The 56,032-nt window shown below is 62.6% G+C and carries 57 protein-coding genes (2 of these 57 only partly in view); 17 read left to right on the forward strand and 40 right to left on the reverse strand.

Annotated elements, in window-relative coordinates; all coding sequences use genetic code 11:
* Together WBR68_RS22880 and WBR68_RS22885 are read left to right on the forward strand one after the other, a co-directional pair.
* Positions 1-664: the 3' portion of a response regulator transcription factor gene (locus tag WBR68_RS22880; protein WP_230695344.1), read on the forward strand. It extends 50 nt beyond the left edge of the window; the window shows 664 of its 714 coding nt (coding positions 51-714); the start codon falls outside the window, past its left edge; its stop codon occupies positions 662-664.
* Entirely contained in the window at positions 664-2,085 is a 1,422-nt protein-coding gene (locus WBR68_RS22885; protein WP_230695345.1) for a HAMP domain-containing sensor histidine kinase, read from the forward strand. The genes WBR68_RS22880 and WBR68_RS22885 overlap by 1 nt, the downstream gene beginning before the upstream one ends.
* Here the strand turns inward: WBR68_RS22885 and WBR68_RS22890 are convergent.
* The 4 genes from WBR68_RS22890 to WBR68_RS22905 form a co-directional block, all read right to left on the reverse strand.
* Positions 2,075-4,327, reverse strand: a complete 2,253-nt coding sequence (locus WBR68_RS22890) for a TonB-dependent receptor domain-containing protein (RefSeq protein ID WP_230695346.1) — start codon at positions 4,325-4,327, stop codon at positions 2,075-2,077. The genes WBR68_RS22885 and WBR68_RS22890 overlap by 11 nt on opposite strands.
* Before the next feature lie 208 nt (positions 4,328-4,535).
* A complete protein-coding gene (locus WBR68_RS22895) occupies positions 4,536-5,354 on the reverse strand; it encodes a TatD family hydrolase (protein ID WP_050445401.1) in 819 nt (272 codons plus the stop codon).
* 41 nt (positions 5,355-5,395) lie between these two features.
* Complete coding sequence (locus WBR68_RS22900; protein WP_050445313.1) at positions 5,396-6,100, reverse strand: ABC transporter ATP-binding protein; 705 nt, start codon at positions 6,098-6,100, stop codon at positions 5,396-5,398.
* On the reverse strand, positions 6,093-7,325 hold the full coding sequence (locus tag WBR68_RS22905) for a lipoprotein-releasing ABC transporter permease subunit (protein WP_230695377.1): 1,233 nt from the start codon (positions 7,323-7,325) through the stop codon (positions 6,093-6,095). Before WBR68_RS22905 ends, WBR68_RS22900 begins: the two co-directional genes overlap by 8 nt.
* Before the next feature lie 178 nt (positions 7,326-7,503).
* On the opposite strand from WBR68_RS22905, the gene WBR68_RS22910 reads away from it, so the two are divergent.
* From WBR68_RS22910 to WBR68_RS22935, 6 genes are all read left to right on the forward strand, one after another.
* Positions 7,504-8,448 carry a hypothetical protein gene (locus tag WBR68_RS22910; protein WP_230695347.1) on the forward strand — a complete coding sequence of 315 codons (945 nt, stop codon included), beginning with the start codon at positions 7,504-7,506 and terminating at the stop codon, positions 8,446-8,448.
* Positions 8,430-10,130, forward strand: coding sequence for a single-stranded-DNA-specific exonuclease RecJ (gene recJ / locus WBR68_RS22915; protein WP_100856260.1), 1,701 nt, complete (start codon positions 8,430-8,432; stop codon positions 10,128-10,130). Before WBR68_RS22910 ends, recJ begins: the two co-directional genes overlap by 19 nt.
* 311 nt (positions 10,131-10,441) lie before the next feature.
* A protein-coding gene (prfB, locus tag WBR68_RS22920) for a peptide chain release factor 2 (RefSeq protein ID WP_100856261.1) occupies positions 10,442-11,546 on the forward strand; the annotation gives its coding sequence in 2 pieces (ribosomal slippage) (positions 10,442-10,522 and positions 10,524-11,546; 1,104 coding nt in all).
* A gap of 43 nt (positions 11,547-11,589) precedes the next feature.
* Positions 11,590-12,345 carry an SDR family oxidoreductase gene (locus WBR68_RS22925; protein ID WP_127184960.1) on the forward strand — a complete coding sequence of 252 codons (756 nt, stop codon included), beginning with the start codon at positions 11,590-11,592 and terminating at the stop codon, positions 12,343-12,345.
* Between the two features lie 10 nt (positions 12,346-12,355).
* Positions 12,356-13,879, forward strand: coding sequence for a lysine--tRNA ligase (gene lysS, locus WBR68_RS22930; RefSeq protein WP_127184961.1), 1,524 nt, complete (start codon positions 12,356-12,358; stop codon positions 13,877-13,879).
* A gap of 24 nt (positions 13,880-13,903) precedes the next feature.
* A complete protein-coding gene (locus WBR68_RS22935) occupies positions 13,904-14,224 on the forward strand; it encodes a hypothetical protein (RefSeq protein WP_050445307.1) in 321 nt (106 codons plus the stop codon).
* Here the strand turns inward: WBR68_RS22935 and WBR68_RS22940 are convergent.
* The 8 genes from WBR68_RS22940 to WBR68_RS22975 all read right to left on the reverse strand — a co-directional run bounded on the left by WBR68_RS22940 (position 14,221) and on the right by WBR68_RS22975 (position 22,795).
* Positions 14,221-14,928 carry a TetR/AcrR family transcriptional regulator gene (locus WBR68_RS22940; RefSeq protein ID WP_230695348.1) on the reverse strand — a complete coding sequence of 236 codons (708 nt, stop codon included), beginning with the start codon at positions 14,926-14,928 and terminating at the stop codon, positions 14,221-14,223. The genes WBR68_RS22935 and WBR68_RS22940 overlap by 4 nt on opposite strands.
* A 6-nt stretch (positions 14,929-14,934) precedes the next feature.
* Complete coding sequence (locus tag WBR68_RS22945; RefSeq protein WP_230695349.1) at positions 14,935-16,089, reverse strand: thiolase family protein; 1,155 nt, start codon at positions 16,087-16,089, stop codon at positions 14,935-14,937.
* Positions 16,086-17,927, reverse strand: coding sequence for an AMP-dependent synthetase/ligase (locus WBR68_RS22950; protein ID WP_370641269.1), 1,842 nt, complete (start codon positions 17,925-17,927; stop codon positions 16,086-16,088). The genes WBR68_RS22945 and WBR68_RS22950 overlap by 4 nt, the downstream gene beginning before the upstream one ends.
* 11 nt (positions 17,928-17,938) lie before the next feature.
* Complete coding sequence (locus tag WBR68_RS22955) at positions 17,939-18,733, reverse strand: ABC transporter ATP-binding protein (RefSeq protein WP_230695378.1); 795 nt, start codon at positions 18,731-18,733, stop codon at positions 17,939-17,941.
* A 76-nt stretch (positions 18,734-18,809) separates the two neighbouring features.
* The gene (locus WBR68_RS22960; protein WP_050445304.1) at positions 18,810-19,991 is read right to left on the reverse strand and encodes an ABC transporter substrate-binding protein; all 1,182 of its coding nucleotides are present in this window, start codon (positions 19,989-19,991) and stop codon (positions 18,810-18,812) included.
* A 60-nt stretch (positions 19,992-20,051) separates the two neighbouring features.
* A complete protein-coding gene (locus WBR68_RS22965; RefSeq protein ID WP_230695351.1) occupies positions 20,052-21,089 on the reverse strand; it encodes a branched-chain amino acid ABC transporter permease in 1,038 nt (345 codons plus the stop codon).
* Between the two features lie 3 nt (positions 21,090-21,092).
* Positions 21,093-21,971 carry a branched-chain amino acid ABC transporter permease gene (locus WBR68_RS22970; protein WP_127184965.1) on the reverse strand — a complete coding sequence of 293 codons (879 nt, stop codon included), beginning with the start codon at positions 21,969-21,971 and terminating at the stop codon, positions 21,093-21,095.
* A complete protein-coding gene (locus tag WBR68_RS22975) occupies positions 21,971-22,795 on the reverse strand; it encodes an ABC transporter ATP-binding protein (protein ID WP_050445301.1) in 825 nt (274 codons plus the stop codon). Before WBR68_RS22975 ends, WBR68_RS22970 begins: the two co-directional genes overlap by 1 nt.
* Before the next feature lie 266 nt (positions 22,796-23,061).
* On the opposite strand from WBR68_RS22975, the gene WBR68_RS22980 reads away from it, so the two are divergent.
* Positions 23,062-23,865, forward strand: coding sequence for an enoyl-CoA hydratase/isomerase family protein (locus WBR68_RS22980; RefSeq protein WP_230695352.1), 804 nt, complete (start codon positions 23,062-23,064; stop codon positions 23,863-23,865).
* A gap of 12 nt (positions 23,866-23,877) precedes the next feature.
* Here the strand turns inward: WBR68_RS22980 and WBR68_RS22985 are convergent, their stop codons facing one another.
* From WBR68_RS22985 to uvrB, 12 genes are all read right to left on the reverse strand, one after another.
* Positions 23,878-24,657: an enoyl-CoA hydratase/isomerase family protein gene (locus WBR68_RS22985; protein ID WP_230695353.1), complete on the reverse strand. Its 780-nt coding sequence runs from the start codon at positions 24,655-24,657 to the stop codon at positions 23,878-23,880.
* 200 nt (positions 24,658-24,857) lie between these two features.
* Positions 24,858-25,748, reverse strand: a complete 891-nt coding sequence (locus tag WBR68_RS22990) for a methylglyoxal synthase (protein ID WP_050445298.1) — start codon at positions 25,746-25,748, stop codon at positions 24,858-24,860.
* A 130-nt stretch (positions 25,749-25,878) separates the two neighbouring features.
* Positions 25,879-26,073: a Fe-S cluster assembly protein IscX gene (gene iscX, locus WBR68_RS22995; RefSeq protein WP_050445297.1), complete on the reverse strand. Its 195-nt coding sequence runs from the start codon at positions 26,071-26,073 to the stop codon at positions 25,879-25,881.
* On the reverse strand, positions 26,073-26,414 hold the full coding sequence (gene fdx / locus WBR68_RS23000) for an ISC system 2Fe-2S type ferredoxin (RefSeq protein ID WP_006225293.1): 342 nt from the start codon (positions 26,412-26,414) through the stop codon (positions 26,073-26,075). Before fdx ends, iscX begins: the two co-directional genes overlap by 1 nt.
* A gap of 9 nt (positions 26,415-26,423) precedes the next feature.
* Complete coding sequence (hscA, locus tag WBR68_RS23005; protein WP_230695354.1) at positions 26,424-28,286, reverse strand: Fe-S protein assembly chaperone HscA; 1,863 nt, start codon at positions 28,284-28,286, stop codon at positions 26,424-26,426.
* 75 nt (positions 28,287-28,361) lie between these two features.
* Positions 28,362-28,874 (reverse strand): Fe-S protein assembly co-chaperone HscB, encoded by a 513-nt coding sequence (gene hscB, locus WBR68_RS23010; protein WP_127184969.1) that lies wholly within the window; start codon positions 28,872-28,874, stop codon positions 28,362-28,364.
* 3 nt (positions 28,875-28,877) lie between these two features.
* The gene (iscA, locus tag WBR68_RS23015; RefSeq protein WP_050445294.1) at positions 28,878-29,201 is read right to left on the reverse strand and encodes an iron-sulfur cluster assembly protein IscA; all 324 of its coding nucleotides are present in this window, start codon (positions 29,199-29,201) and stop codon (positions 28,878-28,880) included.
* A gap of 2 nt (positions 29,202-29,203) precedes the next feature.
* Positions 29,204-29,608 (reverse strand): Fe-S cluster assembly scaffold IscU, encoded by a 405-nt coding sequence (iscU, locus tag WBR68_RS23020; protein ID WP_006220174.1) that lies wholly within the window; start codon positions 29,606-29,608, stop codon positions 29,204-29,206.
* Positions 29,609-29,641: 33 nt separating this feature from the next.
* The gene (locus WBR68_RS23025; protein ID WP_050445293.1) at positions 29,642-30,853 is read right to left on the reverse strand and encodes an IscS subfamily cysteine desulfurase; all 1,212 of its coding nucleotides are present in this window, start codon (positions 30,851-30,853) and stop codon (positions 29,642-29,644) included.
* Positions 30,854-30,874: 21 nt separating this feature from the next.
* Positions 30,875-31,417, reverse strand: a complete 543-nt coding sequence (gene iscR / locus WBR68_RS23030; protein ID WP_050445292.1) for a Fe-S cluster assembly transcriptional regulator IscR — start codon at positions 31,415-31,417, stop codon at positions 30,875-30,877.
* A gap of 192 nt (positions 31,418-31,609) precedes the next feature.
* Positions 31,610-32,101, reverse strand: a complete 492-nt coding sequence (locus WBR68_RS23035) for a low molecular weight protein-tyrosine-phosphatase (protein WP_006225301.1) — start codon at positions 32,099-32,101, stop codon at positions 31,610-31,612.
* 250 nt (positions 32,102-32,351) lie between these two features.
* A complete protein-coding gene (uvrB, locus tag WBR68_RS23040) occupies positions 32,352-34,481 on the reverse strand; it encodes an excinuclease ABC subunit UvrB (RefSeq protein WP_230695355.1) in 2,130 nt (709 codons plus the stop codon).
* Between the two features lie 76 nt (positions 34,482-34,557).
* Here uvrB and WBR68_RS23045 point away from each other — a divergent pair, with 76 nt between their 5' ends.
* A complete protein-coding gene (locus WBR68_RS23045) occupies positions 34,558-35,757 on the forward strand; it encodes an amino acid aminotransferase (RefSeq protein WP_127184971.1) in 1,200 nt (399 codons plus the stop codon).
* 155 nt (positions 35,758-35,912) lie between these two features.
* Positions 35,913-36,563 carry a transcriptional repressor LexA gene (lexA, locus tag WBR68_RS23050; protein WP_230695356.1) on the forward strand — a complete coding sequence of 217 codons (651 nt, stop codon included), beginning with the start codon at positions 35,913-35,915 and terminating at the stop codon, positions 36,561-36,563.
* A gap of 117 nt (positions 36,564-36,680) precedes the next feature.
* On the opposite strand, the gene lon is transcribed toward lexA, so the two are convergent.
* The 5 genes from lon to loiP all read right to left on the reverse strand — a co-directional run bounded on the left by lon (position 36,681) and on the right by loiP (position 43,626).
* Entirely contained in the window at positions 36,681-39,131 is a 2,451-nt protein-coding gene (gene lon, locus WBR68_RS23055) for an endopeptidase La (RefSeq protein WP_050445289.1), read from the reverse strand.
* Positions 39,132-39,337: 206 nt separating this feature from the next.
* On the reverse strand, positions 39,338-40,636 hold the full coding sequence (clpX, locus tag WBR68_RS23060) for an ATP-dependent Clp protease ATP-binding subunit ClpX (RefSeq protein ID WP_050445288.1): 1,299 nt from the start codon (positions 40,634-40,636) through the stop codon (positions 39,338-39,340).
* A gap of 101 nt (positions 40,637-40,737) precedes the next feature.
* Positions 40,738-41,391: an ATP-dependent Clp endopeptidase proteolytic subunit ClpP gene (gene clpP, locus WBR68_RS23065; protein WP_050445287.1), complete on the reverse strand. Its 654-nt coding sequence runs from the start codon at positions 41,389-41,391 to the stop codon at positions 40,738-40,740.
* 4 nt (positions 41,392-41,395) lie between these two features.
* Complete coding sequence (gene tig / locus WBR68_RS23070) at positions 41,396-42,706, reverse strand: trigger factor (protein WP_230695357.1); 1,311 nt, start codon at positions 42,704-42,706, stop codon at positions 41,396-41,398.
* Positions 42,707-42,870: 164 nt separating this feature from the next.
* Complete coding sequence (gene loiP / locus WBR68_RS23075) at positions 42,871-43,626, reverse strand: metalloprotease LoiP (RefSeq protein WP_230695358.1); 756 nt, start codon at positions 43,624-43,626, stop codon at positions 42,871-42,873.
* 264 nt (positions 43,627-43,890) lie between these two features.
* On the opposite strand from loiP, the gene WBR68_RS23080 reads away from it, so the two are divergent.
* Positions 43,891-44,436 carry a TIGR00645 family protein gene (locus WBR68_RS23080; protein WP_050445284.1) on the forward strand — a complete coding sequence of 182 codons (546 nt, stop codon included), beginning with the start codon at positions 43,891-43,893 and terminating at the stop codon, positions 44,434-44,436.
* 108 nt (positions 44,437-44,544) lie between these two features.
* Here the strand turns inward: WBR68_RS23080 and WBR68_RS23085 are convergent, their stop codons facing one another.
* The 5 genes from WBR68_RS23085 to WBR68_RS23105 all read right to left on the reverse strand — a co-directional run bounded on the left by WBR68_RS23085 (position 44,545) and on the right by WBR68_RS23105 (position 47,141).
* Positions 44,545-44,751: a cold-shock protein gene (locus WBR68_RS23085; RefSeq protein WP_006225311.1), complete on the reverse strand. Its 207-nt coding sequence runs from the start codon at positions 44,749-44,751 to the stop codon at positions 44,545-44,547.
* 305 nt (positions 44,752-45,056) lie between these two features.
* Complete coding sequence (locus WBR68_RS23090; RefSeq protein WP_050445283.1) at positions 45,057-45,620, reverse strand: DUF924 family protein; 564 nt, start codon at positions 45,618-45,620, stop codon at positions 45,057-45,059.
* 132 nt (positions 45,621-45,752) lie between these two features.
* Positions 45,753-45,956 carry a cold-shock protein gene (locus WBR68_RS23095; protein ID WP_006220190.1) on the reverse strand — a complete coding sequence of 68 codons (204 nt, stop codon included), beginning with the start codon at positions 45,954-45,956 and terminating at the stop codon, positions 45,753-45,755.
* 370 nt (positions 45,957-46,326) lie between these two features.
* Positions 46,327-46,647 (reverse strand): hypothetical protein, encoded by a 321-nt coding sequence (locus WBR68_RS23100; RefSeq protein ID WP_230695359.1) that lies wholly within the window; start codon positions 46,645-46,647, stop codon positions 46,327-46,329.
* A gap of 95 nt (positions 46,648-46,742) precedes the next feature.
* The gene (locus WBR68_RS23105) at positions 46,743-47,141 is read right to left on the reverse strand and encodes a hypothetical protein (protein WP_127184976.1); all 399 of its coding nucleotides are present in this window, start codon (positions 47,139-47,141) and stop codon (positions 46,743-46,745) included.
* A gap of 124 nt (positions 47,142-47,265) precedes the next feature.
* Between WBR68_RS23105 and WBR68_RS23110 the strand changes: the two genes are divergently transcribed.
* Positions 47,266-47,565, forward strand: coding sequence for a DUF2513 domain-containing protein (locus WBR68_RS23110; RefSeq protein ID WP_050445396.1), 300 nt, complete (start codon positions 47,266-47,268; stop codon positions 47,563-47,565).
* A 16-nt stretch (positions 47,566-47,581) separates the two neighbouring features.
* Here the strand turns inward: WBR68_RS23110 and WBR68_RS23115 are convergent, their stop codons facing one another.
* The gene (locus WBR68_RS23115) at positions 47,582-47,854 is read right to left on the reverse strand and encodes a hypothetical protein (RefSeq protein WP_050445280.1); all 273 of its coding nucleotides are present in this window, start codon (positions 47,852-47,854) and stop codon (positions 47,582-47,584) included.
* Positions 47,855-47,968: 114 nt separating this feature from the next.
* A complete protein-coding gene (locus WBR68_RS23120; RefSeq protein WP_205736918.1) occupies positions 47,969-49,051 on the reverse strand; it encodes an alanine racemase in 1,083 nt (360 codons plus the stop codon).
* A gap of 193 nt (positions 49,052-49,244) precedes the next feature.
* Here WBR68_RS23120 and WBR68_RS23125 point away from each other — a divergent pair, with 193 nt between their 5' ends.
* Complete coding sequence (locus tag WBR68_RS23125; protein ID WP_050445278.1) at positions 49,245-50,156, forward strand: LysR family transcriptional regulator; 912 nt, start codon at positions 49,245-49,247, stop codon at positions 50,154-50,156.
* Positions 50,157-50,179: 23 nt separating this feature from the next.
* On the opposite strand, the gene WBR68_RS23130 is transcribed toward WBR68_RS23125, so the two are convergent.
* Together WBR68_RS23130 and WBR68_RS23135 are read right to left on the reverse strand one after the other, a co-directional pair.
* Positions 50,180-50,578: a RidA family protein gene (locus WBR68_RS23130; protein WP_127184978.1), complete on the reverse strand. Its 399-nt coding sequence runs from the start codon at positions 50,576-50,578 to the stop codon at positions 50,180-50,182.
* A 64-nt stretch (positions 50,579-50,642) separates the two neighbouring features.
* A complete protein-coding gene (locus WBR68_RS23135) occupies positions 50,643-51,833 on the reverse strand; it encodes an MFS transporter (RefSeq protein ID WP_230695360.1) in 1,191 nt (396 codons plus the stop codon).
* Between the two features lie 96 nt (positions 51,834-51,929).
* On the opposite strand from WBR68_RS23135, the gene WBR68_RS23140 reads away from it, so the two are divergent.
* From WBR68_RS23140 to WBR68_RS23150, 3 genes are all read left to right on the forward strand, one after another.
* Complete coding sequence (locus WBR68_RS23140; protein ID WP_050445275.1) at positions 51,930-52,517, forward strand: TetR/AcrR family transcriptional regulator; 588 nt, start codon at positions 51,930-51,932, stop codon at positions 52,515-52,517.
* Positions 52,518-52,565: 48 nt separating this feature from the next.
* On the forward strand, positions 52,566-53,987 hold the full coding sequence (locus tag WBR68_RS23145) for an MFS transporter (protein WP_050445274.1): 1,422 nt from the start codon (positions 52,566-52,568) through the stop codon (positions 53,985-53,987).
* 135 nt (positions 53,988-54,122) lie between these two features.
* Positions 54,123-54,431, forward strand: coding sequence for a hypothetical protein (locus tag WBR68_RS23150; protein ID WP_050445273.1), 309 nt, complete (start codon positions 54,123-54,125; stop codon positions 54,429-54,431).
* A 65-nt stretch (positions 54,432-54,496) separates the two neighbouring features.
* On the opposite strand, the gene WBR68_RS23155 is transcribed toward WBR68_RS23150, so the two are convergent.
* Entirely contained in the window at positions 54,497-54,727 is a 231-nt protein-coding gene (locus tag WBR68_RS23155; RefSeq protein ID WP_230695361.1) for a hypothetical protein, read from the reverse strand.
* A gap of 154 nt (positions 54,728-54,881) precedes the next feature.
* Positions 54,882-56,032, reverse strand: partial view of a PqiB family protein gene (locus tag WBR68_RS23160; protein WP_050445272.1) — the 3' portion only. The gene runs 484 nt beyond the window's last position; only the last 1,151 of its 1,635 coding nucleotides appear in the window; the start codon falls outside the window, past its right edge — the gene reads right to left on this strand; it ends in the stop codon at positions 54,882-54,884.

Genomic DNA, 56,032 nt, shown 5'->3' on the forward strand with positions numbered 1-56,032 from the left:
CGACGTCGAACTGGCGCAGATGCTGCAGGAATACCTTGAACCCAATCATTGCCTGCTCAGCCTGGCCCACACGGGCGCCCACGGGCTTGCCCTGTTGGCGCAGCAAGACTACGACCTGATCCTGCTGGACCTGATGCTGCCAGATGGCAATGGCCTGGACCTGCTCAAGCAATACCGGCAACGATCGCGACGCCCGGTCATCATGTTCACGGCGCACGGCGGTGAAACCGACCGCGTGTTGGGACTCGAATTCGGCGCCGACGACTATCTGGCCAAGCCCTTCAGCCCGCGCGAGCTCAAGGCGCGCATGACGGCGGTGCTGCGGCGCTTTGAAGAAATTCCGGAAACCACCCGGCCCAGCCTGACGGTGGGCGCCTTGTCGCTGGACCCGGCCACGGGCCGCGCGCGGCTGGACACCGAAGAGGTGCCGCTGACAGGCGCCGAGCAGCGCATCCTGGAACTGCTGATGCGCGCCCCCGGCCAGGTGGTGGCGCGCGAGCAGATCGGCCTGTACGCGCTGGGCCGACGGCCTGACCGCTACGACCGCAGCATCGACACCCACATCAGCGCCTTGCGCAAGAAACTACATCTGGACCAGGCCAACGGCGCGCTGTCGATCCGCAACCTGCGCGGCCTGGGCTATGTGCTGGCGGGTTCGGCCTGATGCCCTGGTTGTTGCCCACGCGGTCGCTGTTCTGGCGCGCATTCCTGACGTTCTGGTCCGCCATGGCCATCATCCTGGTCTGCGGCATGCTGTTCACGGCGGCCGTCGCCTGGTATCGCATCAATTCCCTGGACGGCCTGAACCCCGCCAGCCTGACGCACGACGCGGAACAGGTGGCGCGCATTCATGGCGAAGGCGGGCTGCGACGCTGGGTCGAAGCGATGGACCAGCGCTATTCCGCGCTGAAGATCTACATCCTGGACGCAAACGACGCCGAAATCCTGGGCCGCACGCTGCCCGCCCGCATGCACGATTGGCTCAGCGCCTATCGCGCCGCGTCGGACCGGCCCACGCAGGCTGAACTGCTGGCGCCCGAGACCTCGGGCCAGCGCGTGTCGTGGTGGCAACCCCAGCTTCTGGTGCTGCCTGATGGCTCCGAACGGCTGATGCTGTTCCTGCCATTCGACTCCTCGCACTGGGAAGTGCTGGGGCTGTCGCCCGTGGCGCTGGCCTTGCTGCTGTTCGCGCTGGCGGTCACGGCGCCCTTCTGCTGGGCGCTGACGCGTCACGTCACCGCGCCCCTGACGCAGTTGCGCCACACCACGCATGCCTTGGCGGCGGGCGACCTGGACGCCCACACACCGGCCAAGCTGGCCGGGCGCAAGGACGAACTTGGCCTGCTTGCGCGCGACTTCAACGCCATGGCGGACCGCTTGAAGGCGGTGGTGGATACGCGCGAACAATTGCTGCACAACATCGCGCACGAGCTACGCTCGCCGCTGGCCCGCCTGCGTCTTGCCAGCGAGCTGGCGCGCCGCAAGGACGAACGCCAGGACGTGCAACTGGACCGCATCGAACGTGAATGCGAGCGGCTGGACGCGCTGGTCGGCAGCACCTTGCGGCTGGCCCGCCTGGGCGCGCTGCCGGAACCGCGCGAGGTGCTGGACCTGACCGACATCGTCAGCGCGGTGGTGGACGACGCCCGCTTTGAAGCCAGCGAACAGCAGTTGCGTATCGTGTGGGAGCCGCAGGCGCCGGTGACTCTCATCGGCGACCGCGACAGCCTGTCCAGCGCCATCGAAAACGTCATGCGCAACGCGCTGCGCTTTGCGCCCGCCCACAGCGCGATCCGGGTGCGGCTGCTGGAGCACGCCGATGTCGTTTGCGTAGAGATTGAAGACCGGGGACCCGGGGTCGCGCAGGAAGACCTGGAATCCCTGTTCGAGCCATTTTTCCGCGCCGCCTCGGGCGCCAGCACGCCGGGTTCCGGCGCGGGCCTGGGCCTGTCCATTGCCCAGGCCGCGGTGGCGGCACATAAAGGCCGCATCCGGGCGCGCAACGTCTCGCCGCAGGGCTTGAGCGTGCGCATCGAGCTGCCGCGCGAGGCGCGGCAGCCCTTGTCCACCGGCATCAGAACGTGATGTTCGCCGATACCCACAAGCGGCGGCCTTCCAGCACCTGGCGGTACGAGTTGGTCCAGTTGGCGTTCGCGGCGGGCGTGGTGGAACCCACCTTCGTCGGACCGTAGTTCACGAAGTTCTTGTCGAACAGGTTGAACACCGACGCCGACAAGGTGACGTTCTTGTTGACGATATACGAGCCGCCCGTGCTGGCCAGCCAGTACGGGTTGTAGAACACCTGCTCTTTTTCCCAGTTCATGTTGTTGAACTGCTTGGCGCGGTATTCGCCACGCGCCCACACGTTGAACTGGTCGTTGATGCGCCAGTTCAAGCCCAGGTTCAGGGCGTGGCGCGGTTGCGAGCCCAGCGGTTGGCCTTCCTTGTCGCCCGAGGTGACTTCGCTGGCGGTCAGCGTGTAGTTGCCGTTGAACGAGACGCCGCCCCCCAATGGCACCCGGCCGCCCAGCTCAAAGCCCTGGATGGTGGCGGTATCGACGTTCACGCGCTGCGAAAAGTCCGCCACGGGGATGCCGTTGCGTTCCCAGACGCCCAAGTCCAGGCACCCGGCCACCGGGCCGCCCACGGCCAGGCAATTGGGCACGCTTTGGTTGTCGATCTTGTCCTTGAACTTGGTGTGGAATGCCGTCAGGTTGCCGGACAGGCCCTCGCCGTCGTCAAACAGCAGGCCCAGTTCGGACGCGGTGCTGCTTTCCGGCTTCAGTTGCGAATTGCCCAGCAAGGGCTTGGTGCCCTGCGCGCCCAGGCCGATGATGCCGTCGGTCATCAGGTTGATGTCGGGCGTCTTGTAGCCCTTGCTGACACCGCCCTTGACCGTCCACATCGGCGTGGCGTTCCAGACCAGGTAACCACGTGGGCTCCACTTGCCGCCGAATTGTTCGTTGCGGTCGTAGCGGGCGCCGGCCGTCAGCGCCAGGTCGTCGACAATGCGCCATTCGTCTTCGGCGAACAGCGCCCATTGATACTGGCGCTGGTCCAGCGGCGCGGACACGAGCGTGTCCTTGAAATGCTGTTCACGCCACTGCCCGCCCACGGTCAGGTTGTGGCGTTCGTTGAGCAGCGGCGTCGTCCACTTGGTGTCGAACACCCAGTTGTCGTATTCCAGATCGCGCTTGTCGCCGTCTGTGGGGCGGCGCGGCGCATTCATCGGATTGGTGCGGCCGATGGTTTCGGTGGTGTCGTAAACAAGGCTGGTGTCGGAACTGAGCGAACCGCTGTAGCGACCCAGGTGCGTCAGCGCGTAACGCTGGCGGTTGAACTTCAATTCGGGTTCGTAGCCGCCGCCCTGGCGCTTGGGCGCGATGCTGCTGTTCAGCGTGCCCAGTTCCTCGTTGCCGTTGTCATAGGTTTGCCAGTTGCTGTCCACATCGAACAGCACGTCGTGGTTGCGGTTGGGTGTCAGCGCCAGGCGCAGGCCCACGTTCTGTTGCGTGCTGTCGCCCAGGCCCGAAAAGGCGGCGATGTTGCCGGTGTAATTGCCGCTGTCGGCTTCCGCCTGGTTGGCGGGGTAGCTGCCGTGCGCGCTCAGGCGGCGGTAGTGGCCGCCGCGCAGGGTCAGGCCCAGCTTGTCGGTCTTGATGGGGCCGCTGAGGTAAAACGCCGCGCCGTAGTTGTTGCCGTAGGTGTTGTCGCCTTGCGCGGTGCCGTCCAGCGTGATCTGGCCGATCCATTCCTGGCTGGTCTTGCGCGTGATGATGTTGATCACGCCGCCCATGGCGTCCGAGCCGTACAACGTGGACATGGGGCCGCGCACGACTTCAATGCGTTCAATGGCGGCCATGGGCGGGATGAAGTTGGTGTCCACGTCGCCAAAGCCGTTGGGCCGCGCGCCCGAACTGTTCTGGTTCAATCGCTTGCCGTCAATCAGAATCAGCGTGTAGTCGCTGGGCAGGCCACGGATGCTGATGTTCATGCCGCCCGCCTTGCCGCCGCGTTCCACCGTCACGCCTTCCACGTCGGCCACCGCATCGGCCAGGTTGTGGAACGGCTTGGTTTCAAGCTGTTCGCGCGTGATCACGGAAATGGACGCGGGCGCGTTCTTGATTTCCTGCTCGAAGCCGGCTGCGGTGACCACCACGGTATCCAGTTGCGCAACGCCCTGGGTGTCTTCCATGCCCCGGTTGGCCGACTGCGCGTGGGCAGCGCCGGTCATGGCGATGGCCATGACCAGGGGCAGCAGGCGGAAAGATGGAAGAATTTTGGGACGAACTGCCCCCAGGACGGTAACGCTTTTCTGAGTAGACATAAGGAATCGCAGGGAACCACCCGGGCGGGTGGCGCGCATCGCGCTGATTGGGATTTTTAACGAACGCCAATGATAGGCATTCCCAATAAGCGGTCCATCCTTTTGCCAGCTTTCATTCAGTTTTTAGAAAGCTTTCAGAAATTTCTTAGATCTTTGATGTATCCATACGACAACCACTGTCATCTGCGTTAAACATTCAGGGACGGATTCAGTCGTCGTCCGTCAGAATTGCAGCCGGCAGGCGCGGCAGTACCCGCATTGCATTGGCCGTGGTGGCATGCGCCACCTGCGCGGGCGTGATGCCGCGCAGCTCCGCCAGAACGGCGGCGATACGCAGCAATTCGCCCGGCCGGTTGCGGCGCTGGGGCGGGTGCAGCCAGGCAGGAGGAATATCCGGCGCATCGGTTTCCAGTACCAGGTGCGCCAAGTCCACGTCCACCGCATGGCGGCGAATCTGCAAGGCCCGTTCATACGTCATGGCGCCCCCCATGCCCAGCGCAAACCCGTGATCAATGAACGCTTGGGCTTGCTGCGCGCTGCCGTTGAAGGCGTGCGCGATGCCGCCAATGGGGCCATGGCGACGCAGGTATTTCAGCAAAATGTCTTGCGACCGGCGCACATGCAGCAACACGGGCAGCTTGAATTCCGCGGCCATGTCCAGTTGGGCGGCATAGAACCGTTCCTGCCGTTCGCGCGCTTCGCCGACAGAAATCTCGGGCACGAAAAAGTCCAGGCCAATTTCACCGATAGCAACAAAGCGGGGGTCGCCCAGGCACTGTTTGATGGTGTCGCGCAGCACGTCCAGGTCGGACTCTTGCGCGCGCTGCACGTAAAGCGGATGGATGCCCAGCGCATAGGCGCCGCCAGCAATCTGGCCGGCCAGCCGTTGCACCACGGAAAAATTGGCGCGTTCGATGGCGGGGATGACGATGGACCCGACGCCGGCTTCGCAAGCGTGGTCGGCCACCTGCTGGCGGTCGGCGTCGAATTCCGCGGCGTCCAGATGACAGTGGGTGTCGATCAGCATGGGCATGGCCTCCTTGGCGGAATTATGCACCCCTGCCAGGCTTACCCCGACACCAGCCTGCCGCTTTCCATCAACAATTGGCGGTCGGCGCGGGCAGCCAGTTCGGGGTCGTGCGTAACGATGGCGAACGCCGTACCCGATTCCTGGTTCACGCGGGTCAGCAGCTCAAACATCTTGTGCGCCGTGTTGCGGTCCAGGTTGCCGGTGGGCTCATCGGCCAGCACACACACCGGGCGCGTCACCAGCGCGCGCGCCAAAGCCACCCGCTGCCGTTCACCGCCCGACAACTGACCCGGAAAATGGTCTTCGCGCGCGGCCAGGCCCACCAGCGCCAGCACCTCGCGCGCGGCCTCGCGGGCCTTGTCGCGGTTTTCGCGACGCACGATCAGCGGCATCGCCACGTTATCCAACGCCGAAAATTCCGGCAGCAGATGGTGAAACTGGTACACAAAGCCCAGGCTGCTGTTGCGCACCGCGCTCTTTTTCGCTTCAGACAGGCCCACGGCCAATTTGCCGTCCACCGACACCGAGCCGCTGTTGGGCACGTCCAGCAGGCCAAGAATGTGCAGCAAGGTGCTCTTGCCCGAGCCCGACGCGCCCACGATGGCGACCATCTCGCCGCGCGCCACCGTCAGGCTGACATCGCTCAGCACATCAATGCGGGCCGCGCCATCGTCGTAGAACTTGACGATGTTTTCGGCTTGCAGCGCGGGGGTCAGGGCGTCTGCGTTGGGAATCTTAATCATGGCGCAGCACCTGTGCCGGTTGCAGGCGCGAAGCGCGCCAACTGGGATACAGCGTGGCCAGCAGCGACAAGACCAAGGACGTCAGGCCGATGGTGACGATGTCGCCCATTTGCGGATCCGACGGCAACGCACTGATGAAATAGACTTCGCGCGGCAGGAAATGCACGCCCAGCAGGCGTTCGATGAAGGGCACGATCACGTCCACGTTGTAGGCAATGGCAATGCCGCCCACCACGCCCAGCAAGGTGCCGATGACGCCGATCAAGGCGCCCTGCACCAGGAAGATGCGGGCCACTTCGCCTGGCCCCGCACCCAGCGTGCGCAGAATGGCGATGTCCGACTGCTTGTCCTTCACGGCCATCACCAAGGACGACAGCAGGTTGAACGCCGCCACGGCAACGATCAAGGCCAGGATCAGGAACATCATGCGCTTTTCGGTCTGCACGGCGGCGAACCAGGTGCGATTGTTGCGCGACCAGTCGCTGGCCATCACGTAGGGCGGCAAGACCTTCTTCAGTTCGTTGGCGACTTCGGGCGCTTTCTGCATGTCGGCAATGCGCAGCCGCACACCCGCCGTGCCGCTTTCGCGGAACACGCGCGCGGCGTCCTGGTTGTCCACGAACGCCAGCGACGAGTCGTATTCATAGTGGCCCGACGAGAACACGCCCACCACGGTGAACTGGCGCATGCGCGGCGCAAAACCGGCCGGGCTGATCGAGCCCTGCGGCGCCATCATCAGCAGCGTGTCGCCCACTTTGACGCCCAGGCCATCGGCCAGCTCATTGCCCAGCACCACGCCGAAGCCGCCGGCTTTCAGGTCGGTCAGCTTGCCCGATACCATCTGGCGCGGCAGGTCAGACACGTTGCCTTCGGTGGCCGGGTCGATGCCCCGTACCTGCACACCGCGCAGCGCCTGGCCGCGTACCAACATGCCCTGCGCCGCCACGAAGGGCGCGCCGGCCTTGACCTCGGGGTTCTTCTCGGCCGCGGTGGCGAACTGCTGCCACTGCTCAAGCACCCGTTCTGGCAAGGCGCCGGGAATGTAGAGTTCGATGTGCGGCAGCACCGACAACATGCGGTCGCGCACTTCTTTTTGAAACCCGTTCATCACGGACAGCACCACGATCAGGGCGGCAACGCCCAGCGCGATACCCGCCATGGAACTGGCGGCGATGAAGGAGATGAAGCGATCGCGGCGCCCGCGTCGCTGGCGGATTCGGGCCATCCCGGCATAGCGGGCGCCTATCCATAGTTCGTAGGGTATTTTCAGCACGTGCGCATTATGGCATTAACGGCCTGGAAATCGCGCCGCGGATGTGCGGTTCCACGACCAGCCGTGTCAAGCTATGGCAGGCGCTACCCCCCCTTAGTTCCCGCCGCCTTGCCAGACTACAATCCCCGCCATGCTGATCGTCATTCCGGGCGCCCTGCCCGCCCTTCCCGTTGCCGCCGAACTGGCCAAACTGCTACCCGAGCGCGCCCCCACGCTGCACCACTGGTTGCAGGCCGGCACCGCCCGCGCCACGCCGTTTGATATGCGCGCCCACGGCTGTACCGCTTTCGAATCCTGGCAACTGAACCGCGCGGGCTACCAGGCCGAACCCGGCCTGCTGCAAGGCGCGGGGCTGGGGCCTCTGCTGGCGGGGGACCAAGCCCCTGCCGGCCAGGCCGTTTGGCTGGCCGAGTTGGTCCACCTGGCATTGGGGGCCGATCAGGCCAACCTGCTGGACCCGGCGCAAATGGATTTGCGCGCGCAGGAATCCGACGCCCTGCTGGACACGGCGCGCCCGCTGTTTGACGGTACGGGTTTCGCCGTCCACGCGCTGTCACCCCAACGCTGGCGCTTGACGCTGCCCGAGGGCTTGCGTCCGCAGACCGCGTCGCCACAGGTGGTGGCCGGCCACCGGCTGAACGAGTGGTGGCGCCAAGACGCCGAAACCCGCCCCTGGCGCCGGCTGCTCAATGAAATTCAGATGGCGTGGCACGAACACCCCGTCAACGACGAGCGCGCCGCGCGCGGCCTGCCCCCGGTCAACGCCTTGTGGCTGTACGGCGGCGGCACGCCCTGGACGGCCAAGCCTGCCGGTGCCGAGTACGTGCTGACCGGGCTGGACGCCCCGCAACGGACGGGCGACTGGTCCGGCTGGCTGGACGCCTTGGCCGAACTGGATGCGCAGCACCTGCGCCCGCTGGCCGGCAAGCATGGCCTGCCCGCCGCCCCCACCGAACTGCTGCTGCTGGGCGACGACCGCCAAGCCGCGCTGACCCTGAAACCGCGCGGGGGCCTGCTAGGCTTGCTGCCCGCGCCCAAGAAAAACTGGAGCGCCTGGTGGTCTCACCCCGCTTAACGACCCGACCCGCCGCCCTGGAAGCCTGCCGCATCCTGGAAGCGTCGGGCATCCATCCGCTGCTGGCCCGCCTGTGGGCCGCGCGCGGCGTCACGCACCCTGATCAAACCAAGCTGGCGTGGCCGTCGCTGCTGCCGCCCGCCGGCCTGACCCATTCCGCGCACGCCGCCGGCGTGCTGGCCGACGCCATCCAGGCCGGCAAGAAGCTCTTGATCGTGGCCGACTACGATTGCGACGGCGCCACCGCCTGCGCGGTCGGCCTGCGCGCCCTGTCCGCCATGGGCGCCGACGTTGACTTCCTGGTGCCGAACCGCTTTGAAACCGGCTATGGCCTGTCGCCCGCCGTGGTGGACCTGGCCGTGCGCCACCGCAGCGGCAAGCCCGACATCATCATCACCGTGGACAACGGCATCGCCAGCGTCGACGGCGTGGCCGCCGCCAACGACGCCGGCATCGGCGTGGTCATCACCGACCACCACTTGCCGGGCGACACCTTGCCCGACGCGCTGGCCATCGTGAACCCGAACCAACCCGGCTGCGGTTTCCCGTCCAAGAACCTGGCGGGCGTGGGCGTGATCTTCTACATGATGCTGGCCTTGCGCGCCGAACTGCGCCGCCGTGGCGTCTACCCGGCCGATGGCGGCCCGCGCCTGGATGCGCTGTCAGATCTGGTGGCCTTGGGCACCGTGGCCGACGTGGTCAAGCTGGACGCCAACAACCGCCTGCTGGTCACGCAAGGCCTGCAACGCATGCGCAGCGGCCGCCTGCAACCGGGCCTGCGCGCGCTGTTCGCCGTGGCCGGCCGCGAGCCGCGCAGCGCCAATGGTTTCGACCTGGGCTTTGCGCTGGGTCCGCGCATCAACGCAGCGGGCCGCCTGGCCGACATGAGCCTGGGCATTGCCTGCCTGACCACCGACGACGAAGCGCAGGCGTTGGAAATGGCGCGAGAGCTTGACAACATCAACCGCGAACGCCGCACCATCGAAGCCGAAATGCGCGAGCAGGCGCTGGCCGCCATGGAAGAACCCAACGCGGCGGCGGGCGCCACGGTCTGCGTGTTCGACCCCGGTTGGCACCAGGGCGTGGTGGGCCTGGTGGCCTCGCGCCTGAAAGAAAAATTCTGGCGCCCCACCCTGGCGTTCGCCCCCGCGGGCGACGACGAGATCCGGGGGTCGGGCCGTTCGATTCCCGACGTGCACCTGCGCGATGCGCTGGACCTCGTATCCAAGCGCCATCCCAATCTGATCCGCAAGTTCGGCGGCCACGCCATGGCGGCCGGCCTGACGCTGGGCCGCGCCGACTTCCCCGCCTTCGCCCCCGCGTTCGACGCGGCGGTGCGTGAGCTGACCGGCCGCGACACGTTTGAGCCCGTCATCGAAACCGATGGGTCTTTGGAGTCGGGCTACGCCAACGCCGAAGTCGCGGGCATGCTGCAGCAACAGGTCTGGGGCGCCGGCTTTGCCGCTCCCTTGTTCCTGGACGAATTCACCGTGCGCAACCAGCGTTTGGTTGGTGAAAAGCATTTGAAGCTGTCATTGGAACGCGGGCATCAGCGCTTTGACGCCATCTGGTTCGGCCACGACCAATCGTTGCCGGAACACATACAGGCCGCGTACCGGCTGGAGCAGAACGTGTGGAACGGGATGGTGTCGGTACAGTTGGTGATCGAACACGCGGGGTAAAAAGCGGATTCACATCCGTAGGATGGGTGAAGCGCGGCAAAGTCCGCGCAAGAACGCAGGTGTAGAACGCGCGCAACCCATCAAACAACGCCCAATTCTCATGGGCCGTATCTATACGGTGGCGGCCGGCTGATGGGTTACGCGCGTCCCGCACCTGAATTCTTGCCAACGCCTTCCCGCGCTTCACCCATCCTACGATCAGCGCGCCCGCTCTATCCCATCCGTCCCCCCCGTCTTACAACACCCGCCCGCGCTATTGCCTCATCCACGGTAAAATGCCAGGTTTCGCACAAAAGTCATCAGGAATCATCATGGAAGCCGAACGTCAGAACCAGCTCGCAGCCCGCCTCGCCGATTATGCGGAGCGCGAACAGGCTCTACGGAGGTATCTTTGACTACGATGCCAAAGCTGAACGCCTGCACGTTGTAAACGCCGAGCTCGAAGACCCGGCGGTCTGGAACGACCCCAAGCACGCCCAGGACCTGGGCCGTGAAAAGAAAGCCCTGGAAGACGTGGTGGAAACGCTCACCGGTCTTGGCACGGGCCTGGCCGATGCCAATGAATTGTTCGAACTGGCCGAGGCCGACGACGACGATTCCACCCTTGAATCCATCGAAAAAGACGCCGACGCATTCCAGGAAAAGCTCGAAAACCTGGAATTCCGCCGCATGTTCTCCAATCCGGCCGACCCGCTGAACTGCTTCCTGGACATCCAGGCGGGCGCGGGCGGCACGGAAGCGCAGGACTGGGCCTCGATGCTGCTGCGTCAGTACCTCAAGTACGCCGAGCGCAAGGGCTTCAAGGTTGAAGTGCTGGAAGAATCCGAAGGCGACGTTGCGGGCATCAAGTCGGCCACCATCAAGATGGAAGGCGAATACGCCTTTGGCTACCTGCGCACCGAAACCGGCGTGCATCGCCTGGTCCGCAAAAGCCCGTTCGATTCCTCCGGCGGCCGCCACACGTCGTTTGCCAGCGTGTTCGTGTACCCGGAAGTCGACGAATCATTCGAAGTTGAAGTAAACCCCGCCGACCTGCGCGTGGACACCTACCGCGCGTCCGGCGCGGGCGGTCAGCACATCAACAAGACCGATTCCGCCGTGCGCCTGACCCACATCCCCACGGGCATCGTGGTGCAGTGCCAGAACGACCGTTCGCAGCACCGCAACCGAGCCGAAGCCATGCAGATGCTGAAGTCCAAGCTCTACGAACTGGAAATGCGCAACCGCATGGCCGAACAGCAGAAGCTGGAAGACTCCAAGACCGACGTGGGCTGGGGCCACCAGATCCGTTCCTACGTGCTGGACCAGAGCCGCATCAAGGACCTGCGCACGAACGTTGAAATCTCCAACACGCAAAAAGTGCTGGACGGCGACCTGGATCCCTTCATCCAGGCCAGCCTGAAGCAAGGCGTTTAAGTTTGTCGCAGTACTTCCGCTAACCGCACCCAGAGGTCCACGAATGTCTGACACCATCGCAATCCTTACCGGCGCTTCGCGCGGCATCGGCGCCGCCATGGCGCGCGGCCTGCTCAAACCGGGCACCCGCCTGATCACGCTGGCGCGCCGCGAAGACCCCGAACTGGCCGCCTACGCGCGGTCGCAGGATGTGCAACTGGAACAACTGTCCGTGGACCTCTCGGACCTGAAGGCAGCGGAAACCGCGGCCGAACGCATCTGCTCGGCCCTGCCCCGCGATGCCAAGCGCTATCTGCTGATCAACAATGCGGGCACGGTGCACCCCGTGGCCGGCACCGACGCCTTGACCGACAGCGCGGCCATTACCGCCGCGTTCAATCTGAACGTCACCGCCGTCATGCTGCTGACCGCGCGCTTTTTGGCCGCCGTCGAAGACCTGAAGGCCGACCGCCGCGTGCTGAACATCTCGTCTGGCGCGGGCCGCAACCCGAACGCCGGCTGGGGCGTCTACTGCGCCACCAAGGCCGCGCTGGACATGTATACGCGCGTGGTCAAGCAGGAACAAGGCGATGACGGCGCGCGCATCGTCGCGCTGGCCCCCGGCATCGTCGACACCGACATGCAGGTCGCCATCCGTTCCAGCGACCCCGACAGCTTCCCGGCGCTGGCCAAGTTCCAGGACTTCCACGCCACCGGCAAGCTCGCTTCGCCCGCCAACGTGGCCGCCCGCATCCTTGCCTACCTGGATCGCGAAGATTTCGGCACGACCGAAATCGACGACATCCGCAATTACGACTGATCCCCTTACCATGACCGACCACTCGACCACTCCGGCACCCGCCCAGGATGAAAACCGCTTGATCGCCGAACGGCGCGCCAAGCTGGCCAAACTGCGCGAAACCGGGGTCGCGTACCCCAACGATTTCGTTCCGGACGCCCGCGCCGCCGCGCTGCACGACAAGTACGACGGCGAAGAACAGGAAGCCCTGGCCGCCGCCGCCGTCACCGTCAAGGTCGCCGGCCGCATGATGCTCAAGCGCGTCATGGGCAAGGCCAGCTTCGCCACGCTGCAAGACAGCACCGGCCGCATCCAGATCTACCTGGACCGTGGCACGCTGGGCGAAGACAACTACGCCGCGTTCAAGCAATGGGACATCGGCGACATCATCGCGATCGAAGGGTCGGTCTTCAAGACCAACAAGGGCGAACTGTCGGTGCATGCCGCCACCGCCCGCCTGCTGTCGAAGTCGCTGCGCCCGCTGCCCGACAAGTTTCACGGCGTGGCCGACCAGGAACTGCGCTACCGCCAGCGCTACGTTGACCTGATCATGACGGACACCACGCGCCGCACGTTTGAAGCGCGCAGCAAGGCCGTGGGCAGCATCCGCCAGTTCATGCTGAACGCCGGCTTCCTGGAAGTGGAAACGCCCATGCTGCACCCGATTCCGGGTGGCGCGGCGGCCAAGCCCTTCGTCACGCACCACAATGCGCTGGACATGGAAATGTACCTGCGCATTGCGCCCGAGCTCTACCTGAAGCGCCTGATCGTCGGCGGCTTCGAGCGCGTGTTCGAAGTCAACCGCAACTTCCGCAACGAAGGCGTCAGCCCGCGTCACAACCCTGAATTCACGATGATGGAGTTCTACGCGGCCTTTGCGGAATACCGCTGGCTGATGGACTTCACGGAAGAACTGATCCGCCAGGCGGCCGTCTCGGCCACCGGCAGCGCCGTGCTGACGTATCAGGAACGCGAGCTGGACTTGTCCAAGCCGTTCGACCGCCTGACCATCTGCGAAGCCATCCTGAAGTACGCGCCGGGCTACACCCAGGAACAACTGGACGACCCCGCCTTCGTACGCGCCGAATTGAAGAAGCTGGGCGCGGATGCCGACGGCCCGGTGCTGTCGCGCGCCGGCCTGGGCGCGCTGCAACTGGCGCTGTTCGAAGAGACGGCCGAAGCCAAGCTCTGGAACCCCACCTACATCATCGACTACCCGGTTGAAGTGTCGCCGCTGGCGCGCGCTTCCGACACGCGCGAAGGCATCACCGAGCGCTTCGAGCTGTTCATGACGGGCCGCGAAATCGCCAACGGCTTCTCGGAATTGAACGACCCCGAAGACCAGGCCGAACGCTTCCGCTCGCAAGTGGAAGCCAAGGACGCGGGCGACGAAGAAGCCATGTTCTACGACGCGGACTACATCCGCGCGCTGGAATACGGCATGCCTCCGACGGGCGGCTGCGGCATCGGCATCGACCGCCTGGTCATGCTGCTGACCGACAGCCCCAGCATTCGCGACGTCATCCTGTTCCCGCACCTGCGTCGTGAAGACTAAAGGCTGCTTGGCCAAGGCCGCGTCATGATCTTCAAGATCCTGATGCTGCTGCTGATCGCGGCGGGGCTGATCTACTGGATCAAGCAACCCCGCCGCGTTCTGCCGGCTTCGCCCTATGTCTCCGCGCGGCCGCGCCGGCCGGTGTTCATTGCCTTGTGCATCGCCGCCGCGATCTCCGTGGCGGCCGCGATCTTGACGGCCCTGCTGTGGATGGGTGGTGTGGCCGGCGGCGTCACCGGCGGCGGCTATCACGGCGAAGCCGACTTCCTGCTGCCCGTATCCGCTTGCCTGCTGGCCTTGGGCGTGGCGTGCGCCGTGGCCGCATTCTTGAAGCGTCGCGGCTAGGCGCCGGCATCAGGCGATGGTGATGTGGGCCCACCCGGCGCCGGCATCGTCGGCGACGCGTCAGCATCCCCCTCCAGCGGCCACGCGCCCGCCCCTTCTGGCAATGTCGGCAACGACGCCGACAACATCGCATCAATGAAAGCCGCCGGCGCCAGACGCCCGTCCGGCTTGTACCACTGCACCGTCAGGTTCATTGCCCCCAGCACGCAGCGCTTGATGACGCGCGCATCGCCCTTGATCAGGCCTGCATCCACGGCCCCCGCCACCACCGACTGCCACATCGCCTCGTAGTGATCGCTTAGCGCCTTCACCGCCGACTGGCTGGGCGCGGACAAGCTGCGCCATTCGTACACCAGCGCGTTCATGGCGTCGCCGCCCGCCCCTTGCAGCATGCTCCACATGTGCACGCGAAACAGCGCCGCCAGGCGGTCGGCCGGCGCGTCGTAGTGCGCCAGCGCCCGTTCGCCGCCGTCGATCACTTCCTGGATGCCGTTGTTCATGACGGCCACCAGTATTTCTTCCTTGCTGCGGAAATGGTGGAACAGGCTGCCGGACTGCAAGCCCACGGCGCGGGCCAGTTCGCGCACGGTGGTGCGCTCGTAGCCGTGCTTGCAGAACAGCCTGCCCGCCGTCAGCACCAGCTCGCGACGGCGCTCGGACTCCGTGCCTTCATCGCGCGGCGCGGCGGCCACGGTCTTGTTCATGGCGGTTCACAGTCTCTGGATGATGGTCGCCGTGGCCATGCCATGGCCGATGCACATCAGTTGCATGCCGATCTCGCCCTCGGTGGCTTCAAGCCCGGCCAGCATCTTGGCCATCAAGCCCGCGCCGGTCGCCCCCAAGGGATGGCCGTGCGCAATCGCGCCGCCCCACGGGTTCACGCGCGACGGCTTGGCGTCCAGCTCGCGCTGCCAGGCCAGCACCACGCTGGCGAAGGCCTCGTTGATTTCGATCCAATCGATGTCGTCCAGCGCCAGGCCGGCACGCGCCAAGGCCATGCGGGCGGCGGGGATCACGCCCGTCAACTGCATCACGGGGTCCGAGCCGACCGCCACCCGCGCCAGGAACCTGGCTCGTGGCCGCAGCCCGTCAGCCAGCGCCGTGTCGTGGTCGGCCAGCAATACCGCCGCCGCGCCGTCCGCCAATTGGCTGGCGTTGGCAGCGGTGACACCTCCCTGCCCCGCCGGCCGCATCGCCGGCGCCATCGCCGCCATGCGCGTCGGGTCGGTGGTTTCGCGGATGCCTTCATCGCGATGCACAGCGGCCTGCGGACCCGGCAGCAATTCCGCGTGCAACCCGGCGCGCGCGGCGGCCCAGGCGCGCGCATGGCTTTCGCGTGCCCAGTCATCCATGTCGGCCTGCGACAAGCGCCAGTGCTCGGCAATGCGCTCCGCGCTTTCAATCTGGTGGATCAGGGCATGGCGCTCCAGCAGCGCCGGGTTCAGCGATTCAAAGCCCTTGAATTCGCTTTGCCCCAAGGTCACGTCCAGGAACATCGGCACCCGGCTCATGCTTTCGACACCGCCCGCCACCACATAGCGCATGTCGCCTGCCGCGATGGCTTGCGCGCCGAAGTGCACCGCCTGCTGGCTGGATCCACACATGCGGTTCAGCGTCACGCCTGGCACGCTTTCCGGCAGGGTCGACAACATCGCCGCCAAGCGCCCCACGTTCGCGCCCTGCTCGCCCGCCTGGCTGACGCAGCCCGCGATCAGGTCCTCGACCTTTTCACCAGGCAAGCCGGCACGCGCCAGCAAGCCGTCCACCGTCTGCGCCAGCAGCGTGTCTGGCCGCGTGTCGGCCCACCATCCGCCGCGCCGACCGAACGGCGTGCGCACCGCTTCCACGATCACGGCTTCGTTCATGCCATCGTCTCCTCAACGTAGAGCATTTCAATTTCCTTGGCGTAGGTGCGATAGATGCTGGCCCGGCGCACCTTCATCGTGGCCGTCACCTCGCCATCGTCATGATCCAGTTCCTTGGTCAGCAGGTGAAAGCGCTTGATCTGGGACACGGGCGCAAGCCCGGCGTTGGCGCGCGACACTTCCTGCTGCACCAGTTCGCGCACCTCCGCCGTTTCGGCCAGCGACCGGAAATGCGTGAACGCAATGCGGCGCGACTCGGCCCACTTGCCCACCGTGTCGAACTCAAGCTGGATCAGCGCCGACACGAACTTGCGGCCATCGGCAATCACAATGCATTCCTTCACATACGGGCTGCCCTTGACGGCGTTTTCAATTTCAGATGGCGTCAGGTTCTTGCCGCCCGCCGTGATCATGATGTCTTTCAGGCGGTCCACGATGCGCACGCGCCCGTCCTGTTCCGCCACCACGTCGCCCGTGTGCAGCCAGCCGTCTTGCACCGTATCGGCCGTGGCGCCCGCGTTCTTGTAGTAGCCTTGGAACACCATGTCGCCGCGCACCAGCAGTTCGCCGGCGTCGCCCATCTTCCACTCCACGCCCAGAATCGGTTCGCCCACCGTGCCTACTTTCACGCGGTCGGGATGCTGGCCGAAGATCATGCCGGCCGATTCCGTCAGGCCATACACTTCCACCAGCGGCACGCCCAGGGTGCGGAAATAGCGCACCACGTCAGGCGGGATGGGCGCGGCGCCGGTCATTGCGACGCGCACGCGCCGCAAGCCGATGAAGTTCTGCAAGGCGCGCAGCACCAGCCAATACCACAGCGCGTGCGTCAGCCGTTCGCCCGGGCTGTACTGCAAGCGTGACTTCTCCAGAAAGGGTGCGCAGCGCGCCAACGCCTGCCGATACAACCACTGTTGCAGCCGCCCCGCTTCCTGCATCTTGATCGAAATCGATGCGTGCAGCTTTTCCCAGATGCGCGGCACGCCCAGGAAGATCGTCGGTGCCACTTCGCGCAGGTCTTCCTGCACCGTGCGGATGGATTCGCCAAAGTTCACCTGCGAACCCAGGTATAGCGGCACAAAGGTGGACAGCATTTGTTCGGCTACATGGCACAGCGGCAGATACGACAGATGCACGCTGTGCGCGTCCATCGACAAGCGGTCGGCGATGCCCGGCGCCACGCCCCGCATGTTGCGGTAGCTGAGCATCGCGCCCTTGGGCTTGCCAGTGGAGCCGGAGGTGTAAATCATCAAGCCGGTTTCATCCAGCCGCTGTGTGTCCAGGGCAGCGTTCAAGGCCGCGAATTCCGCGGACTCACGGCGTGCCCCATCAGCCTCGATCTCGGCAAAGGTCACGATGCGCTCGCGCTCGGCCGGTGCATAGGAACGCAGCCCCTTGGTTTCGATCATCACAATGCGGCGCAGCAGCGGCAAGCGGTGCGCCACCTGCAACACCTTGTCGGTCTGCTCCTGGTCTTCACACACCACGAGCTCGACGTCGGCATGCTCCAGCACATAGCCCATCTCTTCGGCCGGGCTGGTGGGGTACACGCCCACGGCCACGCCGCCCACGGTGCCCGCCCCCAACTGGGTCAGCAGCCACTCCACCCGGTTCTCCGACACGATGGCAACCCGGCCGCCCATACTCAAGCCCAGGGCGCGCAGGCCGAGCCCTACGCGGCATGCCCGCTGCCAGTAGCCCGCCCAGGTCAGCGGCTTCCAGATGCCAAAGTCTTTTTGCCGGATGGCTATGGCCTCGGGCTGCCGCCGCGCCTGCTCGCGCAGCATCTGCGGCAGGGTCAGTTCGGGCCAAACGGCGGGGTCAATCAACGCAACCATGGCCTTGTCCTTCATGACAGCCAGCGCTTGCGGCGCTTGTAGTGCTTGATGTCGCGAAAGCCGCGCGCGTCACCCGTGCCGCCCACGCCCAGATAGAACTCGCGCACGTCGGGGTCGGCGGCCAGCTTGTCAGCCGAGCCGTCGATCACCACCTTGCCCGTTTCCATGATGTAGCCGTAGTGCGCCACCGCCAGCGCCACCGACGCATTCTGCTCAACCAGCAGCATTGACACGCCTTGCTCGGCGTTGATACGCGCGATGATGGAAAAGATGTTCTCCACCAGCATTGGCGACAAGCCCAGCGACGGCTCGTCCAGCAGCATCAGCCGGGGCTGCGCGATCAACGCGCGGCCAATCGCCAGCATCTGCTGTTCGCCCCCGGACAAGTAGCCTGCCAAGCCGCGCCGCCGTTCGAACAGGCGCGGAAAATAGCCGTAGACCAAATCGAAGTCCACGCGCGCGTCGGGCCGACCCGTCAGCGCGTAAGTGGCCGCCACCAGATTTTCTTCCACGGTCAGGTCTTCGAACACGCGGCGGCCTTCCATGACGTGCGCCAGGCCGGCGCGCACCAGGTTCTGCGGCTTGGTGCCCGCCGTATCACCGCCGTTGAAGGCAATGTGCCCGCGGACCAGTTCCCCGTCCTCCAGGTCCAGCAAGCCGGACACGGCCTTCAGCGTGGTGGACTTGCCCGCCCCGTTGCTGCCCAGAAGCGCCACGATACTGCCGGCCGGCACCGACAGGGACAAGCCGCGCAGCACCTGCACCGCCTTGTTGTAGACGACCTCGATATTGTTGATGTCCAACACCGCCGCGGGCGCGGCGGTGTTGGCCGATGCCGATGTCTGTGCCAACTGCGCGCTTTGTCCCAGGTTCACAGCCGCCTCACTTCAGCACGATCCAGTCGGACGCCGGCACCATCTGCTTTTGCTTCACATCGGCGCGATAGATGCGGCCCACCGGAATGGAGTTGCCCTTGATCGTGACCGGCACGCCGATCAGACCGCCCGTGTCGAAGTCCTTGATGCCGTCCAGCGCGGCCTTCATGTTGGCGCTAGTCAGTTCCTTGCCGGCATCCAGCGTGCGCTTGGCCACTTCCGAAAACAGCATCGCCGCCAGGAAGCCCTGCATATAGCCGGTGCTCTGGTATTGCGGACGCATTTCGCGGATCTTCTTCAACATCGGCGCATCGCCCTCGGTGTCGTAGTAGTAGCGATAAGGCATCACGCCCATGAAGCCCTCGGCGTCTTCGCCCATCTGCATCACGGTGGAGTTGTCCATGGTCCAGAACGTGCCCATGTAGCGGGTCTTCAGGCCCATGCGCTTGCCCTGCCCGACGAATTCCGGAATGGGCGCCAGCACATAGCCGTGGAAGATGGTGAAGTCCGGATCGGCCCGGCGCAGCTTGATCACTTCGGTCGACACGTCCACGCTACCCGGCGGCGTCATGATTTCGGTGGCGACTTTCAGCCCCAGCTTTTCCGCCACGGCGCGCGAGCTGGCAATGGGGTCGCGGCCAAACTCGGTGTCGGAATATACAAACGCCACTTTCGCGCCCGGTTGTTCCTTGGCGATGTAGCGCAGCAAGATGCCGAACATCTCGGTGTAGTCCGGCCCCAGCATGAACTGCGCCGGATACTTGGCGGGGTCATTCAGTTCAGTGGCGAACGACGCACCGGTCATCAGGATGTCGCCGGTGCGGTTCAATTCCGCGTTGATGGTCTTTGAAAAGCCAGTGGAATCGCCGTAGTAGAAATTCACCTTGTTCTGGCTGGTGATTTTCTTGAAGGCCGCCACCGACGCATCCACCTTGTAGGCCGTGTCTTCCGGCACGTAGCGCAGCTTGCGGCCCTTGATGCCGCCTTGCTCGTTGATGATCTTTACATAGTCGGAAATGCCGGCGTGGATGCCCTGGCCGGCAAAGGCGAACACGCCGCTCAAGGGAATGGACCCGCCCAGCACGAGGTCGTCCGCCGCCTGTGCTGCCGGCGCCGCCGCCAATGCCGCCGCCAGGCCCAACGGGGCCAACAACTTCGATAAACCGCTGCCTATCCGGATGCGCTTCATGATGTGTCTCCTTGGGTCTTGTAGGTGTTGCAATGCGTTTTGCAATCGGCCAGTCAGCGTTCAGGTCCGGAATGGCCACAGGTGGAAGAAGCGGCGCACGCGCCGCCAGATTTCCGCGAGCCCATGCGGCTCGAAGATCAAAAAGCCCACGATCAGCAGGCCGAAAACAATGGTGCGCACGGGCGACACGAGGCGCAGCGCGTCGCCGCCCACGGGCAGCCAGCCCACGATGAGCTTGAGCAGTTCGGGCACCATGGTCATGAACACCGCGCCCAGAATGGCCCCCAGGATCGAGCCCATGCCGCCCACGATGATGGCGGCCAGGAAGAAGATGGACATGATCAGCGGAAAGCTCTCGGGCGTGACGACGCGAAAGAAATACGCCCACAACCCCCCCGCCACACCCGCATAGAACGACGACAGGCCGAACGACAGCAGCTTGTAGCGCAGCAAGTGGATGCCCAGCACTTCGGCCGAAATATCGCGGTCGCGGATGGCGATGAACGCGCGCCCGATGCGGGTGCGGAACAGGTTCGCCGCGCCCAACACCATCAGCACCGTCGCCGGCACGATCAGCCAATAGATCTTGAAGGACGTATCCAGGTCCGTGCCCAGCACGCGCGCGGGCGGCACCTGCAAGCCGCTGGTCCCGCCGGTGAATTCCCAGTTCGCAAAAATGAAGTGCGCAATGAACGAGGCAGCAATGGTCGAAATTGCCAGGTACAAGCCCTTTACGCGCAGCGACGGTATGCCCACCAGCAAGCCGCCCAACATCGCCACCACGCCGCCGCCCAACAGGTTGACCAGCACCGGCGTGCCCAGCCGCAGTTCCATCACCGCCACGGTGTACGCGCCCAGCCCCATGAATGCCGCCTGCCCCAGGCTGACCAACCCGGTGTAGCCCGTCAGGATGTTCAAGCCGGTGGCGCTGGCGATGTTGATGGCGACCAGACACGCCAGGTACAGCCAATAGGCGTCCGCCACGAAGGGAAACAGCACGAGCGACGCCGCTAGCAAAGCCAGCCACACATGCTGGGTGCGCGTATCGAACAGGGCTTCGTCAGCCAGGTAAGTCTGCTTCGCGGTTGCGATGCGCATGGGTCAAAGCCTCTCGATTTCACGGGTGCCGAACAGGCCATACGGCCTGACCATCAACACCACGACCAGTACGATGAAAGTGGCCAGCAGCTTGAATTCGCCACCCAGGTAGGCGCCCGCCCAAGCCTCCAGCAAACCGATGAACACGCCACCCACCAGCGCGCCCGCCACACTGTCCAGCCCGCCCACGATCACCACCACCAGCACCGACAGGCCAAACACGCCCATCGACGAGGAGATGCCACCGATGGCGCCCACGATCACGCCGGAGACGGCGGCCAATGCGCCGGCAGCGACCCACGCCAGCGAGAACACGCGCGGCACGTTGATGCCCATGGCATAGGCCGCGCCCTGGTCGGATGCCGTCGCCCGCAGCGCCACGCCGCCGCGCCAGTAGCGAAACACCACCAACACCAGCAGCGCCAATACCACCGCCACCCAGAATCCGTAGAACACCTTGGGCGCGACGAAGGCTTCGCCGATGATCACCGGCGAACGCGGCATGAACTCCGGCAGGCGGCGCTGGTCAGCCGTCCAGATCAGTTCCACCGCGCCCACCAGAATCGACGCCAGCCCCACCGTCACCATGAAGACAGAGATTGGGGCCTCGCCCAGCATTGGCCGTATCGTCAAGCGCTCGACCAACGCGCCCAACGCCCCCGACACCACCACCGCGCCGACGATGGCCAGCCATATCGGCCACGCCATGCTGGTTGCGAAGGCATAGAACACGTACGCGCCCAACATCAGGAATTCGCCGATGGCGATGTTCACGACCCGCGTCGCCTTGTAGACGATCACGAAAGCCAAAGCCGCCAGCGCGTACAGGCCGCCGCTGCCCAAACCCGCCAGGCTCACTTCCACAAAGAACAGCGCATCCATCACGCGGCCTCCCGCAGGCGGCGGCGCAGGTCGCCCACATCGCCCGCGCCCAGATAGGCTTTGATGACTTCCGGGTTTGCTTGAACCTGGGCGGGCGTGCCGTCCGCAATCACCTGCCCGAAGTTCAGCACCACGACGTGATCGGACAGGTCCATCACCATGCCCATGTCGTGCTCCACCATCAGCACCGTCACGCCCCATTCAGATCGCGCATCCAGGATGAAGCGCGCCATGTCGTCCGTTTCTTCCCGGTTCATGCCGGCCACGGGCTCGTCCAGCATCAGCACCTTGGGCTGCATCGCCAACGCGCGCGCCAGCTCCACGCGCTTGCGCAAGCCATACGACAAGGCCGCCACCGGAGCATGACGGATATGGTCGATTTCAAGAAAGTCGATGATGCGTTCTTCGATGTCGGCCCGCAGCGCCATCTCTTCGCGGCGAGCCCGGCCAAAGTAGAACAAGGCGTCCAGCACATTGGTGCGCAGGTGCGCGTGCCGCCCCAGCTTGATGTTGTCCAGCACCGTCATGCCGCGAAACAGCGCGATGTTCTGGAAGCTGCGCGCCAGGCCCAACCGGGCGCGCTCGGGCGCCGCTACGCGGGTGATGTCCCGGCCTTCAAATCGGATGTGGCCCGTGGCCGGTTTGTAGAAGCCGGAAATGGTGTTGAACAGCGAGGTCTTGCCCGCGCCGTTCGGGCCGATCACCGTGGTGATCGTGCCGGGCGCCACGCTAAGCCCCACGCCGGTCAGCGCCTTGACGCCGCCAAACGCCAAGGTAACCCCATCCACCTCCAGTAAAGGAGCGTGCTTGGACTGATCCACCATTTGTCTCCTCGCTGATTGATCGCGAAGTTTTTTTGCCGCCTTGGGCGGACATTTTTTAAACGATGAATCGGCAACCCGCGAGGCAGGAGATGCAACGAACCTGTCTTTACCTACGCCAATCCAGCGCTGGAAAATCGTTCTATGCGGTAGCACTATGCGTTACGCTAGGTCTGCTTAAAACAAAACCAAGCAAGCGCTCGGTTCAGACCATAGCATCGCGGTTTTTGGATCGACAGTTGGTACTTACCCGATAACGGAGACAAGCCATGACCCAGGAACTTCCGGCGTTTCAGACGCTGCTGTTGACTGCCGATGACGCCATCGTCACGCTGACGCTGAACCGCGCTGACACCCTCAACGCCATCGATGTTGCCATGGCGCGCGACCTGCAACGCGCCGCGCAGTGGATCGAAACGCAGCCCGCTATCCGCGTCGTGCGCCTGTGCGCGGCGGGCAAGGCATTCTGCGCGGGTGGCGACATCAGCATGTTTACGGGCGAGCCCGCGCAGGTCCGCGCCACGCTGCAGGATCTATTCACGCCGCTTAACGATTTCGTGGCGCGCATCGTCCGCATGAACAAGCTATGGCTGGCGCAGGTGCACGGCGTCGCAGCGGGCGCGGGCTTGTCCCTGGTGCTGGCATGCGACCTGGCCATTGCCGAAGACGACACCCGCTTCATGACGGCATATCTGAAGCTGGGCGCCACGCCCGACGCAGGCATGACGCACGGCCTGGCCCGCGTGCTGGGCCCCAAGCGCGCCTTGGACCTGCTGCTGCGTCACGATGCCTTCACCGCGCGCGACGCGCTGGCCTGGGGCATCATCACCCGCAGCGCACCGGCTGGCGAATTTTCCCAGGCCGCGGAACACTATGCCGAGGATTTGGCGCGCCACGCGCCCCACGGCATCGCGGGCGCGAAAGACCTGCTGCGCTCAGCCGAGCATGCCTCGCTGGAAACGCAGCTGGCTAACGAAACGGGGCGCTTTTTGGACTCGGCCACGCGCGTGGACTTCGCCGAAGGGGTGCAGGCGTTCCGCGAAAAGCGCGCGCCGGTGTTCAAGGGGCAATAACGCAACCGCGAGCTACCCCTGCGGATCGCTCCAGACTGGCGCTCGCTTGTTCACAAAGGCCGCCAGGCCTTCGGCCGCGTCGGGTGTGGCCGCGGCGTTGCAGAATACCTCGACCGCTGTGGCAAGTTTGCGGCGGTAGTCGTTGTCGTTGGCGAACACAAAGGCGCGTCGCCCCATCGCCAGCACCTGCGGCGGCTTGCTCGCCAAGGACTGCGCCAGCAGCCGCGCGCGTTCCAACAGTTGTCCTTCCTCTTCAACGCGCGCGACCAAGCCCAAATCGCGCGCCTCTTGCGCACTGAATGTCCTGCCGGTGAAGAGCAGGTCGAACGCGCGGTGCTTGCCCACGATGGCAGGCAGATGCGCGTAGTGGATCGCCGGCAACACGCCAACATCGATCTCTGGATAGCCGAAAGACGCGGTGTCCGCGGCCACGATCATGTCGCTGGAAATGGCGACCGTCATCCCGCCGCCCCGCACCGCACCAGCCACGACTGAAATCGATGGTTTGGTCAGGTTGAACTGCGCATCGTAAAGCTTGATGTACAGCCGGGTCAGCAGCGCATGAACTTGAACCGGCGAACTGGCCAGCAGCGTCTTCATGTCCAGCCCGGCGCAGAACCGGCCGGGCAAGTCGCTGGCCAACAGCACCGCGCGCACTTGCGTATCGGCATTGGCGCGTTCAAGCGCGGCGATCAGCGCGTCCAGCATGTCCACGTCCAACGCATTGACTGGCGCGTGGCACAGATGAATTTCCGCGACCCGGTCGCGGACGTCGTAGCGTAGATAGGTCAAGAGGGTTCTCCTGCTTCAGCTTGCAACACTGGCCGGATGTCCACGTGACAATCATCGAATGCAGACCGAGCACCAATCGGGCTTCACCAGATCGGACCAAGCGCGCTGGCCAAACTGCTGCTGTCGCTGGCGGCAACCGCCGTAGCCGATCGGGTTGACCGGATCATCATCAATGGCCGCTCGCTCGCGTAATCAGCGTTTTAGATCAGCCCCATGCGCTTTTCCACCGCCTGCGCCCAGCGCCGCGCCACGGTGGGCGACGTCGCGCAGGTTGCCGATTCCGTCACCACGCGCACGGCGCGCTCCAGCAATTGGATGTCGGCCTCGTGTTGGCGTGCAACATGCGGGTCTTCGAAGAAGATCACACGCTGGCATTGATGTTCAAGCACCAGCTCGGCGATCTGGGCATCACCGCCCAGCGGTCCGCTCAGGTAGCGATGCACCCAGGGCTTATCTTTCGGCCACCCACGCGACCAGGCCAGGTCATTCAGCCGCCCGCCCGTGGTACCCGTCGCGACGCGGCGCGCAAACTGCGACAGCACATCGAAATGCTCGCTTGCGAACGCCACCATCTCGTCCTTGAGCGCATCGTGGGCAATCATGGCCAAGGTCTGACCAGAAAAATTGAACAAGCGCGATACGGACGCATCCGGCGCCAGTCCCGCGTGCAGGCGTTCGACTTCCATCCATTCGATGGCGCCCGCCAAGGTCGAAATGAAAGGACGGCCGTGGGTGATGCACTGCCGCTTCAACGCCAGCGCCTCCGGAAAAATCGACGACGGATCCACGGGGTCGATCAGATAGATTGCGCCGTCAAAAGGAGCCTGCCCATCGCGCCCTTCGGTCACGCGGGCTACCAGCTTCATCAGCCCGCCTTCGCGTCCGTAGGGATAGCGAACCAGGCCGCTATAGCCTTGCAGCATGCCTTCACGCACGATGGCGTCATGCGTGCGGCCAACGGTGTGCAACTGCACGCCGAGCTCGCGTATCGTGGACGAACACGCGCGTAGCCAGGTGAACAGGGCGGCGTCGGGGGTTTCGTGGTGCAGACGGTTGGCGGCCAGGCCAAAGCGCAGTTGGGCAGCGGGCATCAGTAGACTCGAACAGGTAGGATGGTCACAACGTGCGGACCCTTGATGATACCGTGGCCGCCCTTGGCGCGGCATGACGGCCGCGCAAACAAAAACGCTCCCTGTCGGGAGCGTTTTTCGCGTCGGCGGGTCAGTCCGCTTCGTCTATCCAGGCCATCTGGATAGCCTCAAGGATTTTCTCGCCACAGTGGGCGGGGTCGTCGTTGAATTCAGGCAATGCCATGACCCATTCGCGCAACTGCGTAAAGCGCAGCGTCTTGGGGTCAACGTCGGGGTGCGCGTCGACCAGGGCGGTGGCTATGTCGTAGGTATCGGTCCACTTCATCAATGGCCCTCTTTGGCGTGGTTGATGGTGTACTTCGGAATTTCTACCGTCAGGTCTGTGTCGGTCACCAGCGCCTGGCACGACAGGCGCGACGTGGGCGTCAGGCCCCAGGCCTTGTCCAGCAGGTCTTCTTCGTCGTCCGTCGCGTCTTCCAGCGCGGAATAGCCTTGCTTGATGACCACGTGACAGGTCGTGCACGCACACGACAATTCGCAGGCGTGCTCGATGTCGATGTGGTTATCCAGCAATACGCGACAGATCGACACGCCCTTGGGCGCGTCTTCAATCACGGCACCTTCGGGGCAGTAGTCGGGATGAGGCAATACAGTCAGTTTCGGCATATCGTGTTTTCAAGCAATCTCATCAAGTTTGCGGCCTGCCAACGCGGCGCGAATGCTGCGATCCATGCGGCGCGCGGCAAAGTCGTCGGTTGCAGCCGACAAGGCCTGCACCGCGGCTTTTACCGTGTCCACATCGTCCGCGGCCTGCGCGTCGATGGCGGCTTGCAGACATTCGTCAACGCGCTTGCGTTCATCGGCGTCAAGCAAATCGCCGTCCACTGCCAGCGCGGCCTGCACCGATTCCACCAGTTGGCGAGCGTCCACCTGCTGTTCGCGCAGCATGCGCGCGCGGGCATCCGTATCCGCCTGCGCGACACTGTCGGCCAGCATTTGCGCAATTTCGTCGTCGCTCAGCCCGTAGGACGGCTTGACAGAGACCGCGGCCTCGACACCCGTGCTTTGCTCACGAGCGGTCACACTGAGCAGCCCGTCGGCATCAACCTGGAACGTCACGCGGATGCGCGCTGCGCCAGCCACCATGGGAGGAATGCCGCGCAGTTCAAATCGCGCCAGCGAACGGGAATCCGCCACCAGGTCGCGTTCGCCCTGCACTACATGAATGCTCATGGCCGTCTGGCCGTCCTTGAACGTGGTGAACTCTTGTGCGCGTGCCACGGGGATGGTGCTGTTGCGAGGAATCACGCGCTCAACCAGCCCGCCCATGGTTTCCAGGCCCAACGACAGCGGAATCACGTCCAGCAGCAGCCAGTCTTCGCCCGGCGCGCGGTTGCCCGCCAGCAAATTCGCCTGCAACGCGGCGCCCAGCGCCACCACTTGATCGGGATCCAGATCGGTCAGCGGCTCGGTACCAAACACCTTGCCCACCGCGGCGCGCACCACGGGCATGCGCGTTGCGCCGCCCACCATCACCACGCCGCGCACGTCAGTTGGCTTCAGCGACGCATCGCGCAAGGCACGGCGCGCGCAATCCAGGGTGCGTTCAATCAGCGGCTGCGCCAACGCTTCGAACTCATCGCGCGTCAATACCAGGTCAACCTCACGCCCGTCAGACAGCGGCAGCTTCAGCGAGGCGCTATCGGCGGTCGACAGGGCTTCGCGCGCGGTGCGCGCGGCCATCAACAGGCCACGGCGGTCGGCGGGTGAAAATTCACCAGCGGCCAGCTTGGCCACCGCGTGGTCGGCGATCAAGGCATCGAAGTCATCACCGCCCAGCGCCGTATCGCCGCCAGTCGAAATCACTTCGAAAACGCCTTGCGTCAGACGCAAAATGGAAATGTCGAACGTGCCGCCGCCCAGGTCGTATACGGCATAGACGCCTTCCGAGGCATGATCCAGGCCATAGGCAATGGCCGCGGCGGTCGGCTCATTCAGCAGGCGCAGCACGTTCAGGCCAGCCAAGCGGGCAGCATCGCGCGTCGCCTGGCGTTGTGCGTCGTCAAAATAAGCGGGCACGGTAATCACCGCGCCCACCAGATCGTCGCCCAATACGTCTTCGGCGCGCTGGCGCAACACCGCCAGAATCTGCGCCGACACCTCAACAGGGCTCAGGTCACCCTGCACCGTGCGAATACGCACCATGCCGGGTGCATCCACAAATTCGTAAGGCGCCCGCGTGGCGCGCGCCTCTTCCAACGAGCGGCCCATGAATCGCTTCACGGACACCACGGTGTTCAAGGGGTCTTCAGCCTGCTGCGCCAGCGGCTCGCGGCCGGTCGTGACTTTGCCACCAGGAAAATAACGCACCGCCGACGGCAGCAAGGCATGGCCTTGCGCGTCTGGCAGCACTTCAGCCACGCTGCTGCGCACAGCGGCAACGAGGGAATTGGTAGTGCCCAGATCAATGCCCACCGCCAGCTTGCGCTGGTGCGGCGCGGGCGACTCACCGGGCTCGGATATCTGCAATAAGGCCATGATTGTGTTCTTCTGGTCAGTGAGCAGCGGCGTGCTGGCACCCGCTACGGCGGGAGCCCCGCAACACAGGGTTCGCTATCCGGCGGGCTGGGCGTCTGCCAGCTCTTGCGCCAGCTTTTCCACGAACATCCATTCCCGCACTTTCAGGCCTGCGGCCGCGTAATCGCGCTCGTCGTCGAGCAGGCGTTTCAGCGTGGCGCGCATCGAAACTCGCGCCTCTTCCAGCTCAGTGCGCAACGCCGCCAAGGCATCAGCATCGTCGCGCGCGTCATCCAGCATCTCGCGCCACGTCATCTGCTGCATCAGGAAAGCCGTGTCCATGGACGTGTTGCTCTCGGTCTGCAAATCCACGCCTGCCTGTTCGCACAGATAGCGCGCCCGCAGCAAGGGATCTCGCAACACGCGGTAAGCCTCGTTGGCGCGCGCCGCCCACTGCATGGCGACGCGACGTTCCGCGGCACTGGCTGTGGCGTAGCGATCAGGATGCACCTGCGCGGCAACAGCGCGCCACGAGGTTTCCAAGGCTTGCGCGTCCAGATCGAAACGGGCGGGCAAGCCGAACAGCGTGAAATGGTCGTCTACAGCCAAGACTTACACCGTGAACGACTCGCCGCAGCCGCAGGTCGCCTTCTCGTTGGGGTTACGGAACTTGAAACCTTCGTTCAGGCCTTCGCGGGCGTAATCCAGCTCGGTGCCATCCAGGTAAGCCAGGCTCTTCGGGTCAATGAAGACCTTTACGCCAAAGCTCTCGAACACGACGTCTTCCGGCGCCGAGTCGTCCACGTATTCCAACTTGTAGGCCATGCCGGAGCAGCCCGTCGTCCTAACGCCGAGCCGCAAGCCAATACCCTTTCCGCGCTTTTGCAAGTAGCGGCCGATGTGATTGGCTGCCTGTTGGGTCAGGGTGACGGACATGATCAGCCTGCCACCGCTTCAGCCGGCGCCGAGTGCTTTTCTTTGTAGTTCTGCACCGCGGCCTTGATTGCGTCTTCGGCCAGGATGGAACAGTGCACTTTCACCGGCGGCAAGGCCAGCTCTTCGGCAATCTGCGTGTTGCGGATGTTCATGGCTTGGTCCAACGTCTTGCCCTTGACCCACTCGGTCACGAGCGAGCTGGACGCGATGGCCGAGCCGCAGCCGTAGGTCTTGAAGCGCGCGTCTTCGATCACGCCGGCCTCATTCACCTTGATCTGCAGCTTCATGACGTCGCCACAGGCGGGCGCGCCGACCATGCCGGTGCCCACCGACTCGTCCGACTTGTCGAACGAACCAACGTTGCGCGGGTTTTCGTAGTGATCCAGAACTTTGGTGCTGTAAGACATGTTATTTCTCCACGAATTTCTTGGCGCGGGCGCTTAGTGCGCGGCCCACTGCACGGTGTTCAAGTCAATGCCTTCCTTGGCCATTTCCCACAGCGGCGACATATCGCGCAGCTTGCCAACGCGGCTCTTGAGCAATTCAATCGCGTAATCCACTTCCTTTTCGGTCGTGAAGCGGCCCAGCGTGAAACGGATGGAACTGTGCGCCAACTCGTCATTTCGGCCCAGTGCGCGCAGCACGTACGAAGGCTCCAAGCTGGCCGACGTGCAAGCCGAACCGCTGGACACGGCCAGTTCCTTGATCGCCATGATCAGGGACTCGCCTTCGACGTAGTTGAAGCTGACGTTCAGGTTGTGCGGTACCCGCTGGTCCATGTCGCCGTTCAAATAGACCTCTTCGATCTGCGAGAGGCCGTTCCAGAGACGGTCACGCAACATGCGGACTCGCTCGTTCTCGGTACCCATTTCTTCGCGAGCCAGGCGGAACGCCTCGCCCATGCCCACGATCTGATGCGTGGCCAGCGTGCCAGAACGGAAACCACGTTCGTGACCACCGCCGTGCATTTGCGCTTCGATGCGGATACGCGGCTTGCGGCGCACGTACAACGCGCCGATACCCTTGGGACCGTAGGTCTTGTGCGCCGAAAACGACATCAAATCGACTTTCAGCTTTTGCAGATCGATTTCCACCTTGCCGGTCGCCTGAGCAGCGTCCACATGGAAAATGATGCCCTTCTCGCGGCAGATCTCGCCCAGCGTTTCGATATCCTGGACGACGCCGATCTCGTTGTTCACCATCATGACCGATACCAGCACCGTGTCGGGGCGCAGTGCCGCCTTGAAGGTGTCCAGATCAATCAGCCCGTCGTCCTTTACGTTCAAGTAAGTGACTTCGAAGCCTTGGCGCTCCAATTCACGACAGGTATCAAGCACGGCTTTGTGCTCGGTCTTGACGGTGATGATGTGCTTGCCGCGTTCCGCGTAGAAATTCGCGGCGCCTTTAATGGCCAGGTTGTCGGATTCCGTTGCACCGGAAGTCCATACGATTTCGCGCGGGTCGGCGTTCACCAGCTTGGCGACTTCTTCGCGGGCGCGCTCAACCGCTTCTTCGGAATCCCAACCATAAGCGTGGCTGCGCGACGCCGGATTGCCGAAGTTTTCGTAAAGCCAGGGCACCATCTTGTCCACGACGCGCGGATCAACAGGTGTGGTGGCCGAATAATCAAAATAAATCGGGCGGGTGGTCATATCTACAACTCCTGATGCTGCTTATACGGTGGCATTGGCCGCTACGGCCGTGGTCGGGGAATTGGCGGCGGCATTGGCGCCCCCCACCCGATTGACACGCACCGCGCAGGCCTGCGCTTGATTGCTGGCTTCCTGCAATTGGCGCACGCGCTGCTGATCGACCAGATCTTGCAGGGACACCGAATCCAGGTAATCGACCATCTTGCGATTCAGCGTGGCCCAAAGCTCATGCGTCATGCACTTGCCCGGCTTGCCGTCATTGCCGCTCGTACAGTCCCGTTTACCGCCACAACTGGTGGCGTCCAGCGGCTCATCGACCGCGAAGATGATGTCTGCAACGGTCACGTTGCGCGCAAGGCGCGCAAGCGAATACCCGCCGCCCGGGCCACGCACGCTGTCCACGAGCTCGTGACGACGCAGTTTCCCGAATAGCTGTTCCAGATAGGAAAGCGAAATGTTCTGACGCTGGCTGATGGCCGCAAGAGTGACCGGGCCGCTATGCTGGCGCATGGCGAGATCGATCATGGCAGTCACGGCGAAACGCCCTTTGGTAGTTAGCCGCATGGTGGGTTCCCTGTGATTCGGCAATGGCCGCCAGCGAATCCAGCGGTCAATACCCGAGTAATTGGGTCAAGTATAGCCTATTCCCGACTAATTTGGTATGGCTCCAGGCCAGAAAAAACCGCGCGGTTGCGCGGTTTTTTCACTGCCAAGTACCTCAAGAGCCGCACTGCTGGCGGTTCTATGTAAAAGCGATCAGGCCGCTTGGTACTGGGTAGCGCGCTTGCGGACCAATTCCAGGACCCCCTGGCAGGCGTCTTCCAAATAATCGAGCACCTTGCCAAAGCCATCAGCGCCGCCGTAGTAGGGATCCGGCACAGTGGCCTCCTCGAACTCATTGGCGAAACGCATCAGCAACATCAGTTTGTGCTGATAGGTTTTGGGGCACTGTTGCTGCATGGCGGACAGGTTGTCCCAATCCATGGCGAGGATAAGATCAAAGTCGCGGAAATCTTCCGCAGTGACTTGACGCGCCTCACAGTGCGTAATCTCGTAGCCACGCTTACGCGCCGCAGCCTGCGCCCGGGCATCAGGCGCCTCGCCAATGTGAAACGCGTGCGTGCCCGCGGAGTCGATGCGAACCACATCGCCCAAACCCGCGTCGTTCACCAAATGGCGAAACACGCCCTCTGCGCTCGGCGAGCGACAGATATTGCCCATGCAAACGAAAAGTACCTTGGTCATCATGGGAGTAAGTGTGCGGGAAAACCCGAGATAAGGCAAGCTTTTTTTGCAAATGGACAATTGGGTACCAGCGTGCATTAAATTTAAATTTACCCAATTAAATCAGCGCATTACAGTCAAATTCAAATGCTGAGACTCATAAGAGAAAGGCGCTGACCCAGTGCGTAGCGAAACTGACGCCACTACACCATCAGGTCTCATGATTTTCAGCTTTATGTAAGCATGGTTGAATGCATGGACAGAGACCAAATGGTCACACAGCCCCGTCCAGAAGTACCCGCTGCTTCAAGGCGGTGAGCGCGTCGCGGGCAGCGGCTGCCTGCTCGAATTCCAGATTCCGAGCGTGGTCCATCATCAGCTTTTCAAGGCGTTTGAGTTCGCGAGCCAATGCCTTTTCATCCTTCAAGAACTCGGCCGGAACCGCAGCTTCCAAAGCGTCATGCTGCACCGGCGCGACGATGCCATCAATCAGTTCTCGCACTGCCTTGCGTACGCCGCGCGCCGTGATGCCATTGTCAATATTGAATTGCAACTGCTTGGCGCGTCGACGGCTGGTTTCCTCCATGGCGCGCTGCATGGAATCCGTAATACGGTCTGCATACAGAATTGCATGACCATTCAGGTTGCGGGCGGCCCGGCCGATGGTTTGAATCAGGCTGCGCTCCGACCTCAGGAACCCTTCCTTGTCTGCATCCAAGATCGCCACCAGCGAAACCTCGGGAATATCCAGGCCCTCACGCAACAGGTTGATCCCAACCAACACGTCGAACGTCCCGAGCCGCAAATCGCGAAGGATCTCCACGCGTTCGACCGTGTCGATGTCGGAGTGTAGATAACGGACCTTGACACCATGCTCGCTCAGGAAGTCAGTCAGATCTTCGGCCATGCGTTTGGTAAGCGTTGTCACCAGGACACGCTCGCCTAGCGATACCCGAACCTTGATCTGGCCTAGCAAATCGTCCACCTGCGTGCGGGCTGGCAACACTTCCACCAACGGATCGACCAGGCCGGTGGGTCGCACAACCTGCTCGACCACATTGTCGGCATGCTCTTTTTCGTATGCCGCGGGAGTTGCAGACACGAACACGCACTGGCGCATCCGCACCTCGAATTCCTCGAGTTTGAGCGGCCGATTGTCCAGCGCGGACGGTAGCCGGAACCCATACTGCACCAGCGTTTCCTTGCGCGATCTGTCCCCACGGTACATGCCGCTGAGTTGCCCGATGGTCACGTGACTTTCATCAATGAACATCAAGGCATCGGAAGGCAGGTAATCAATCAGCGTGGGCGGCGGCTCCCCGGCAGCCGCCCCCGACAAATGGCGGGAGTAGTTTTCAATGCCTTTGCAGAAACCCAATTCCTGCAGCATTTCCAGGTCGAACCGAGTCCGCTGTTCCAGCCGCTGCGCCTCGACCAGGTGGCCATCGTCGACAAACCGCTTTACCCGTTCACGTAGCTCTTCCTTGATGGTTTCAATCGCACGCAACACCGTATCGCGGGGGGTGACATAGTGCGAACCGGGATAGACAGTGAAACGGGGCAACTTCTGACGAATGCGACCGGTCAGCGGGTCAAAAAGCTCCAGGCTTTCGATCTCGTCATCAAATAGGGTCAGGCGCAGGGCCAACTCGGCACTTTCTGCGGGAAAAATATCGATGGATTCGCCCCGCACCCGAAATACGCCACGGGTGAACTCAGCGTCGTTGCGCGTATATTGCATCGCCACCAGGCGCGCGAGGATTTCCCGCCGCGAGATCTGGTCCCCGCTGCGCAGAATCAGCACCATGGCGTGGTAGTCGCCCGGGTTGCCGATACCGTAGATGCACGATACCGTACCCACGATGATCGTATCGCGCCGTTCGAGCAGGCTCTTGGTGGCCGACAGCCGCATTTGCTCGATGTGTTCATTGATGGACGAGTCCTTCTCAATGAACAGATCGCGCGTGGGCACATAAGCCTCGGGCTGGTAGTAGTCGTAGTAGGAAACGAAGTACTCGACCGCGTTTTTTGGGAAAAACTCGCGCATTTCCGCGTACAACTGCGCCGCGAGCGTCTTATTGGGTGCCAGCACCAACGCGGGACGCCCCAAGCGGGCGATCACGTTGGCCATGGTGTAGGTTTTGCCCGAACCCGTAACGCCCAAAAGCGTCTGGAACATCAGGCCGTCTTCTATCCCTTGCTGCAGGCCCTCAATGGCGGCGGGCTGATCGCCCGCTGGGGGATAGGGCTGGAACAGTTGATAGGGGCTGCCTGGATACTCGACAAAGCGGGGTTCGACGCTGGTTCCAGGCACGGCCTCAGACGCTGCCGGCACCACAGAATCCGTAGCGGGATTCTGAGCCAGATCTCCCGCGCCGCTTGGGTCTATTGGGCTGTTTGGCATGCTAGACTGTTCCAGGGTAAACCCCCCATTATCCACAGCACCTCGTACTGCGTCCACCCATCCTCATCAGAAGCCCATGAGCAACCTTTTCGATTCCGTCGAACTCGCGCCGCGCGACCCCATTCTTGGTCTGAACGAACAATTCAACGCGGATACGCGCCCGGGTAAAGTCAACCTGGGCGTGGGCGTGTACTACGACGATCAGGGACGGATCCCCCTGTTGGGCGCCGTTCGCAAGGCCGAAACCGCCCGCATTGAAGCCGCCGCCGCTCGCGGCTATCTGCCTATTGAAGGCATCGCCGGCTACAACCAGGGTGCGCAAGCGCTGCTGTTGGGCAAAGACTCCTCGCTGGCCGCGGCCGGGCGCGTCCTGACGACCCAAGCACTGGGCGGCACCGGCGCACTGAAGATCGGCGCTGATTTTCTGCGCCAACTGCTGCCCACCTCCAAGGTGCTGATCAGCAATCCCAGCTGGGAAAACCACCGCGCGCTGTTCGAGCGAGCCGGCTTTGAAGTTGGCACGTACTCGTACTACGACGCCACCACCCGCGGCCTGAATTTCGAAGCCATGCTGGCCGATCTGAAGGCAGCCCCGGCGCAGACCGTCGTTGTGCTGCACGCATGCTGCCACAACCCCACCGGCGTGGACCCCACGACCGAACAGTGGAAGCAAATCGCTGCGGTAGTAAAAGAAAACAACCTGGTTCCGTTCCTCGACATCGCCTATCAGGGCTTTGGCGAAGGTCTGACCGAAGACGCGGCCGTCGTGCGCATGTTCGCCGATCTGGACATGACCATGTTCATCAGTTCGTCGTTCTCGAAGTCGTTCTCGCTGTACGGCGAGCGCGTCGGCGCCCTGACGGTCGTCGCTGGCAGCAAGGACGAAGCCGTTCGCGTACTGAGCCAACTCAAGCGCGTCATTCGCACCAACTACTCCAACCCGCCCACGCACGGTGGCACGGTGGTGTCGACGGTTCTGAACACCCCTGAGCTCTTCGCCATGTGGGAAGAAGAACTCGCCGGCATGCGCGACCGCATCCGCCTGATGCGCAAGCAGTTGGTCGAGAAAATCAAGGAACACGGCGGCAAGCAGGACTTCAGCTTTGTTCTGGAACAGCGTGGCATGTTCTCGTATTCGGGCCTGACCTCGGCGCAAGTCGACCGTCTGCGCGAAGAACATGGCGTTTACGCCGTGTCCAGCGGGCGCATCTGCGTTGCCGCACTGAATAGCGGCAACATTGACAAGGTCGCTGCCGGCATCGCTGCTGTGCTGTAACTTCGCCCGCCAGCGGGTTCTTGCGAGCCTGCCTGACAAAACGGAGCCTTCGGGTTCCGTTTTGCATTCCGCCAGGCACCAGCTTGCTTTTTTGCGCTGCGTCCCCCAGAATGGCGCTGTATATATGTACAGTCCGCTCGCACCGGATCATCGCCATGGCCAGCAAACTTACAGATCGCCAGCAACAAATTCTGGACCTTATCCGGCAAACCGTCACGCGTACGGGGTTCCCACCGACGCGCGCCGAAATTGCCCAAGCCTTGGGTTTCCGTTCACCCAATGCCGCGGAAGACCACCTCAAAGCACTTGCCCGCAAGGGCGCCATCGAACTCACCGCTGGCGCTTCGCGTGGCATACGCCTGAAGGATGGTGGGTCATCGCCTGCACAAACGTCTTCACCCCTGCCCTCACTGTCGCAATTGCTGCTGCCACTGGTGGGGCGCGTAGCGGCAGGCAGCCCTATTCTTGCGGCAGAGCATGTGGAACGTGAAGTTGGCGTTGACCCTCACCTGTTCGCGCAAACGCCCGATTATCTGCTGAAGGTGCGCGGCATGAGCATGCGCGACGCCGGGATCCTTGAAGGCGACTTACTCGCCGTTAAGAAAGCGTCCGAAGCCCGCAACGGCCAGATCGTGGTGGCGCGTATTGGCGATGAAGTCACGGTCAAGCGCCTGCAGCGCATTAACGGTCATATCGAGCTTCTGCCTGAAAATCCAGACTTTCAAACCATCGTGGTCGAAGCCGACCAGGAATTTGCACTGGAAGGGATTGCGGTCGGCTTGATTCGTACGCACGCATTGCATTAAGCAAGCGCCACGCATTCGTCTGCGCAATAAAAAAACCCCGCCACGTTCAGAACGTGACGGGGTTTTTATTTGGCCGCCCTCTTCTACCTCTAAGGACGGCCAAACCCAAGCAAGCAATCAGTGCTTAAGGACAGGGTCAGTTGAACCCGGTTCCGCCGGTTTGGCCACCAGCGGCTCCTTCACGGCCTCTTCCTCTGACAACGGCTCAGGCAGACGCTCCAAGGCCAGCTCCAGCACCTTGTCGATCCAGCGGACCGGGACGATCTCAAGGTGGTTTTTGACGTTGTCCGGGATCTCCGCCAAGTCCTTGACGTTTTCCTCCGGAATCAAGACCGTCTTGATGCCGCCGCGATGGGCCGCAAGCAACTTTTCCTTCAAGCCGCCGATCGGCAACACCTCACCGCGCAGCGTGATCTCACCGGTCATGGCGACATCGGCGCGCACGGGAATGCGCGACAACGCCGAAACCATGGCCGTGGTGATCGCGATACCCGCGGACGGGCCGTCCTTCGGCGTCGCGCCTTCCGGCACGTGCACGTGCATATCGTGCTTTTCGAAGACGCTGTCGGCAAAGCCCAGACGACGCGCCCGTGAACGCACCACCGTGCGAGCAGCCTCAACGGATTCCTTCATCACGTCGCCGAGCGAGCCCGTGCGCTGGATGACACCCTTACCGGGCATGTCCGCTACCTCGATGGTCAGCAAGTCGCCGCCCACTTCCGTCCAGGCAAGTCCGGTCACCTGGCCGATCTGGTTTTCCTTCTCGGCCATACCGAACGTATAGCGGCGCACACCCAGATAGTCACTCAGGTTGTCGCCCGTGACATTGACCGACTTGACCTCAAGGGATTTGCCTTCAGCCTTGGCGCGATCATTCTGGGTCAGCAATTGCTTGATGACCTTGCGGCAGATCTTGCCCACTTCGCGTTCAAGCGCCCGCACACCGGCTTCCCGGGTGTAGTAGCGCACGATGTCGCGCAATGCGCTGTCGTCGACGGTCAGCTCGCTGTCTTTCACGCCGTTGTTTTGCATCAGCTTGGGCAGCAGATGGTCGCGGGCGATATGGATCTTTTCCTCTTCCGTATAACCGGACAGCCGGATCACTTCCATACGGTCCAACAGAGCCGGCGGGATATTCAGCGTGTTGCTGGTGGCCACGAACATGACGTCGGACAGGTCGAAGTCGACTTCGATGTAGTGGTCCTGGAACGTGTGGTTCTGTTCCGGATCCAGCACTTCGAGCAGGGCCGACGAGGGATCGCCACGGAAATCCATGCCCAGCTTGTCGATTTCATCAAGCAGGAACAGAGGATTGCGCACGCCGACCTTCGACATGTTCTGAACGATCTTGCCCGGCATCGAGCCGATGTACGTGCGACGGTGGCCACGGATCTCGGCCTCGTCGCGCACACCGCCCAGCGCCATGCGCACGAACTTGCGATTCGTGGCCTTCGCGATGGACTGCCCCAGCGAGGTCTTGCCCACACCAGGAGGGCCAACCAGGCACAGGATCGGCGCCTTCACCTTGTCTACGCGCTGTTGCACGGCAAGATATTCAAGAATGCGTTCCTTGACCTTTTCCAGACCGTAATGGTCGTTGTCCAGCACCGTCTCGGCGTTGGAGATCGAATTGTTGATCTTGCTCTTCTTCCTCCAGGGGAGGTTGATAAGCGTATCGATGTAGTTGCGCACCACCGTGGCTTCGGCAGACATCGGCGACATGAGCTTGAGCTTCTTGAGCTCGGCATCGGCCTTTTTGCGTGCCTCTTTAGGCATGTGGGCAGCGATGATCTTCTTTTCAAGCTCTTCGATGTCCGCGCCTTCTTCGCCCTCGCCCAACTCTTTCTGAATGGCCTTGACCTGCTCATTCAGGTAGTAGTCGCGCTGGCTCTTTTCCATCTGCTTCTTCACACGGCCACGAATCCGCTTTTCGACCTGAAGAATGTCGATTTCGGTTTCGAGCTGGGTAAGCAGACCTTCAAGGCGCTCGGACGTGCCAACGATCTCGAGCATCTTTTGCTTTTGCTCGAGCTTCAACGGAAGATGCGCGGCGATCGTGTCAGCCAGGCGGCCCGCATCATCGATGCCAGCCAACGAGGTCAGGATCTCCGGGGGGATCTTCTTGTTGAGCTTTACGTACTGTTCGAACTGGGCGACGATCGCGCGGCGCAGGGCCTCGGTCTCGGAGCCTTGCATGGCGTCCGGTTCGATAGGCGTCACCTGGCAGGTGAAATGCGAATCGGCATCCTCGATGCTGCTGATGCGGGCACGCTGGGTGCCTTCGACCAGCACCTTTACGGTGCCGTCAGGCAGCTTGAGCATCTGCAGGATGCCTGCAACGCAGCCGATCTCGTAGACGTCTTCAGGGGTGGGGTCATCCTTGCCGGCGGACTTTTGGGCCACGAGCATGATGCTTTTGCCCGCTTCCATCGCAACCTCGAGCGCGCGGATAGAGCGCGGACGGCCGACGAACAGCGGGATGACCATGTGCGGAAACACCACGACATCACGAAGTGGGAGCAGGGGCAGGTCGATCGGGTCGGAAGGCAGGGTCTGGCTGGCAGACATAGGAGGTTCCTCGGTATGACTCGGCGTATCGGGGACAGGGTGCTCGGGGTGTCCCCGAGCTATCCACGTCAGTTACGTCTGTTATGGGAACAATAGCCGAAAATTCAAGATCCCGGCTGCCGGATAGTCTAAAGGCCAAAAAAAATGCCCCGAAGGGCAGTCCTACGGCAAAAAAACCCGTTACAAGAACGGGCTTTTTTGAAATATTAGGCAGCGGCGTCGCGGACTTCGCCGCGTTCGGGCTTGTCCTTTTCACCGGCCTCGTCAGCGTAGATCAGCAAGGGCTTGCCCTCGCCTTCGATCGCGTTTTCGTCCACGACCACTCGCTTCACGTTGCCCTGCGAAGGCAGCTCGTACATGGTGTCCAGCAGCGTTTGTTCAATGATCGAACGCAAACCACGAGCCCCCGTCTTGCGCTTCAGCGCCTTGCGAGCGATGGCTTTCAATGCTGCCGGGCGCAGGTCAAGTTCTGCGCCTTCCATGGCGAACAGCTTCTGGAACTGCTTGAGCAATGCGTTCTTAGGTTCGGTCAGGATTTGAACCAAAGCCGCTTCGTCCAGCTCGTCCAGCGTGGCGACCACGGGCAGACGACCGACCAGCTCCGGAATCAAGCCGAACTTGATCAGATCTTCGGGTTCGACTTCCGAGAACAATTCGCCCACGCCACGTTCAGACTTGGCCCGCACCGACGCCGAGAAGCCGATACCGGACTTTTCGGTACGGTCGCGGATGACCTTTTCCAATCCGTCGAAGGCGCCGCCCACGATGAACAGGATATTGGTCGTATCGACTTGGACAAAGTCCTGGTTGGGATGCTTGCGGCCACCCTGCGGGGGCACCGAAGCGACCGTACCTTCGATCAGCTTCAACAAAGCCTGCTGCACGCCCTCGCCCGACACATCGCGGGTAATGGACGGGTTGTCAGACTTGCGGGAAATTTTGTCGATTTCGTCGATGTAGATGATGGCGCGCTGCGCCTTCTCGACTTCGTAGTTGCAGTTCTGCAGCAACTTCTGAATGATGTTCTCGACGTCTTCACCGACATAGCCGGCTTCGGTCAGCGTCGTGGCGTCAGCCATGACGAAAGGCACATTCAGCATGCGCGCCAGCGTCTGCGCCAAAAGCGTCTTGCCGGAGCCCGTGGGGCCGATCAGCATGATGTTGCTCTTGGAGAGTTCGACTTCGTCACCCTTGATCTCGCCGTGACGAATGCGCTTGTAATGGTTGTAGACCGCCACGGCCAGCATACGCTTGGGCGAGTTTTGCCCAATGACGTACTGGTCGAGGAAAGTCTTGATTTCGGCCGGAGTGGGCAGTTCGGAACGAATCGCCGCGCGCGCGGTAGCCTGCGCTTCTTCGCGGATGATGTCGTTGCACAGATCTATGCACTCATCGCAGATGAATACCGACGGACCCGCGATCAGCTTGCGGACTTCATGCTGGCTTTTATTGCAAAACGAGCAATGCAGCACTTTTGCGTCTGCCGATCCCTTTTTTTCAGGCATATTTGTTTCGTATCTCAGGTAAAGATGCGCCGGACCGGTAAGAAGTCCAGCGCATGCGCTTACTCAAACTTGATGGCAGCGGGTTCAGATCAACCGGGAAGTCAGCCTTCCGAACGGGAGTTCATTACCTTGTCCACCAATCCATACGATACCGCATCTTCGGCGGACATGAAGTTGTCACGTTCCGTGTCCAGGCCAATGCGTTCCATCGACTGGCCGGTGTTGTCGGCCAGAATTCGGTTAAGACGTTCGCGCAGGTCCAGGATCTCGCGAGCCTGGATCTGAATGTCGGACGCCTGCCCCTGGGCGCCGCCGGACGGCTGGTGGATCATGATCCGCGAATTGGGCAACGTGAAACGCTTGCCCTTTTTGCCCGCCGCCAGCAGGAACGCGCCCATGCTGGCCGCGAGGCCCGTGCACAGGGTGGAAACGTCCGGCTTGATGAACTGCATGGTGTCGAAAATGGCCATTCCCGCATACACCGACCCGCCGGGCGAGTTGATGTAAAGGGAAATGTCCTTGTCAGGATTCTCCGATTCCAGGAACAGCAACTGCGCCACAACCAAGTTGGCCGTTGCGTCATTGACCGGACCCACCAGGAAAATGAGCCGTTCGCGGAGCAGACGCGAATAGATGTCGTAGGCGCGCTCGCCGCGCCCCGACTGCTCGATAACCATGGGAATGTAGCCCAGGCCGGTGGGGGTCACCGAAGACCCGCCATTCATTGCCGCATAGAAATCGGTGAATCTCTGCATAGTGTTACGCCATCCCCATCAACTGATCGAAAGGCACCTTTTCGTCGGTGACCTTGGCCTTTTCCAGAACGTGCGCGACAACGTTGTCTTCAAGCACGATAGCCTCGATTTCAGCACGACGCTGGCGGTCTGCCAGGTAATAGCTGACAACCTGAGCGGGTTGTTCGTAGTTTTCCGCGAATTCTTCGATGCGCGCACGAACTTGCTCGGGCTTGGCTTGCAGTTGAGCTTGCTTGACCAGTTCCGACACCAAGAGGCCCAGGCGGACACGGCGTTCGGATTCAGTCGAGAAGGCTTCTGGCGGGATCGGCACGGACTCGGCGTTGGGGATGCCACGCTGCTTGAGCTCTTCACGGGCAGCGGCGACACGGCCTTGCACGTCGTTGTCGACCAGTGCCTTCGGCACGTCGAACTTGCCGGCTTCGACCAGGGCGTCCATGACGCTGGACTTGGTACGGCCAGCCGAACGAACCTTGACTTCGCGCTCGATGTTGCTGCGGATGTCGGCCTTCAGCTTTTCGACGTCGCCTTCGGCTTGGCCGAGCGACTGGGCGAATTCGCTGTTCAGTTCGGGCAGGACGCCTTCAGCCACTTCCTTGACGGTGATGGTGAATTCGGCGGTCTTGCCGGCAACTTCCACGCCTTGGTAGTCGTCCGGGAACTTCAGTTCGAAGACCTTGGTTTCGCCAGCCTTCAGGCCGCGGGCGGCTTCTTCGAATTCCGGCAGCATGCGGCCTTGGCCGAGCACGAACGGGAAGTCTTCGGCCTTGCCACCTTCGAACGGCACGCCGTCGATGGTGCCGGCGAAGTCCAGCGTGACGCGGTCGCCGTCTTGCGAGGCGCGACCTTCACGAGCTTCGAACGTGGCGCGCTGCTTACGCAGGACGTCCAGGGTTTGTTGAACTTCGGCGTCGGTGACGGCGGTTTCGTAACGGGTGACGGCCAGGGCCGACAGATCCGGGACGACGACTTCAGGGTACACCTCGAACGTGGCGGTAAACGCCAGCGTGTCATCGGTGACGCCTTCAGTCTTGGGTTCCAGGTTCGGGGCACCAGCGACGCGCAGCTTCGCGCCGTCGATGGCTTGTTCGAACGCACGGCCAACTTGGCTGTTGATCACGTCGTAGCGAATGCTGGGGCCATGGCTACGCTCGAGCATGGCGAGCGGAGCTTTACCCGGGCGGAAGCCGGGGACCTTGGCGGTTCGAGCCACGCGCTTCAATTGCGCCTGGACTTCCTTTTCGACGTCGGCCACCGAGACGGCCAGATCAACACGGCGCTCCAGGCCGGAGAGGGTTTCAACCACAGGCTGCATTAAAAGACCTATTTTCCGAGAGATGAGATTACGGGCGGATAAACGTGCCATTTTACCGGAAACTTCCGGAACCCTGACGCAAAGGGGCGCGAGCCCCGGATTTGCCCGGATACTCGCGCCCCGTTTTCCGCCCAAAAAGGGAGAGCAAACGTCGCTTCGACGCCTTATTTGGCCTTGGCGATGCGGTCTTCGATGTGTTGAGCGCGCTTGGCCGAGGACGGGTGCGAGCTCATCATATCGCTCTTGCCGCCATCCAGCTCGGCAAGCTTCTGGAATGCCGTCACCAAGCCGCGGGTATTGAGCTTCTTGGCCTGCAACTGGTCGAACGAATAGTCGTCCGCCGCGCTTTCCTGAGATTGCGAGAACTGCGCGTTGATGAACTTCTCGGTCAGATCACCCAGTTGCGACGCGTTCAGGGCGGCAACCGTGGCGCCCCCCGCAGCGCCTGCCGCATCGCGCGCGGCCGACACCGTATAGGCGGTCTGCATGGCCTTCTTGCTATGGCCCAAGGCAACGTGACCGATCTCATGGCCCAACACGCCCATCACTTCGTCGTCCGTCATCATGTCCATCAGGCCGCTATAGACGCGGATGCAACCGTTGGCCATGGCCCAGGCATTGACGTCCTTGGTGATGTAGACCTTGTAGCTGGCTTTCTGGCCATTAACACTGCCACCCAACGCCTTCGCGATCTTCTGCAGGCGCGCGTCGTACTTGCTGCCCGGCGCGGCGATCTTCTCCTGTGCATCGCTTTGCGCGCAAGCCTTGTCAGACAGCGTCTTGATTTCAGCATCGCTCAGCGTGGCAGCTTGTACGACCTTGCTGCCGGCGCCCACCAGGCCGCCGATGTCGAAGGCGTGCGATACGGAAAAAGGGGCAAGCGCAACGGCCAACGCGGCAACGGTGTAGCGGATCTTCATGGGAACAAACTCCTATTGGCTAACTCTATGCGAGCAAGGCGGCAATTCTATATACGCCGAAAGCTCTCCAAGCGTTTCGCCACAGAGTTTCGCAAATGCCAGTTTCGCTTACATAAAAGTCGGGCAAACGCGGCCCGGACGTGCTAACAGCGTCGATAAGCGCAACGGCAAACTGTCATAAAAATCTGCTGCCGGCGTTACGCTGGGGTTGTTAGAATTGCCGCCGCACTTTTATTGCACACCAACATACGGCTCGCACCCAACATGATTGAAAATCCCCCTCCCCGCTTAGGCATGCTGCCCAATCTGATCTTCAGTTCCCGCTGGCTGCAACTGCCGCTGTACCTGGGCCTGATCGTTGCGCAAGGCGTCTACGTCATGCTCTTTCTGAAAGAGCTTTGGCACCTTGTGACGCATGCCAGTAGCTTTGGCGAAATGGAGATCATGCTGTTGGTGCTGGGACTGATCGATGTGGTCATGATCTCGAATCTGCTTGTCATGGTGATCGTGGGGGGATACGAGACGTTCGTGTCGCGCCTGCGCCTTCAGAATCATCCGGACCAGCCGGAATGGCTGAGCCATGTCAACGCCAGTGTGCTCAAGGTGAAACTGGCGATGGCAATCATCGGCATTTCGTCGATCCACCTTTTGCGCACCTTTATCGAGGCCGGCACGATCGGCACGCCGAACGCGCGGTTCACCGAAGCGGGCGTGATGTGGCAAACCATCATTCACGCACTGTTCATTTTGTCCGCGCTGGGCATCGCGCTGGTGGACAAACTGTCGACTTCGCCCACCCATAAGCACTAGAGTCGTGGCGGCGGCGTCAGCTGCAAAAAAAAGCCTCCGCACATTGCGTGTGGAGGCTTTTTTCATGGGTCGAACACCGGGTGCGCCCGGCACGCCACCCCAAAAATGTCAGGCTGCGACCTTGATGTTCTTGGCGCTTGGGCCCTTGGGACCGGTGCCGACCTCAAAGGTGACGCGCTGGTTTTCCTGCAGCGACTTATAGCCTTCGCTGCGGATTTCGGAGTAATGAGCGAAAAGGTCTTTGCTGCCGTCGTCGGGCATGATGAAGCCGTAACCCTTTTCGGCGTTGAACCACTTAACGATGCCGGTTGCCATGGAGTGTCCTTGAACCTAAAAGAAGCGATTGCTCGCGGGGCGCCAGATCATCAAGGATGGGAGAGGAAGCAACCGCAGCACCACTGACGGCGACAAGTTGACGCAGACCGCGTCGCTTGAGAATCTCGCTGAACTCAGTGTATTGGTGAACCCTGAAAAACGTCAAACACGCGGATGGTCGAATCGCGATGGCTTGCGGGCCGCAACCGGCCGCACGAAATTGACGAATATTTTCACCTTGGCAGGAATGGATACACGTCGACACCCGATGAGCGGGCAGTCACGCCCCAGCACCGTGGTTGGCGTCAACCGGCGAAGCCGCCCTCGGCAAGGAAATCTTGTTCAGCTTGGGTCGTCTGCCTGCCCAGCGCGGCGTTGCGATGCGGGAAACGACCAAAGCGCTTGATGATGTCGCGATGCAGAACTGCCCAACGCAGCGTATCCGCATCCAGGGGTTCCATCAGAGCCACGCCACGATTTTGCATTGCCAGACTTTCCGAATGCTCAAACGGCATATAAAAGAACTGCCGCAAAGGCCTCGCCACCGCCAAATCGTGGCCCGCGGCGATTGCGCGCTCCGCGAAGTACTGCGCTAAAGGATCGGTGGCAAACATATGCGCCGTGCCGCGAAAGGCGTTGCGGGGAAACTGATCCAGCAAGATCATCAAGGCGAGCGCGCCGTCAGCATCTTCCTGCCAGGCATCCAACTGCCGAGAAGCGGCTGCCCAATGCGCGGCTTCGAAGCGCCGGCGAAATTCGGCATCAAACGCATCGCTCTTGGCGTACCACTGCTGGGGGCCCGCATCGGTCCAGAAAGCAACCACATCCTGCGGCTGCTGCGTAAGGGGCTTGGGCGTGGGAGATGTCATGGGAAACGATCCTGGAGGGCCTACGGTGCGGCGCTGGCCACACGGCCGCGGGCTTGCTGCGTGAACTTGAAAGCATAGCGCGCAAAAATAAAAAAAGCCCCCGAAGGGGCTTTTTTGCGAAAAATCAGACCTTTACAGGACCTGAATCTTCGTGGCTTGCGGGCCCTTGGGGCCATTGGCCGTCACAAAGCTGACGCGCTGGTTCTCTTCCAGAGACTTGAAGCCAGAACCCTGGATTTCGGAGAAGTGAGCGAACAGATCCTTACCACCCGCTTCCGGGGTGATGAAGCCATAGCCTTTTTCCGAATTGAACCACTTAACGACGCCGGTTTCCATACTGTATTTCCTAGAGATAATGGGCAAATGCCCGGAGGTCACGAATCAATCAAGGAGGGGACAGTAGAACAATAACGCTGAGCCGGAAAAGGCACGGCACTGAACGAAAATCGCAACGCTTGTGATCGTGTGCCGACACTATCGTTATATTCCCCTCACAAGTCAATATAATCCTAAAAAATACGTGCCAATAATGCAACAAAGAGAAACTGGGTTGAAAATCCGCACGTTTTCATAGGCAAAACTTGTCCCTGCATAGGTGTAAACACCCATACAACATAAAAAAACAATCAGGGCTTATTTAAATGCCGCCTCAACGCGTATGTCTTTCATACGCCTTTTGGATCAGCACTTTGGTTTGCCGTCAGGCTTACTGGTCGATAGGTAAACCCAACAGATCGAGCGCCGCGCCGAAAGCATCGGAACCCGAGCAAAGGAAAACCGCCACGTCGCCTGGATTCATATTCTCCAGGACCTGGTCGATTTGTTCTTGCGCATTATCAACATTGTCGACATTTGAAGCGTGTATATCCGCTCCGGCCTCGACTTTTTCGATGGGGACGATGTCAGCGATCGCATTGAGATCGGTTACGCCCACCACCACGTAAACGCTGATGGGCTCGCCATCCAGCGTCGTGAGCAGCTCGACGCCGCCCGCTACGTCGGCAAGGTGCCGACTTAATATTTCCATGTTCAATCTTCCTTGATCAGCGGGCCTGGCCCGCTTGGACGCACGCACCGTGAAGGTGCAATCTCACGCCCAGGCGCGACTATAACAGCCTTAGCCTAATGTTTTTTGACATTCGGGCCCAAAGACTGTCGGGCGGCCCCAGAAGTGGCCGCCACGCGACGACAGCGCACCCCGGCGTCGGTCAGGACGGCGATGAGCGGCTTCTGGGCAGCCAGGAAGGCGTCCTTTTCGTCGCCAGCCAGCTTGCAGATGAACATCTGCGCCTGCAACTGGGTCCGGCGCGCGCGCCGGTTGTCGGCCTCTTGGGCCAGCCAGTCGCCTATCCAGGCCGAAGCGGCGTCGGGGTCGGCCTGCAGCTTGACGTGGCCCAGCAGGTCGAAAATTGTCACGCCGTCGATGCGTTCGTCTTCACCGCGCGTGAGGTAAAGCTTGGCAGCCTGGCCCGAATAACCAGGGACCACGGCAAGGCAATCGCGTTCAGCGGGTTTCTTCATAAAGTTCTGTACTTAGGTGTCGGTTGTCTAGAACCATGGACTGTAACCCGGCCTTGCGCCCCGTCGCATTGGCGCCAAGGAACTCTGCTATCGTCGCTCTACCATTTTTCTTACGGTGAACATCATGCAACGCGATTTTGATCTGGTCGTCACGATTCTGGGCGCCCTGCGCGACGCGCCCGGCCCCAACCTGAGCACACACGACATCAAGAACGCCGCCTTGGCTCCGCACCCGGAAGAACAGGGCTTGCAGGTCATTGCGCATCATCTGGATCTTTTGGCGGATGCCGGCCTGGTCAAACAAGTGAGCGAGACGGCAGCCAACGCGGCGGCGACCCGCTGGCGCATCACCTGGAAGGGTTACGACGCCCTGGAACAGGATGAGGACGACGAAGATGATGACGTCTTCGACGCCGAAGAGTAAGCAGGCGGCCTGGGGCTCAGCGGCGCTGAAGGATGCGCCGCGTGAGCAGGGATGCGGCTGTGCCGATCACCAGGCTGAACATGAAGGCGGCAATGGCCAGCATTGCCGACAAGTCGTTGAAGCCGCCGTGGCGCGATAGCAAGACCACGGCTACGCAGACCGCGGCGGCCAACGCAACCACGCCCAGCAGTACCTGTTTGACGGTGCGCAAGCGGCCGCAGAACGAGCCGCCCACCAGCGCGGCCGCCACCATTGCAGCCATGGACCAGAACAAATATTCATACTGCATGACGCGTCTTCCCCTAGGGCGTTGAGGCGACCGCATTATAGGCGTGCGGCCTGCCCGCGCGAAGCCTCGAAGTTCAAGGCGACACCCCTGCCTGGCACCTTGCCAAACTCAGGTTTACCAGCCGCGAAACCGTTCCCATCGGGCCACCACGCCTTGCTCGCCGGCCCGCACAACGTTGTAAGCGTCGTGCTGGGCGCACGTGGCGCAGGCGTGATTGGGGACGATACGCAGCTTCGTACCCAAGGGCAGATCAGGCAAGCGGACGCCGCTGCCCGCGCGCAGCTTGATGATGCCCTGCTCCTGGTTGGTATCCGCCAACAGCAAATCGGGATAGACCTTGCCCTGCGCATCGCACACCAGGCCGTACAACTGATCGACGGCCTGCCTGGCGGTGCCGCGATCGCGCGACATGGCCATCCACCCCGCATCGACCAGAATCCAGCCTTTCTCGGGTTGGTGTCCAATCACGGTCGTCAGCACGGTTGTGGCGATGTCGTCCACCGAACAGACACCCAGGCCAGCCATCACCAGGTCGAAAAATACATACACGCCCGCGCGCACTTCCGTCACGCCTGCCAGGCTGCGAGCGAAATGCGCGGTGGGCGTGGACCCTACGCTGACGACCGGGCATGGCAGCCCGGCGGCACGGATGGCGTCAGCGCAGCCGACCGCCGCTGCGCGCTCCTGCTCAGCCATGTCGGCGATGGCCTCCGGGCTGCGGCAACCATAGGATTCGCCCGCATGGGTCATTACGCCGCGCAGGCAATCCGCATCGGCCAACACTCGGGCAATCGCCAACAGTTGCTCGTGGTTGTCCGGTTGCACGCCAGCACGATGCCCGTCGCAATCGATTTCAATCAATGCCGGGAGGGGCACGCCCGACGTCTTGGCCTGCGCCGCCACCGCCCCGGCCGCATCAACGCTGTCGACCACCACCGTCACATCCACCCCGCGCTGGCGCAACGCCAGCACCCGCCCTAGCTTGCCCGGCGCCACACCCACCGCGTAGAGCAGATCGGTAACGCCCGCCGCAGCGAACTGCTCGGCTTCCTGCAACGTGGAAACCGCCGCCGGCCCTCTCGGGCTACTCATGACGCGGCGCGCCACGTCGATGGATTTGGGCGTTTTCAGATGCGGCCGCAACTGCACGCCGTGCGAGGCCATCAGCGCGTCCAGGCGTTGAATGTTGCGCGTCATGCGCGTTTCATCCAACAGCAGGCACGGGGTCTCCAGGCTGTCTAGTGATGTCGGAAATCGGACGGGAGTCATAAGGGGGTCTCGGAAAATGAACAGAGAATGCGGAAAATTCTGGTTTGATGCCTGGAAGTATGGCGCGTCCCTGTCCTGCCGTGTTTAATACAGGCTTAATTTCTTATTAATTCCAAACTAAATGATTACCAGTGACGACCTGCGCTTTTTCCTGAGTTTGGCGGCCACCCCGTCGCTTGCGCAGGCTGCGCGTGCGCTGGACGTGACGCCCCCCGCCGTTACGCAACGGTTGCATGCATTGGAAAAGCGCCTGGGCGTGCGGCTCGTGAACCGCTCGGGACGAGGCACCGCATTGACCGACGAGGGCCGCTTGCTGGCCTTGCGGGCGGGACAAATTTGCGGCGAGCTGGGAAATCTGGCCGATGAACTGGCAGGCCGCCGCGGCGTCGTGGCGGGCCATTTGCGCGTGATTGCCCCCTTGGGTTTCGGCCAGCATTATGTGGCGGCCCTGGTGGCCGGTTTTCGGAATAGCAGCGAGAACGTCACGGCCAGCCTGCTGTTGTCGGACGGCCCGCCACGCCTGGCCACCGACAACTGGGACGTAATGGTGCATATCGGCGAACTGCGCGACTCTACGCTGGTGGCCTACCCGCTGGCGCCAAATCGCCGCATCCTGTGCGCGTCTCCCGCGTATCTGGCGCGCCACGGCGCCCCCGCGAAACCCGAAGACCTGCGGGACCACGACTGCATCGCCTTGCGCGAAAACGACGAGGATGTGACGTTGTGGCGCTTCCGGCGCGGCCGGGGTCCCGCGGTTGGCGTTCGTATCACGCCTGTCCTGTCCAGCAACACGGGGGCCGCCGCGCTGGAATGGGCCCTGGCGGGGCAGGGCATTGTCGTGCGATCGGAATGGGATGTAGCCGACCACCTGAAAACGCGCGCATTGGTGCCGCTGTTGGCTGGTTGGAATCTGCCGGACGCCAACGTGGTGGCGTTGGTGAAGTCACGCCAGGAACAGTCGGCACGAACCGCAGGCTTTTTGGCGTATCTACGCGATGCCTTCGCAACGGTTCCGTGGCGCGACCAAACATAACAGCCACCCGACACCGCGCCATGCTAATCCAGCATGGCTTCCGCTTCGATTTCAATCAGCCATTCGGGCAGCGACAAGCCGCTGACAATGACCCACGAGGATGGTGGCGGGTCCGCCGGAAAACGGTCGCGCAGCGCTTGGGCAATGACCTCCTGATCCTCACGCGCCGTTTCGCAGATGTAAATGCGCAGCATGATGACCTGCGCCATCGTGCCACCCGCGGCCGTCAGCACGCGCGCGATGTTGTCGAGCGCGGCCTCGGTTTGCTCTTGAAGCCCCGGGCCGACGGTGCGTTCGTTGATATCCACGCCGACCTGGCCCGACAGCAATATCCTGCGCTGCCCGGTGACAATCACCGCCTGGCTGAATCCGTACTGGACGGTGTTGAAAACGGTATCGGGATTGACCACGGTTCTGGACATGCTGCGCTCCTGTGAACAGCGCGCCCCGCAGCGCGCCAAAACGGCCATTCTAACGATAGGCCTTTCACATTGCCGCGCTTGCCGCAGGGCGCGCTCGCGCGCCCGGCAAGGCTACCAGCAGCACGACCGCCCCTGCCACGACCGCCGTCCAGAAGCCCGCCTGCACGCCGTAATGGTCGACGACCCAACCGGCCATGGCCGCGCCAGCGGCCACGCCCGCCCCCAACCCGGTGACCAACCACGTCAACCCTTCGGTCAGGCGTTGGCCCGGCACACTGCTTTCCACGAGCGCCATGCCGATAATCATGGTTGGTGCAAACGACAAGCCGGCCAGCAACACGCCCAGTGACAGCGTGATCAGGTCATTCACCAACAGCAGCGGCAAGGTCGTGAACGCCGTCACGGCTGCCGCGATCGACAGCATGCGGCCAAGCGGCATTTGAAACTTCATGACGCCGAACACCAACCCCGCCACGCACGATCCCAGCGCATAGGCCGACAGCACGACACTGGCGCCTGCCGGCACGCCCTGAGCGCGAGCGAAGGCCACGCTCAACACATCAATTGTGCCAACGATGACGCCCATGGCCGACATCATGGCCACCAGCGCGAGCATGGATGGCATGCGCAGCACCGACGCCTCGCGCCCTGCCTGCCTGAGCTGTACCGCGGGTGCGGTGGCGCGCTGCAGCACAAAGGCCGTCACACCCACGGCCAACAGCAACGCGGCGGCCAACGGCCCTGCCTGTGGAAACCAGGCCACGCTAAGCCCCACGGCCAAGGGAGGCCCGAGGATAAAGCTGATTTCGTCCGCCACGGACTCCAACGCGTAAGCGGTGCGCAGTTGCGGTTGATCGCGGAAGATCTCTGTCCAGCGCGCGCGGATCATCGCCGGCATGCTGGGCAAGGTGCCGGCCAAGGCGGCAAATAGAAACAGCGTCCAGTCCGGTGCGCGCCATTGCACACACGCGGCCAGGCAGATCAGGGCCGCAACGCAGAGGGCGGCTGCCACCGGCAGCACCCGGCCTTGCCCATGGCGATCCACCAAACGAGAGATACGTGGTGCCAGCAGAGCGGTGGCCAAGGCGAAAGTCGCGGCCACGGCGCCAGCCAGCGCATAGGAGCCTTGCACCTCGGAAAGCATCGTGATGATGCCGATGCCGATCATCGGCAAGGGCAGACGAGCAATGGCGCCGGCCACAACAAAACCGGTTGCACCAGGCGCTTTGAACAACTCGCGATACGGATTCGGCACCGATAACCTTTTGAATATTGAGTGGACGGGCAGATCCTATTCACATACATTGCGTATGTCAATTAAGATACGCACCGTATGTCACTGGAGAGCCGCATGCCCCCCACCCGCCCGGAAATGATCGCGTCCACGCGCAGAAAACTGCTGGCCACCGCCAGGCAGGCATTTGCGCATGAGGGGTATGCCGCGACGTCCATGGACGATTTCACCGCCGCGGCCGGACTGACGCGAGGAGCGTTGTATCACCATTTTGGTGACAAAAAAGGTTTGCTTGCGGCCGTGGTCAAACAGATCGACCATGAAATGGACCAACGGCTGAATGCCATTTCGGACAAGGCGCCCGACGCCTGGAGCGCCTTGCGCGACCGGTGCCGCACCTATCTGCGGATGGCCGCCGAGCCCGAGATCCGCCGCATCGTGTTGCAAGACGCCAGGGCAGTTCTGGGCATGGCCCCAAACGCGGCGCAGCAACAGTGCGCCGCGTCTTTGGCAGCGTTGCTGCAGCGCCTGATCGACGAATCCGTGATCGAAGCCGGCAACCCGCAGGCGCTGGCGCAACTTATCAACGGAGGCCTGACAGAAAGCGCATTCTGGATTGCCGACTCGGCATCGGAACCCCAACGCCTTGAAGATGCCCTGCATGCCCTGGACCTGATGTTGCGCGGCTTGCTGCGGCCCTCATAATGGGCTTATTATCCAAGCAAAAACTTGTTTAATTAAATTGGAGAGCCCGTGGCCACCACCCCGACCCTTGAGTCCAGCGCGTCCTGGGGCGACTTGCTGCACGGCGCCAATGCGCTGCGATCAATCGCCCTGGCGGGCGGCGTGGCCCTGCATGCCATCAACGTCTACATCGTCACCACCATACTGCCCAGCATCATCCAGGATATCGGGGGCCTGGAGTATTACGCCTGGAACACGACCCTGTTCGTGGTGACGTCCATCGTCGGGTCGGCGCTGTCCGCCAAGCTGATCGAAACGCTGGGGCCTCGCAACGCCTATCTTTTGGCTGTTGCCGTGTTCAGCAGCGGCGCGATCATCTGTGCGCTGGCGCCCGGCATGCCGGTGCTGTTGGTCGGGCGCAGCGTGCAGGGACTGGGTGGCGGCATTCTTTTCGCTTTGAGCTATGCGTTGATACGGTTGGTATTCGACGCCCCGCTCTGGACGCGTGCCATGGCCCTGGTGTCGTGCATGTGGGGCGTGGCAACGCTGTCCGGACCCGCGATCGGCGGTATCTTTGCGCAAACGGGGCACTGGCGCATGGCATTCTGGGCGCTGCTGCCGGTGGCCGCCGCGCTGGCGCTGATCGTCGCCTTCAAGGTCGGTGGACGGGCGTCGGTGCCGCCGGCGGCGCCCACTTCCTTGCCGCTGCGCACGCTGGGGCTGCTGGTTGCTTCGGTGCTGGCAGTGACGCTGGCCAGCCTGTCGACTCAATGGGGTTGGAACGCAGCGGGCATCGCAATAGGACTGGCCATCGCCGCGGCCGTTGCGCGCGTGGACTCGCGCGCCCACAACCGCTTGCTGCCCACGGGCGCCTACTCCATCGGCGCGCCACTGGGTGCGTTGTATGCCGTGATGTGCCTGGTGGTGGCGGCCATCGCCACCGAGATATTCGTACCCTACTTTCTGCAGATCATTCATGGGATGACGCCGTTGACCGCCGGCTACATGACGGCCGCGATGGGCGCGGGTTGGACGTTCGCCGCCATGCCCAGCGCCACACGCACCGGACCCGCCGCCGACCGCCTGGTGCGACTCAGCCCCGTCGTGATCCTGGCTTCGTTGATCGGGTTGTCGGTGATGACACCTCAAGCATCGATCCTGGCATCCGTCGCCGGACTCGTCGCATACATCGTTGCACTGATGGGCGTGGGTTTCGGTATTGGCCTTGCCTGGCCGCATCTGCTGACGAAAGTCTTCACGGTCGCCCCCAAGGGCGAGGAAACACTGACATCATCGTCGATCACCACCGTCCAACTTTATGCCGCCGCGCTGACCGCGGCGCTGGCGGGAGTGGTCGTCAATAGCGCCGGCCTGGCCGACCCCGGCGGCGTCGACGGAGCTCGCCACGCGGCGCGCTGGCTATTTGCCGCCTTTGCACTGGCGCCCGCGTTGGCGTTGCTGCTGCTGCCCAGAGTGACCCGCGCCACGTAAGCGCCCATTCGGCACCTGGCCCCGGCGCGTTACCGTCAGAACTTGGACTATTCGAACCGCAAATACAGCAAAGGCGGTATAGAACGTCACACGTGTCTTTGCTACGCTCACAGGCACCTGAAGAAGGTGGCGCCCATGAGCAACAAGATTCGAGTCCTTTGCGTTCAGCCCTCGTCCGTGGCCGCACGATTCGCCTTCATGGCGATCGCTCTGCGGTGGTCTTTGGGCGTTACCCCGCGCCCTACGCGGTTGATGATCGGGCCGCATGACCTGGAGCCGATCGGGTCGGAACCCGCCTTCTGGCGTTTCGCGATGCGGCATGCTCTCTTTGGCCAATCGTTCCTGGTGACGCGCGGCGGCCACTGGGACGTGGCGGCGTCGGTGGACGGAGACGAAGTCCATGCTTTTGGGCGCAAATTTGCCCTTAGCCAGTGCCTGTATTAAATATTTCCGGATTGCATGCCGCGGCGCGATCAATGCCAGGGATTAACGCCCGGGATTCGCCCCATTCACATGCCTGAACCGGGCTTGCGTTGAAAGGCCACCATTTCCTCGGCAGTCCAACGCTGCCGCGCTTCGTCTTGACAGCACGAGCGAAAGACCAGGGCGCCTACGTCCAGGAATCGGTCCACATCCGCATCCGTCAGCTTGCCCTGCACCTGCAACAGGCAATCCGCGTAGGCGGACAGCACCCCATCCCAACCGTCCAACTGGTCCGACGCGACGGGTTGAGAAATCATGCGCGCCATCATTTCACTATGGTCCATTCGAATGCCCCCCTCGGATACCGCACCCTCGCCGGCGCGCGCCGACCGTGCGTGCCCGATATCCAGCAAGTGCCATGCCCAAATCCCATCGACAGCTAGGCTCATGCTCTGGAAAGACATCTGCCGACTAACGCCGTGGCGCCACATCCGGCGCCCTGCCCCGCAACAGCGCGTCGGGATGCGTCTGAAGATAATCGGATAGCTCCCGCAACGAGCGGGCGGCTCGGCTCAGCTCGCGCAGGGCGGTGTCGGTGCTCAATGGCAAACCTGAATCCGGCGTCAGCAGCGCGCTCAAGGCAGCGAGTGACCGGTTGGCTTGTCGCAGCATGGCCTGCGCCTCGGGAGCCAACTGCGTATCCATGCGCTTGAGCAGACGGGACGCGCCGCGCAGCGCGCCCGCCAGCTCCGCGCCAATGGCATCAAACGGCACGTTGTCGACCTTGGTCAGAATGCTGTTCAACTGCTGCTGCAACTGATCCAGGTTGTTCGGCACGGTGGGGATGAAAGGTCGGTCTTCCATCTTGAATGCTACCGGTGGCGCATCGGGAAATTCGGCCAGCGCCACATACAGTTGGCCCGTCAGCAAGTTGCCGATACGTAACTGCGCCCGCGTACCGCGCTCCACCATCGCGGTCAGCAATTTGCCGCTTGGGTGGGAGGTATCGGCGCCCGAAAACTCTTTGATGCGCCGGAAGGTTTGCCCTCCCAAGCGTTCGGGATAGACCGTGGCGGAGACCTCCGCAAAGAACAGTTTGGTGACGTCGTCGAAATCCAGGTTGATCGCGTCCACCTGCCCGATGATGACCCCGTAGGCGTCAATCGGTGCGCCGACCGTCAGGCCACGCACCGATTGGTTGAAGCGCATGCGAATCCGCAACGGCACGCCATCTGGCTGGGCGCGGGCAGCGGCTTCATTGGGATAGATGGTGTAGGTGGCGCCGTCTGCGGCGGCTTGGGGCCCGCTCTGGTTCAATGTATCGAAGGCCACGCCGCCGATGAGCACCGACACCAGCGACTGCGACCGCATTTGCAAGCCACGCGAGTCCACGCTGAAATCCACACCGCTTGCATTCCAGAAGCGCGTACTGGGGTTGACGTAGGCATCATTGGGCGCATCAATAAAGACTTGCACGTCCACGCCATCCCCGCCCTTGGACAGGCGGTAGCTCACCACCTGTCCCACCGGAATACGGCGGAAATACACGGGCGAGCCGATATCCAGGGAACCCAGATCGGCAGCATGCAGCGTAAAACGCTTGCCGGCGCGATCCTGAGCCA

The organism is Achromobacter sp. JD-1, from assembly GCF_038594925.1.
GTDB classification, from domain to species: Bacteria; Pseudomonadota; Gammaproteobacteria; order Burkholderiales; family Burkholderiaceae_B; genus Achromobacter; species Achromobacter spanius_C.

Bases quoted from the DNA above. Each gene is read 5' to 3' on its own strand.
- WBR68_RS22885 (WP_230695345.1), top strand. From the start codon at position 664: ATGCCCTGGTTGTTGCCCACGCGGTCGCTGTTCTGGCGCGCATTCCTG.
- WBR68_RS22890 (WP_230695346.1), bottom strand. From the start codon at position 4,327: ATGTCTACTCAGAAAAGCGTTACCGTCCTGGGGGCAGTTCGTCCCAAA.
- WBR68_RS22895 (WP_050445401.1), bottom strand. From the start codon at position 5,354: ATGCTGATCGACACCCACTGTCATCTGGACGCCGCGGAATTCGACGCC.
- WBR68_RS22900 (WP_050445313.1), bottom strand. From the start codon at position 6,100: ATGATTAAGATTCCCAACGCAGACGCCCTGACCCCCGCGCTGCAAGCC.
- WBR68_RS22905 (WP_230695377.1), bottom strand. From the start codon at position 7,325: ATGGCCCGAATCCGCCAGCGACGCGGGCGCCGCGATCGCTTCATCTCC.
- WBR68_RS22910 (WP_230695347.1), top strand. From the start codon at position 7,504: ATGCTGATCGTCATTCCGGGCGCCCTGCCCGCCCTTCCCGTTGCCGCC.
- WBR68_RS22925 (WP_127184960.1), top strand. From the start codon at position 11,590: ATGTCTGACACCATCGCAATCCTTACCGGCGCTTCGCGCGGCATCGGC.
- lysS (WP_127184961.1), top strand. From the start codon at position 12,356: ATGACCGACCACTCGACCACTCCGGCACCCGCCCAGGATGAAAACCGC.
- WBR68_RS22935 (WP_050445307.1), top strand. From the start codon at position 13,904: ATGATCTTCAAGATCCTGATGCTGCTGCTGATCGCGGCGGGGCTGATC.
- WBR68_RS22940 (WP_230695348.1), bottom strand. From the start codon at position 14,928: ATGAACAAGACCGTGGCCGCCGCGCCGCGCGATGAAGGCACGGAGTCC.
- WBR68_RS22945 (WP_230695349.1), bottom strand. From the start codon at position 16,089: ATGAACGAAGCCGTGATCGTGGAAGCGGTGCGCACGCCGTTCGGTCGG.
- WBR68_RS22950 (WP_370641269.1), bottom strand. From the start codon at position 17,927: ATGGTTGCGTTGATTGACCCCGCCGTTTGGCCCGAACTGACCCTGCCG.
- WBR68_RS22960 (WP_050445304.1), bottom strand. From the start codon at position 19,991: ATGAAGCGCATCCGGATAGGCAGCGGTTTATCGAAGTTGTTGGCCCCG.
- WBR68_RS22965 (WP_230695351.1), bottom strand. From the start codon at position 21,089: ATGCGCATCGCAACCGCGAAGCAGACTTACCTGGCTGACGAAGCCCTG.
- WBR68_RS22970 (WP_127184965.1), bottom strand. From the start codon at position 21,971: ATGGATGCGCTGTTCTTTGTGGAAGTGAGCCTGGCGGGTTTGGGCAGC.
- WBR68_RS22975 (WP_050445301.1), bottom strand. From the start codon at position 22,795: ATGGTGGATCAGTCCAAGCACGCTCCTTTACTGGAGGTGGATGGGGTT.
- WBR68_RS22980 (WP_230695352.1), top strand. From the start codon at position 23,062: ATGACCCAGGAACTTCCGGCGTTTCAGACGCTGCTGTTGACTGCCGAT.
- WBR68_RS22990 (WP_050445298.1), bottom strand. From the start codon at position 25,748: ATGCCCGCTGCCCAACTGCGCTTTGGCCTGGCCGCCAACCGTCTGCAC.
- iscX (WP_050445297.1), bottom strand. From the start codon at position 26,073: ATGAAGTGGACCGATACCTACGACATAGCCACCGCCCTGGTCGACGCG.
- fdx (WP_006225293.1), bottom strand. From the start codon at position 26,414: ATGCCGAAACTGACTGTATTGCCTCATCCCGACTACTGCCCCGAAGGT.
- hscA (WP_230695354.1), bottom strand. From the start codon at position 28,286: ATGGCCTTATTGCAGATATCCGAGCCCGGTGAGTCGCCCGCGCCGCAC.
- iscA (WP_050445294.1), bottom strand. From the start codon at position 29,201: ATGTCCGTCACCCTGACCCAACAGGCAGCCAATCACATCGGCCGCTAC.
- iscU (WP_006220174.1), bottom strand. From the start codon at position 29,608: ATGTCTTACAGCACCAAAGTTCTGGATCACTACGAAAACCCGCGCAAC.
- WBR68_RS23025 (WP_050445293.1), bottom strand. From the start codon at position 30,853: ATGACCACCCGCCCGATTTATTTTGATTATTCGGCCACCACACCTGTT.
- iscR (WP_050445292.1), bottom strand. From the start codon at position 31,417: ATGCGGCTAACTACCAAAGGGCGTTTCGCCGTGACTGCCATGATCGAT.
- WBR68_RS23035 (WP_006225301.1), bottom strand. From the start codon at position 32,101: ATGATGACCAAGGTACTTTTCGTTTGCATGGGCAATATCTGTCGCTCG.
- uvrB (WP_230695355.1), bottom strand. From the start codon at position 34,481: ATGCCAAACAGCCCAATAGACCCAAGCGGCGCGGGAGATCTGGCTCAG.
- WBR68_RS23045 (WP_127184971.1), top strand. From the start codon at position 34,558: ATGAGCAACCTTTTCGATTCCGTCGAACTCGCGCCGCGCGACCCCATT.
- lexA (WP_230695356.1), top strand. From the start codon at position 35,913: ATGGCCAGCAAACTTACAGATCGCCAGCAACAAATTCTGGACCTTATC.
- lon (WP_050445289.1), bottom strand. From the start codon at position 39,131: ATGTCTGCCAGCCAGACCCTGCCTTCCGACCCGATCGACCTGCCCCTG.
- clpX (WP_050445288.1), bottom strand. From the start codon at position 40,636: ATGCCTGAAAAAAAGGGATCGGCAGACGCAAAAGTGCTGCATTGCTCG.
- clpP (WP_050445287.1), bottom strand. From the start codon at position 41,391: ATGCAGAGATTCACCGATTTCTATGCGGCAATGAATGGCGGGTCTTCG.
- tig (WP_230695357.1), bottom strand. From the start codon at position 42,706: ATGCAGCCTGTGGTTGAAACCCTCTCCGGCCTGGAGCGCCGTGTTGAT.
- loiP (WP_230695358.1), bottom strand. From the start codon at position 43,626: ATGAAGATCCGCTACACCGTTGCCGCGTTGGCCGTTGCGCTTGCCCCT.
- WBR68_RS23080 (WP_050445284.1), top strand. From the start codon at position 43,891: ATGATTGAAAATCCCCCTCCCCGCTTAGGCATGCTGCCCAATCTGATC.
- WBR68_RS23085 (WP_006225311.1), bottom strand. From the start codon at position 44,751: ATGGCAACCGGCATCGTTAAGTGGTTCAACGCCGAAAAGGGTTACGGC.
- WBR68_RS23090 (WP_050445283.1), bottom strand. From the start codon at position 45,620: ATGACATCTCCCACGCCCAAGCCCCTTACGCAGCAGCCGCAGGATGTG.
- WBR68_RS23095 (WP_006220190.1), bottom strand. From the start codon at position 45,956: ATGGAAACCGGCGTCGTTAAGTGGTTCAATTCGGAAAAAGGCTATGGC.
- WBR68_RS23100 (WP_230695359.1), bottom strand. From the start codon at position 46,647: ATGGAAATATTAAGTCGGCACCTTGCCGACGTAGCGGGCGGCGTCGAG.
- WBR68_RS23105 (WP_127184976.1), bottom strand. From the start codon at position 47,141: ATGAAGAAACCCGCTGAACGCGATTGCCTTGCCGTGGTCCCTGGTTAT.
- WBR68_RS23110 (WP_050445396.1), top strand. From the start codon at position 47,266: ATGCAACGCGATTTTGATCTGGTCGTCACGATTCTGGGCGCCCTGCGC.
- WBR68_RS23115 (WP_050445280.1), bottom strand. From the start codon at position 47,854: ATGCAGTATGAATATTTGTTCTGGTCCATGGCTGCAATGGTGGCGGCC.
- WBR68_RS23120 (WP_205736918.1), bottom strand. From the start codon at position 49,051: ATGACGCGCAACATTCAACGCCTGGACGCGCTGATGGCCTCGCACGGC.
- WBR68_RS23125 (WP_050445278.1), top strand. From the start codon at position 49,245: ATGATTACCAGTGACGACCTGCGCTTTTTCCTGAGTTTGGCGGCCACC.
- WBR68_RS23130 (WP_127184978.1), bottom strand. From the start codon at position 50,578: ATGTCCAGAACCGTGGTCAATCCCGATACCGTTTTCAACACCGTCCAG.
- WBR68_RS23140 (WP_050445275.1), top strand. From the start codon at position 51,930: ATGCCCCCCACCCGCCCGGAAATGATCGCGTCCACGCGCAGAAAACTG.
- WBR68_RS23150 (WP_050445273.1), top strand. From the start codon at position 54,123: ATGAGCAACAAGATTCGAGTCCTTTGCGTTCAGCCCTCGTCCGTGGCC.
- WBR68_RS23155 (WP_230695361.1), bottom strand. From the start codon at position 54,727: ATGATTTCTCAACCCGTCGCGTCGGACCAGTTGGACGGTTGGGATGGG.